This window comes from Quyinboa mangrovi (genome assembly GCF_042219825.1).
In the GTDB taxonomy this organism is placed as follows: domain Bacteria; phylum Bacteroidota; class Bacteroidia; order Bacteroidales; family UBA5342; genus JBHJHP01.
In genome coordinates, this window is sequence record NZ_JBHJHQ010000009.1 from 115343 (window position 1) to 173013 (window position 57671).

At 40.5% G+C, this 57671-nt stretch carries 39 protein-coding genes (2 of these 39 running past the window's edge); 15 read left to right on the top strand and 24 right to left on the bottom strand.

Features of this window, described 5'->3' with window-relative positions:
- Both ACE1ET_RS18215 and ACE1ET_RS18220 read right to left on the bottom strand, forming a co-directional pair.
- Positions 1–1038: the 5' portion of a RagB/SusD family nutrient uptake outer membrane protein gene (locus ACE1ET_RS18215; RefSeq protein ID WP_375729851.1), read on the bottom strand. The gene continues 849 nt to the left of window position 1, outside the view; only the first 1038 of its 1887 coding nucleotides appear in the window; its start codon is at positions 1036–1038; its stop codon lies off the left edge, out of view.
- Between the two features lie 4 nt (positions 1039–1042).
- Positions 1043–4273 (bottom strand): SusC/RagA family TonB-linked outer membrane protein, encoded by a 3231-nt coding sequence (locus ACE1ET_RS18220; protein WP_375729852.1) that lies wholly within the window; start codon positions 4271–4273, stop codon positions 1043–1045.
- Positions 4274–4533: 260 nt separating this feature from the next.
- Between ACE1ET_RS18220 and ACE1ET_RS18225 the strand changes: the two genes are divergently transcribed.
- Positions 4534–8520, top strand: a complete 3987-nt coding sequence (locus ACE1ET_RS18225; protein ID WP_375729853.1) for a hybrid sensor histidine kinase/response regulator transcription factor — start codon at positions 4534–4536, stop codon at positions 8518–8520.
- Positions 8521–8547: 27 nt separating this feature from the next.
- Here the strand turns inward: ACE1ET_RS18225 and ACE1ET_RS18230 are convergent, their stop codons facing one another.
- On the bottom strand, positions 8548–10089 hold the full coding sequence (locus ACE1ET_RS18230) for a GNAT family N-acetyltransferase (RefSeq protein ID WP_375729854.1): 1542 nt from the start codon (positions 10087–10089) through the stop codon (positions 8548–8550).
- 276 nt (positions 10090–10365) lie between these two features.
- Between ACE1ET_RS18230 and ACE1ET_RS18235 the strand changes: the two genes are divergently transcribed.
- From ACE1ET_RS18235 to ACE1ET_RS18275, 9 genes are all read left to right on the top strand, one after another.
- Positions 10366–10578 (top strand): TOBE domain-containing protein, encoded by a 213-nt coding sequence (locus ACE1ET_RS18235; RefSeq protein WP_375729855.1) that lies wholly within the window; start codon positions 10366–10368, stop codon positions 10576–10578.
- Between the two features lie 38 nt (positions 10579–10616).
- Positions 10617–10949: a winged helix-turn-helix domain-containing protein gene (locus ACE1ET_RS18240; RefSeq protein ID WP_375729856.1), complete on the top strand. Its 333-nt coding sequence runs from the start codon at positions 10617–10619 to the stop codon at positions 10947–10949.
- A 51-nt stretch (positions 10950–11000) separates the two neighbouring features.
- On the top strand, positions 11001–11486 hold the full coding sequence (tsaA, locus tag ACE1ET_RS18245; RefSeq protein WP_375729857.1) for a tRNA (N6-threonylcarbamoyladenosine(37)-N6)-methyltransferase TrmO: 486 nt from the start codon (positions 11001–11003) through the stop codon (positions 11484–11486).
- A gap of 104 nt (positions 11487–11590) precedes the next feature.
- Positions 11591–12769: a porin gene (locus tag ACE1ET_RS18250; protein ID WP_375729858.1), complete on the top strand. Its 1179-nt coding sequence runs from the start codon at positions 11591–11593 to the stop codon at positions 12767–12769.
- Between the two features lie 22 nt (positions 12770–12791).
- Positions 12792–13574: a molybdate ABC transporter substrate-binding protein gene (modA, locus tag ACE1ET_RS18255; RefSeq protein WP_375729859.1), complete on the top strand. Its 783-nt coding sequence runs from the start codon at positions 12792–12794 to the stop codon at positions 13572–13574.
- 21 nt (positions 13575–13595) lie between these two features.
- A complete protein-coding gene (modB, locus tag ACE1ET_RS18260) occupies positions 13596–14288 on the top strand; it encodes a molybdate ABC transporter permease subunit (protein WP_375729860.1) in 693 nt (230 codons plus the stop codon).
- On the top strand, positions 14285–15367 hold the full coding sequence (gene modC, locus ACE1ET_RS18265; RefSeq protein ID WP_375729861.1) for a molybdenum ABC transporter ATP-binding protein: 1083 nt from the start codon (positions 14285–14287) through the stop codon (positions 15365–15367). The genes modB and modC overlap by 4 nt, the downstream gene beginning before the upstream one ends.
- 407 nt (positions 15368–15774) lie before the next feature.
- Positions 15775–17091, top strand: a complete 1317-nt coding sequence (locus tag ACE1ET_RS18270) for a TlpA family protein disulfide reductase (protein ID WP_375729862.1) — start codon at positions 15775–15777, stop codon at positions 17089–17091.
- A 23-nt stretch (positions 17092–17114) separates the two neighbouring features.
- Entirely contained in the window at positions 17115–18710 is a 1596-nt protein-coding gene (locus ACE1ET_RS18275) for a M61 family metallopeptidase (protein WP_375729863.1), read from the top strand.
- Here ACE1ET_RS18275 and ACE1ET_RS18280 read toward each other — a convergent pair whose 3' ends face one another.
- From ACE1ET_RS18280 to nifH, 13 genes are all read right to left on the bottom strand, one after another.
- Complete coding sequence (locus ACE1ET_RS18280; RefSeq protein WP_375729864.1) at positions 18711–19184, bottom strand: GNAT family N-acetyltransferase; 474 nt, start codon at positions 19182–19184, stop codon at positions 18711–18713.
- A 4-nt stretch (positions 19185–19188) separates the two neighbouring features.
- Complete coding sequence (locus ACE1ET_RS18285; RefSeq protein ID WP_375729865.1) at positions 19189–20751, bottom strand: sigma-54-dependent Fis family transcriptional regulator; 1563 nt, start codon at positions 20749–20751, stop codon at positions 19189–19191.
- A 156-nt stretch (positions 20752–20907) separates the two neighbouring features.
- Positions 20908–21288 carry a hypothetical protein gene (locus ACE1ET_RS18290; protein ID WP_375729866.1) on the bottom strand — a complete coding sequence of 127 codons (381 nt, stop codon included), beginning with the start codon at positions 21286–21288 and terminating at the stop codon, positions 20908–20910.
- 40 nt (positions 21289–21328) lie between these two features.
- Positions 21329–22456 carry a homocitrate synthase/isopropylmalate synthase family protein gene (locus tag ACE1ET_RS18295; RefSeq protein WP_375729867.1) on the bottom strand — a complete coding sequence of 376 codons (1128 nt, stop codon included), beginning with the start codon at positions 22454–22456 and terminating at the stop codon, positions 21329–21331.
- A 135-nt stretch (positions 22457–22591) separates the two neighbouring features.
- Positions 22592–22897: a (2Fe-2S) ferredoxin domain-containing protein gene (locus tag ACE1ET_RS18300; RefSeq protein WP_375729868.1), complete on the bottom strand. Its 306-nt coding sequence runs from the start codon at positions 22895–22897 to the stop codon at positions 22592–22594.
- Between the two features lie 49 nt (positions 22898–22946).
- Positions 22947–24197 carry a radical SAM protein gene (locus ACE1ET_RS18305; protein WP_375729869.1) on the bottom strand — a complete coding sequence of 417 codons (1251 nt, stop codon included), beginning with the start codon at positions 24195–24197 and terminating at the stop codon, positions 22947–22949.
- A gap of 161 nt (positions 24198–24358) precedes the next feature.
- Positions 24359–25750, bottom strand: coding sequence for a nitrogenase component 1 (locus tag ACE1ET_RS18310; protein ID WP_375729870.1), 1392 nt, complete (start codon positions 25748–25750; stop codon positions 24359–24361).
- Positions 25751–25752: 2 nt separating this feature from the next.
- Positions 25753–27090, bottom strand: coding sequence for a nitrogenase iron-molybdenum cofactor biosynthesis protein NifE (nifE, locus tag ACE1ET_RS18315; RefSeq protein WP_375729871.1), 1338 nt, complete (start codon positions 27088–27090; stop codon positions 25753–25755).
- 102 nt (positions 27091–27192) lie between these two features.
- On the bottom strand, positions 27193–28581 hold the full coding sequence (gene nifK / locus ACE1ET_RS18320; protein ID WP_375729872.1) for a nitrogenase molybdenum-iron protein subunit beta: 1389 nt from the start codon (positions 28579–28581) through the stop codon (positions 27193–27195).
- Between the two features lie 17 nt (positions 28582–28598).
- Positions 28599–30242, bottom strand: a complete 1644-nt coding sequence (gene nifD, locus ACE1ET_RS18325) for a nitrogenase molybdenum-iron protein alpha chain (protein WP_375729873.1) — start codon at positions 30240–30242, stop codon at positions 28599–28601.
- A gap of 25 nt (positions 30243–30267) precedes the next feature.
- Positions 30268–30645, bottom strand: a complete 378-nt coding sequence (locus ACE1ET_RS18330) for a P-II family nitrogen regulator (protein ID WP_375729874.1) — start codon at positions 30643–30645, stop codon at positions 30268–30270.
- 18 nt (positions 30646–30663) lie between these two features.
- Positions 30664–30990 (bottom strand): P-II family nitrogen regulator, encoded by a 327-nt coding sequence (locus tag ACE1ET_RS18335; RefSeq protein WP_375729959.1) that lies wholly within the window; start codon positions 30988–30990, stop codon positions 30664–30666.
- Positions 30991–31011: 21 nt separating this feature from the next.
- Positions 31012–31845: a nitrogenase iron protein gene (nifH, locus tag ACE1ET_RS18340; RefSeq protein WP_375729875.1), complete on the bottom strand. Its 834-nt coding sequence runs from the start codon at positions 31843–31845 to the stop codon at positions 31012–31014.
- A gap of 523 nt (positions 31846–32368) precedes the next feature.
- Here nifH and tnpA point away from each other — a divergent pair.
- The gene (tnpA, locus tag ACE1ET_RS18345) at positions 32369–32824 is read left to right on the top strand and encodes an IS200/IS605 family transposase (RefSeq protein WP_375729876.1); all 456 of its coding nucleotides are present in this window, start codon (positions 32369–32371) and stop codon (positions 32822–32824) included.
- 218 nt (positions 32825–33042) lie between these two features.
- On the opposite strand, the gene ACE1ET_RS18350 is transcribed toward tnpA, so the two are convergent.
- The 5 genes from ACE1ET_RS18350 to ACE1ET_RS18370 all read right to left on the bottom strand — a co-directional run bounded on the left by ACE1ET_RS18350 (position 33043) and on the right by ACE1ET_RS18370 (position 44074).
- On the bottom strand, positions 33043–34554 hold the full coding sequence (locus ACE1ET_RS18350) for a DUF4301 family protein (protein WP_375729877.1): 1512 nt from the start codon (positions 34552–34554) through the stop codon (positions 33043–33045).
- A 333-nt stretch (positions 34555–34887) separates the two neighbouring features.
- On the bottom strand, positions 34888–37311 hold the full coding sequence (locus ACE1ET_RS18355; RefSeq protein ID WP_375729878.1) for a glycoside hydrolase family 2 TIM barrel-domain containing protein: 2424 nt from the start codon (positions 37309–37311) through the stop codon (positions 34888–34890).
- A 38-nt stretch (positions 37312–37349) separates the two neighbouring features.
- Positions 37350–40181: an NPCBM/NEW2 domain-containing protein gene (locus ACE1ET_RS18360; RefSeq protein ID WP_375729879.1), complete on the bottom strand. Its 2832-nt coding sequence runs from the start codon at positions 40179–40181 to the stop codon at positions 37350–37352.
- 55 nt (positions 40182–40236) lie between these two features.
- The gene (locus tag ACE1ET_RS18365; RefSeq protein ID WP_375729880.1) at positions 40237–42072 is read right to left on the bottom strand and encodes an NPCBM/NEW2 domain-containing protein; all 1836 of its coding nucleotides are present in this window, start codon (positions 42070–42072) and stop codon (positions 40237–40239) included.
- A gap of 103 nt (positions 42073–42175) precedes the next feature.
- Complete coding sequence (locus ACE1ET_RS18370) at positions 42176–44074, bottom strand: fasciclin domain-containing protein (protein WP_375729881.1); 1899 nt, start codon at positions 44072–44074, stop codon at positions 42176–42178.
- A gap of 518 nt (positions 44075–44592) precedes the next feature.
- On the opposite strand from ACE1ET_RS18370, the gene ACE1ET_RS18375 reads away from it, so the two are divergent.
- The 4 genes from ACE1ET_RS18375 (at position 44593) to ACE1ET_RS18390 (ending at position 52126) form a co-directional block, all read left to right on the top strand.
- The gene (locus ACE1ET_RS18375) at positions 44593–47922 is read left to right on the top strand and encodes a LamG-like jellyroll fold domain-containing protein (RefSeq protein WP_375729882.1); all 3330 of its coding nucleotides are present in this window, start codon (positions 44593–44595) and stop codon (positions 47920–47922) included.
- Between the two features lie 281 nt (positions 47923–48203).
- Positions 48204–48596, top strand: coding sequence for a heme-binding domain-containing protein (locus ACE1ET_RS18380; RefSeq protein ID WP_375729883.1), 393 nt, complete (start codon positions 48204–48206; stop codon positions 48594–48596).
- Between the two features lie 30 nt (positions 48597–48626).
- Complete coding sequence (locus ACE1ET_RS18385) at positions 48627–49097, top strand: heme-binding domain-containing protein (RefSeq protein ID WP_375729884.1); 471 nt, start codon at positions 48627–48629, stop codon at positions 49095–49097.
- Between the two features lie 242 nt (positions 49098–49339).
- Complete coding sequence (locus tag ACE1ET_RS18390; RefSeq protein WP_375729885.1) at positions 49340–52126, top strand: LamG-like jellyroll fold domain-containing protein; 2787 nt, start codon at positions 49340–49342, stop codon at positions 52124–52126.
- Positions 52127–52251: 125 nt separating this feature from the next.
- Here ACE1ET_RS18390 and ACE1ET_RS18395 read toward each other — a convergent pair whose 3' ends face one another.
- From ACE1ET_RS18395 to ACE1ET_RS18405, 3 genes are all read right to left on the bottom strand, one after another.
- The gene (locus ACE1ET_RS18395) at positions 52252–55644 is read right to left on the bottom strand and encodes a glycosyl hydrolase 115 family protein (RefSeq protein WP_375729886.1); all 3393 of its coding nucleotides are present in this window, start codon (positions 55642–55644) and stop codon (positions 52252–52254) included.
- Positions 55645–55901: 257 nt separating this feature from the next.
- Positions 55902–57371, bottom strand: a complete 1470-nt coding sequence (locus tag ACE1ET_RS18400; protein WP_375729887.1) for a glycoside hydrolase family 30 protein — start codon at positions 57369–57371, stop codon at positions 55902–55904.
- Between the two features lie 26 nt (positions 57372–57397).
- On the bottom strand, positions 57398–57671 hold the final stretch of the coding sequence (locus tag ACE1ET_RS18405) for a family 43 glycosylhydrolase (RefSeq protein WP_375729888.1). It continues 1676 nt past the right edge of the window; only the last 274 of its 1950 coding nucleotides appear in the window; the start codon falls outside the window, past its right edge — the gene reads right to left on this strand; it ends in the stop codon at positions 57398–57400.

The following is a 57671-nucleotide window of genomic DNA, read 5'->3' on the forward strand; positions in this document are numbered from 1 at the left end:
ATCAAGGGTCTCAAAAGCCTCCACCAAATTCAATGAGGGATTAATGTATGAACCCCCACCTGAAAGATACCTTAGAGATCGTGCTATATTGTTGTATGTAAATCCATGTGTTTTTCCTGAAATATCGAAGTCCTCAACGAATATTGCTTCAGGATTCTGGTCATCTTTAGCAATAAAAAGTTCAGCGAAGTTTCCCTCCGGATCAGAACCATTCTTATACAAATCGTAACCTTCAGGTAAATCCATAATTTGTTGGCATGCATCCAGACTTAACTGAAAATAATGGTCTGCACGTGCTGCCGGTATCCCAACTTCCCCACCATCGAGACGAACGGGAGTTGACATCGTACTGTTGTATTTGGCCAGTGTTGCAGCATACAGAGCAGCTCTTGCTTTTACTGCCAGGCAGGCACCTTCTGAGGCCCTGTTCTTAAACCTATTGTTTCCCAGTTTAAAAACCGACTCTATTTCCGTCAGTTCATCAATGATAAAGGTGTAAATCTCATCCTCAGTATTTCTGGGCCTTCTGAATTCAGTCATATCTGCTCCGTTTTCATACCTGATATATTCAGTGATTAAGGGAACACCGCCCATGCGTTTAACCAGTTCAAAGTAGACATAGGCCCTTAAAAAACGTCCTTCTGCCAGGTAATAGTCCACCTTGTCACCAGATAGATTTGTTGCATCGTCCGGCAGATTCTGAATAAAATAGTTGACATCTTTCAATAGACCGTAATCATAATACGTCAGATAAGAGTAACTGTAGTTTTCCCAGTCATTGGTTCCGGCAGATTTACCGCCATTCATGGATTCATCTGTAATTGTGGAAATGGTGTTTATATCCCCATCCAAACTACCAATATCCGGTAGTCTTGAGTAAATATTCGCCAGAAAACTGTTGATCAGTGCTTCTGAAGTGAACACCATATCTTCTTTAAGCTTTGTTTTTGATTCCCTCTCAAGCCAATCTGTACATGAACCGAATAACAAAGAGAAGGTAAGTATTGAGCTTATTAATAGTATTTGCCTGGTTTTCATAGTATTAAAAAGTTATGTTTGTTCCGAACGATAATACTTTATGAATTGGATATCCCATTCCATTGCGTTCATCCATTTCCGGATCCAGTCCAAGATGATGCATATTATCAAAAGTGAGTATGTTGGTTGCGTTCACATAAATCCTGCATTTCTGAATATTAATTTTGTGGGTAATGCTCTGTGGTAAGCTATAACCTAATTCAACATTTTTTAGCCGGACATAAGAGATCCGGTGTAACCAGAAATCGGATTGCACATAGGTATTCGAATGGATGCTATGGTAACCGAAACCTCTCACCGCAGGATATCTTCCGGGTATCCAGTCAGATGTCGGATCCAGAGGATCTTCTCTGTGCCATGCATCGGTAATTAAGTATGAAGGTGTGTTTCCGTCCTTTGCCTGGAATGGCCATTTTACTTCATAATCCTGAAAATATGAAAACAGTGACCCTCCGGCAAAATCACCGGCAAAATCAAATCCTTTCCAGTTCAGTCCGAAATTAAAACCACCTGCCAGGATGGGTAACAGCTGTTGTCCGTTATTTCCTACAGCATATCCAACCGGCCGTGCATCATATCCGTTGATGATACCGTCATTATTGATATCCTCATACATAAAATCACCAGGTAAGAGGTATTTATTGGCTGTCAGTCCGGGTCCTTCAACATAAACCGGATAATTATCTATTTCTTCCTGTGACTGAAAGCGTCCGATGACATGATAAGCCCAGTTTTGTCCGGCCCACCTTTTATTTGTTGAAGTTCTGTATTCATCCCAGGAGTTTTCAAAAGCAGCTCCGTAAAGTTCGTAATCCATCTTTCTGGAGAAGGTAAAATTAATGCCAACCCAGTAATGCAGTTTCTTAATCCTGTCCTCCCATTTTGTAAATCCGTCGATCCCGATATGCCGGTCCGAGGTTAGGTTCTCCACCGGAAGATCATACCCCACTTCTTCAGGAAATAAGAGGGCAAGGTCATCTCTGAATCCCAAAAGGCCTCTTCTTTCCCTGACAAATCCATCCAGTTCAACCGATAATCTGTTTTTGAAGAACCCAAGATCAAGGCCAATATTACTCATGGATGTTCTGATCCATGTTACATTGGTTTTGGGTATGTTGTCATACACAACGCCCGGAACAGAAGTTCCGGTGATTGAATTTTCGAAGGGAGTGGAAGCCATATATGCCCCGCTGTTTACGGATGTTGAATAGGTGAAACCTGCCAGGTAATCGAAGTAATTGTAACCGTTGCTTCCCGTTGGCATATTTTCATCGCCCATTTCACCATAAGATGCTCTTAGCTTCAGGTTGCTTATTACCCGGCCAATCCCTGTGCCGGCAATAAAATTCTCTTCCGATATTCTCCATCCGCCGGATATGGAAGGGAAGAAGCCCCAGCGTTTTTCAGGTGCCCATTTGCTTGATCCGTCATACCTGCCGGCTACTTCCAGCAGATATTTCTCAGCGTAGGAATAGTTCATTTTACCAATGAAACCTGCCGTGGCACCTTCCCAGTAGTCATCTCTTATGTATGACAGACCCTCTTTATCGTTATCGCTGAAAAAATCGTCGTAATTATGTCTGATATTCGTCTTGTCATTCTGCCATGTTCTGTCCTTCCGTTCCGAGGCCTCTCCGGCAAAGACCAGCCCCAGCTCATGTTTTCCGAAAATATTATGATAATTTATGTTTGCCCTGTACATATTTTCTTCGATGTAGCGGTTTCTTTTTCTGAAGTAAACATTGGAATTATAACTTTCCACCGGAACATAACTGTCTGTAATCGTCGGATCATATAAGGTGATGTACTTCCTGAAATTGTCCATTTTATTATCCGCCAGATAATACGAGTAGGTTAATTTGGCTGTCAGCCCTTTTAAAGGTGTTTTATATTCAATATCCCAGTTTGACTGCATCACACGCCAAAGATCATTCGAATACCCCGCAATATCTCTTCGAGCGATGGCAGTGTTATAATCCGGTGCGTGTTGTATAAAAGCAGGATAGTCAGGATTATCATTTACATAGGGACGTTCTGTCGGACTCATAAACAACAATCCCCATCTCAGGTTTTTATAATCATTATCAGCGACAATTGCCGGTGCATTTCTTCGTTCAACTCTACCGTTTACGGATACAGATACTTTAAGTGATTCCGTGATCTTAGCGTCGGAGTTGATCTGCATATTCTTCCGGCTGAAATTAAAGTCCTCAAAAACGGCATCCTGATCCAGTGTGCTGAATGAGAAATAATAATTAATCTTTTCACTTCCACCGGATGTACTGACATTAAGGTATTTCTGAGGGACATTCTTTTTGACCGAAAAATCATACCAGTCAAAACTGCGGTAATCTTCACCGGTTTCCGGGTTATAATATCCGGTTTTATATTTTTCCAGATCTTCTGCAGTAATGGAAGTATAGCCCAGATCATTTAACTGTTGTTCGGCCTTTCCTCTCATTAAGGTATAAGCATCTGTTCCCCGTGGGAAGTATGTCAGGTTTTGCATCCCATAGTAGGAATTAATATTTACCGTATTCTTCTGATTCAGTTTTCCCCGCTTTGTGGTCACCAGAACAACACCATTAGATGCTTTAACACCGTAAATAGCTGCAGATCCGTCTTTCAGAATAGATATGCTTTCAATATCGTTTATATCAATATTATTAAAGGTTCCTTCATCCTTCATTACCCCGTCGATAACATACAAGGGTGTTCCCAGATTCCGGATCTGCAAAGATGTAGAAGCACCCGGTACTCCACTGGTCTGACGATTGGTAATGCCAGCTACTTTACCAACAAGCGCAGTTGCTGTGGTTGACGAATTGGTTCTGACCAGGTCCAGGTTATCCACGGTTCCAACGGCTCCAACAACAGATACCTTTTTCTGTATACCGTATCCAACAACAACAAACTCATTTAACGATACATCACTCTCTTTTAAAACCACAGACAGATTTACATTATCTGTAACTTTAATTTCCTTTCGTTCAAATCCTACAAATGAAAATATAAGCGTTCCGCCACTTTGAGGAATTCTGACACTAAACTGACCCTTTATATCAGTTATGGTGCCTGCGTTGCTTTCTTTGACCATAACGGTTACTCCGGTCAGAGGTTCCTTATTCTGATCCGTTACAATTCCACTCACCATTTTAAGTTGTGAAAATGCTGAACCGGAAAGAAATACGCATAAAAACAGAAGAAATGATTTCAAAAAATTTGGGCCATTCATAGCAGATTGATTAGTTAATGTGATAAAACTACCACATATACTTTTCCTCTACCTGAATTAAAATCCATTTAAAAGTGAATTTTGTCCAGAAATAGCATATCAGGACAATATTTACACCTAAACAGGACAAAATTGTAAGCTTTGACCCTTAAATTCTGTTCAGCAGATAGTATTATTATATTATCTTGTGGCATTATATTGATCTACAGGAAGGATTGGTTTTAAGGATAGTTTATTATTCAGCGTTATTGTATAATTTGATGCATAGGGGCATAGTCAAAATATTAGTTAATCTCACTGTATTATTTTCATTTGGTATTCATATTGAAGCCAATCATTTTTATTTTAAAAACTATAAAGTAGAAGATGGCCTTTCTCAAAACACAGTATTCTGTATTCTGCAGGATAATGACGGATTTATGTGGTTTGGAACCAACGATGGCCTGAACAGGTTTGATGGTTATAATTTTAAGATATACAGAAGCAAAAGTGGAGATAACACCCTTGGCAGCAGCAAGATCATAGATCTTGTTCAAACGTCAGACAGCACCTTGTTTATAGGGACAGCAAATGGAATTTACACATATAATCCGGATAAAGAAAGATTTGCACGATTTGAAAACGAAACAGAAAACAACATAACAGTTGATTCGAGAATTAATGATTTTTTTAAAACCGAAGATGATATTATATGGATATCTACCTTAGAACAGGGGCTGTTTAAATATAATCACCGGACTGGTGGATTAATACAACTCGCTCCGAAAACAGCAAGCTTGCTGAATCATTCAGTGAGTTGCACGTATAGAGATTCAAAAGGTAATTTATGGATATCAAGTAACGGACTGCTAAAATACAATCCAAAATCACAAAGTATTGAGTCTGTTAAGGTTTTATCTGAACAGGACAGGTTGCAGGGTAATTATATTACCAAAATCATTGAAGACTCAGAAGGATATTTATGGATTGGCACTGATAATTTTGGATTGATCCGTTATGATGAATCAACACATAATGTAAAACGCTATTTTAGTTCCGGGTCAGACTATTTTCTTGCACACATCCATGATATTTTTGAATTAGGTTCCGGTAAACTTTTAATCGGATCAGATTCGGAACTCCTCCTTTTTGATACCGAAGCAGAGACGCATACACTTATACAGGCTTCCCAGGTAATAAATGGCGCACTTAGTGATAATTCTATTTACTGCTTTTATAAAGATACTGAGAACGGCCTGTGGTTGGGAAGTTATTTCGGAGGCGTGAACTATCTGGCAGATATTTCAAATACCATAGAGCTTTATCAGCCTACTACAAATGGCTTACATGGGAAAGCAGTAAGCCGGTTTTGTGAAGACGCAGACGGAAATGTATGGGTAGCCACTGAAGACGGTGGATTAAACCTATTGGATGTTTCCTCTCAAACCTTTGAACATTATATGAGTGACTATAATATTCAGGCTTTATGCATGGATAAACACATGTTATGGATTGGAACATACGGAGACGGACTATTCTTATTTGATACGAACACTAAAAGATACAAATCATATCACATAGAATTTTCAGGTGTTTCAACGCTACATATTAAATCCATCATTAAAGATTCACACGATAACATCTGGCTGGGAACCAATGCAGGGCTTTACAGGCTGGACAGATTAACGGAAGAATTCATACACTATAAATCAACTGCCAGACTATTTATCTGGGATATTACAGAAGACCCGAAAGGCGACCTCTGGTACTGTACGAGTGGTAACGGGTTATTTAAACTGAACCATGAGTCAGGAGATATTGTGAATTATCTGTATGATGAAAAAAATGAGTTCTCCCTTCCGGATAATAACATATTAACCATTTGCCTGGATGCACAGGGACAATTATGGGCCGGCAGTGAAGAAAACGGGTTTTGTAAATACGACCATGAAAATGACAGGTTCATAAGATATTCTAATATTAATGGCTTTAGTAACAGACTTATCTATTCAATTATTGCTGACCATAAAAACCAGATCTGGCTATCCACAAGTAACGGATTATTCAGGTTTTTACCTGACGAAAAGAAAGTATCAATGTTTACAACAGCGGACGGACTGCAAAGCAATCAGTTTAATTTCAACTCAGGATATGTTACACGGGATGGTAAACTATATTTTGGTGGTGTAAATGGCTTTAATGCATTTTATCCCACCGATATTACGACAAATGACTTTGAACCTCCCATACGCATTGTAAATTTTCAATTGTTTAATAAAGATCTGGAGTTGAAAAGTAACGATGGAATCCTTAAAAGTTCCATCATTAACTGCAAAGCCATTGATCTAAAATACAATCAGAACGTCATTAGCCTTGATTATGTAGCGTTGAGTTATAAAAATCCTGAGAATAACCTTTATCAGTATATCATGGAAGGATTTGATGATGAATGGATCGATGCCGGCAGAAGAAGGAGAGCTTCCTACACGAATTTACCACCGGGCGAATATACATTTAAAGTTAAAGGTTCCAATAACGACTGGGTTTGGAATAAAGAAGGAGCCCGGATCAAAATAACAATCCAGCCACCATTCTGGCTAACACCCTGGGCATATATAATCTACTTCATCGTTTTCATTCTTTTTATTTACGCCATAATGTTATTCGAAAGAAGAAAACACAGGATGCAAATGGCCAAAGACAACCTGGAGAAAGAAAAACAGATGTACAACACGCAGATTAATTTCTTCACCAACATAGCCCATGAAATCAGGACCCCGCTTACACTTATAAAAGCGCCGGTTGACGAAATTCTGAAAAACAGGAATCTCAATTCTGAAATACAACAGAATTTGAAAATAATTGATAAAAATGCAGGTAATCTGTATAAACTGGTAACTGAATTACTTGATTTCAGAAGGGTTGAAAAAGGTTTTGAGGAATTTGAATTTAGTTCCCATGATATCATTGATCTTATTCATCAGGTCATACTGAGCTTTCAGGGGAGTGCAAAATCAAGACACATTTCAATAAATGTAAGCAGTGGTTACAAAGAACTTTATGCAGAAGTCAACAGAAGCGCCATTGAAAAGGTCCTGATGAACCTTTTTTCAAATGCATTAAAATATGCGGATTCTGAAATTAAAGTGCTTGTAAGTCTTGTGAATAATGGTGATTCTATACAAATCAAAATTCAGGATAATGGTGATGGTGTGCCTGAAAGCATAAGACAGTCAATTTTTGAGCCATTTGTACATGATCGCAGTTCGTCTTTAAAAAACAAAGATGGAATCGGTTTAGGATTACCGTATGCACAATCGCTTATAAAACACCATGGAGGGTTGATCGAATTAGTTGAGAACGGCTGTAAAGGTGCATGTTTTATGATTACGCTTCCTGTTAAAAAAACTGCTGATATAAGGCTGATAACCGATTCAACCAAAAATAAAGCAGTCGATACATTAACAGATCATCCTGGGAATAATAGTTACAATTCTCATTCTTCGGGTTTCTCAAATTACAATTTGTTGATTGTTGAAGATCAGGATGAACTGCGCGAGTTTCTGGGCAGCACCTTATCAGGAGATTATAAAATTCACCTGGCAGCTGATGGACTGGAGGCACTGGAAATTTTAGATAAAACTACGATAGATCTTGTAATTACGGATATAATGATGCCGAATATGAATGGTTTTGAACTAACGGATAAAATCAAAACAACGCTTAGCTACAGCCATATTCCGGTTATTATGCTTACAGCCAAAACAACAGAAGAAGCAAAAATTGAAGGCTATGGTACCGGAGCGGATGCCTATATCGATAAACCGTTTTCAATAGATCTTCTTCGTGTACGGATTATCAATATTTTTGAGAACAGGCGAAAGTTACGGGACAGCTATCTGAAAATACCGCTTGTTAAATCAGAATCTATTGCAGGTTCTGATAAAGACACAGAATTTATTGAAAAGGTTAAAAAAACAATCGAAGCTCATCTCCTTGACTCTAATTTCGGGGTGGATCAACTGGCAGAATACCTGAATATGAGCCGTTCAGCATTTTTTGCGAAAATCAAAGGAATCTCCGACTTATCCCCACTCGATTATATTAAAGTGGAACGATTAAAAAAGGCCGTAGAATATCTTCAGGAGGATAAGTACAAGTGGGTGGATATAGCTCAAATGGTAGGCTATTCAACACCTTCATATTTCTCCAGAGAATTTAAAAAGCAATTTGGTGTTCTGCCAAGAGATTTTAAAAAGCAACTATAACTGCAGTACTCAACAAATATCCGTTTTCTATAAATCCGTATCCGTTCGTTTGTGGTTAATGATGGAATACAAATCTGATCTACGGTCTTTGAGGTTACGGACACTGCCAAACTGATTCAGTTCGCGTAGCATGTCAAGATCCACATCGGCAATTAATATCATCTCTGTATTAGGTGTTGCTTCTGCCTTTATTCCATTTGTTGGAAATGCAAAATCGCAGGGTGTAAAAACGATAGACTGCGCATATTGAATGTCCATATTATGAACCTTGGGCAGGTTCCCCACACTACCGGCAATTGCCACATAACATTCATTCTCAATGGCCCTGGCCTGAGCACAGTTTCTCACCCTGGAATATCCGTTTTGAGTATCTGTTAAAAAAGGCACAAATAAAATATCCATCCCTTCATTGGCAAGAAGTCTGCTCAATTCCGGGAATTCTATGTCATAGCAGATTAACACACCTATTTTACCACAATCCGTATCAAATGTTTTCAGTTTTTGTCCACCCTGAAGTCCCCAGACTTTGGCTTCGTCAGGTGTAACATGCAGCTTTTCGAAACGCTCAATGCCTCCATCCCTTTTACACACATAACCCACGTTGTACAGTTCACCACTCACCACTTCCGGCATGCTTCCGGTAATGATATTGATATTGTACGAAATGGCCAGATCCGAAAACCGTTTCACCACATCAGAGGTATATTCTGCTAGCCTTCGTATGGCTTCCGGCTCAGAAAGGTGATTATAAGCAGACATAAGCGGAGCATTAAAAAACTCCGGGAATAGTGCAAAATCGGATCTGTACCCTGAAACAGCATCCACAAAATATTCTGCCTGCTGCATCACTTCATCAAGATCCTTATAAAGGCGCATCTGCCACTGAACCAATCCCAGCCGTACAACTGTTTTGGTATTAACGGCTTTATCCGATGATTCCTCATAATATATGTTGTTCCATTCCAGCAGAACTGCATATTCATTTGATTCATCGTCACCTTCCAGGTATCCTTTTAATATTTTTTTGGGGTGAAAATCGTTTGAAAGCTGAAAGTCGAGTACAGTATCATGAATTTCCTTTTTATGAACCTTTTCTATGTACTCTTTAGGTGTAATCTCTTCAGCATATTTATAGTAATTAGGGATCCTTCCACCAAACACTATACTTTTCAGATTCAATCGTTCACACAGCTCCTTGCGGTAGTCGTACAAACGCCTTCCAAGGCGTAATCCTCTGAATTTGGGTCGTATAAAAATCTCGATACCATATAATACATCCCCCTTATTTCTGTGCGTACTAAACGAATAATTGCCAATAATCTGGTTATAGGTATGTTTGTTCTCAAGTCTTTGAGAATCCACTATTATTGAAAGTGCACAGCCTGCAAGCTCATCATCAACTTTTATCGCCACCTGGCCTTCCGGAAATTTTTTTATAAGTGTTTTAATGTGTTCCTCTTCCCAGTATGCCCCGGGCAAACCGGAATAGGCCTCCTCCATTGCTGTATTCAGCTCATCATAATCATCAATTGTTAAAAAAACAATTTCAATATTTTCTATAGGATCCATAAAATGAATTTTAAATTACCTGCTTTCTCTTCAACATAAAGGACATAAAGAGGTTTGATGAAATTACAATTATTTATATAAATGCCAAGTTGATTTCCGCTTCATTTCACTTACAATAATGTAGACACGTCTTCATTTCCTACATAATTGTAGGATTTGCTGATGCAATTAGTTTCATAATACATTATCTATAAGTACATTATATTTTATGGCATATTTTTTATTGAAGCCAAAACAATAACTCAGATCAGATATTACGATACAAAATACTTAAATATGAAATTAAGTGCAAGAAATAATCTGGCAGGCATCATAAAATCCATCGACGAGGGTTTGATCACTTCCAAGGTCGTAATTGACCTCGGGAATGGAAACGAGATTGTCTCCATTATCTCGAAGGATGCCATTGATGATTTGCAGCTAAAAGTTGGTGAGCCGGCGTTTGCCATTGTAAAATCAACAGAAGTAATCATTGGTGTTCCTGATTAATAAAAGCGATTTAGCATCCAGGGTCAAAACAAAAGCAAATGACTGAGATAGAATTATTGGTAAATGTTAAGAAAGATGACAACCTGTTGTTGACATCTGACCGGGCACAACTGCTGAAAATTTTATCACAGACAGGAAGTTTGCTTACGGCTTCGAAGGCTTTAAACATATCCTACAACAAAACATGGCTTATGCTTGAAGAACTGAATAAAGGTCTAAGTAAACCTCTGGTTTGTAAAAGCAGGGGTGGCAAAGGCGGAGGTGGTGCTACCATCACTGATTATGGACAGTTTATTTTGAAAGAATACGAACTAATAGAAAACCAGGTTCGGATTTTTGTCAATAAGCTGAATACAGAAATTAATCTTTAAAAATTTTTTAACCAGCGTTATCTTTTTAGGGATAACGGCAAAACAAAACATATGGAACAGATTATTATTAAACCCATCGGAATTATTCATACACCGTATACCGACATTTCGGATATGCCTATTCAGCCAATCGCAGCGGAAGGAATTACGGGTTATATTGAACTTGAACCGGAATACGTAGAAGGTCTGCGTGATCTGGATGGATTTTCACATATCACACTTCTCTATCATTTTCATAAGATTGAAGATCATCAGCTAAAAGTGATCCCTTTTATGGATACACAGGAACGCGGAATTTTTTCTACCAAGGCTCCCAAACGGCCAAACGCCATAGGCATGTCAACCGTAAAATTAACAGGAATACAAGGTAATCTGATTTATATCGAACAGGTGGATATGCTGGACGGCACACCTCTCATTGATATAAAACCTTTTTATCCCAGATATGATAACCGTGAAAACGTAACCATTGGCTGGCTGGAGAAAAACAAAGATATGCCACTGGAAAAATTAAGAGCAGACGAACGATTCAGATAAGAAATCCAGTAAAGAAATTAGAACTATAACGTCATTTACAGGACGCAATAAATTAAAAGTAATACATCAAAAATCATGTAAACGAACAATTTAAACCCAACAAAATGGTAGTAGCAAAAAACAATGTCTGCTTAACCTGTACTATGATTATTCTGATGATATCCCACTACAGAACTGTAGCTCAGAATACCGAATCCAAAAAAAACGATCCGTTTACACTAAACAGTAAGGAACAGTTGTTCAAACCTATCGTTGTCTTCGAAAACTGGACAACCTATAGTATGAACGAAAACTCAAATGCCAACAGGTTAGACAACCAGGTTCGCAGGCTGAGGTTCGGTGCTACCGGAAATCCTTACCCATGGTTGAACTATCATTTTCAACTGCACTTTGACAGGCTTGGCGAAGACAGCTACGCATCCACCAAAGGTTCTTATGCCGGTGTAGATATCTGGGATGCCTATATTTCCGCCAAATTGCTTCAACAGTCCGACCTAATTTATGTACATGCCGGATATTACTGGGCTGCCATTAGCCGCGAATACAACACGGCGGCCTGGGCTCAGGGATCATTTGACAGAACCCGCGCCAACTGGTTTATGCGCAATTTTATGACCGGCAAAGGCAACGGTATTGAGAGTGGAATAGGGCTTGGTGGACTAAAAAACTTTGAAAAGTTCGGAATCAGTTACCGCATCGGAAGTTTTGAACCGGTGGCTTACGCCAGCAGTAGATATGCCAGTCGCTTAAACACTGCCCACATAATATTTTCGTTGGGTGAACCGGAACAAACTTCTTATAAATACAGGCTTCCCGGAAACCACTGGCAAAAACGAAAAGGTATCAGCCTGGGTTTAGGTGTTTCGAACCAAACCAACGGACACCTCAACGACACCACTTATTTTGATCAGTCTCTGGCTTATGGTGCAGATCTGTTAATCAATTTTGCCGGATTACGTATAGACGGTGAATATTTCAAACTGAAACGAACAGCCGAAGGTCTTGATGATTACTCCGGCACAGAATGGCACATCCGCGCAGGCTATACCTTTAAATACAAACAAACATTTATTGAGCCTACGGTTACCTACGATAAATATGAGGGCGAAGGCAATAAACGCCTGTTCAAATACATCGGGAACGATGAAACCCTTGATATTGGTGTTAACTGGTATCTGAACAAGGACAAATTGAAACTGGCGCTACATTACCTGATACAGAGCGGATCAGTGGCATCCAACACAGGCGATTATATCGGATTCGCATTCCAGGTAAAACTTTAATAACCTTCAAAACTCAAAAATCATGAAAACACACATAAAAATCATTTTGTTTGCATTACTGGTTCTTGGTACAGGAATCACAGCCTGCAAACCAAATAAAGGTGCTGAAAAAACGGAAAAACGTATAATGGTGTTTGCCGCAGCAAGTCTCACCGATGTACTGTCTGAACTTATCGACTCGTTCGGGGTCAGTACAACATATAAGGTACAAACCAACATGGCTTCCAGCGGTACACTGGCCAGACAGATTGAACAAGGCGGCACACCGGATATCTACATCTCGGCCAGTAAACGCTGGGCGGATTACGTTGATAGCCTCGGCTTTATTGTTGCACCGTATAAAACAAATATTGCATTCAACGAGCTGGTTTTTATCGCTCCTAAAGAAAGCATTCTGACTGATGTGACTATCAACAACACACTCGATCTGAATAAATTAATCGGTTCAGGCCGTTTGTCCATGGGCGATCCGGGGCACGTGCCAGCCGGGAAATACGGTAAACAGGTGCTCGAATATTACGGTTGGAACTCACAAATAAACGGTAAAGTGCTACCTGCCAAAGATGTCCGCTCTGCGCTTATGGTTGTAGAACTGGGAGAAGCGCCTTTAGGTATTGTTTACAAAACAGATGCTCTAAAATCTGAGAAGGTGAAAATTATCGGGTCATTCCCTGAAGAGTCGCACAAACCCATTGTTTATGTGGCAGGAATCTGCAATGAAAGTGATGCATCCAAAGCCTTTTACAGCTATCTCACATCAGAAAAAACAGCTGCAATATGGGAAAAATACGGCTTTAAAAAATAAAAGGTCCAATTCTGAATTACGATGAGTGGTTTTTTACAATTTAATAGTATGGAGATTCAGGCAATATGGCTGTCGGTAAAGGTTGCCGTGTATTGCTCCCTTGTTTCTATTCCGCTGGCACTGGCAATGGGTTATGTGATGGCAAGACGTAACTTCTATGGGAAATCCGCAGTTGAAAGCCTTATCCATCTGCCCCTTGTCATGCCGCCGGTCACCACAGGATATCTTCTGCTGCTTCTGTTGGGAGTAAAAGGTTTTTTAGGAAAATGGCTTTTTACTGCATTTGGCATCAGGATATCTTTCACTTTCACGGCTGCCGTCATTGCCTCGGTCTTTGTATCGTTTCCACTCATCGTTCGGTCAGTCAGGACTGCCATTGAAATGGTTGATCCGGGGCTGGAAGACGCATCAAGAATTCTGGGAGCCGGAAAACTGAAAACATTTTTTAAGGTAACCGTCCCTCTGGCTATGCCGGGCATTGTATCGGGAACCATACTGGCCTTTGCCCGTTCACTCGGTGAATTCGGTGCCACCATCACCTTCGCAGGAAATATTGCAGGTGAAACCCAAACGTTACCACTGGCCATTTTTGCCTACATGCAGGTTCCGGGTCAGGAAAGCGCCACGTTAAGACTGGTTATGGTAAGTGTTATCATCTCATTTATTGCCATGGGATTATCAGAATTGTACGTTAAAAGAATGAAACGCATATGATAGATGTCAACATAAAACTCAAACGGAACAAATTCGATGTGATTATCAATGCAGTATTTGGTGAAGGCATTTCAGGCATTTATGGTCCAAGCGGTTCAGGAAAGACTTCATTGCTGCAATGCATTTCCGGCCTCGCAGTTCCCGAAGAAGGAGAAATCTCCATTCGGGGTAATACGGTGTTCAGCAGTTCGAAAAAAATTAATGTTCCGGTAGAAAAACGTAACATCGGATATGTGTTCCAGGAAGGCCGCCTTTTCCCCCACATGACGGTAGAAAGGAATCTTCTGTACGGGTTGAAACGCCACAACAAAACATCACCAGGTTTTGACGATGTAGTTGATATGCTGAATCTGAAACATTTATTAAAAAGCAAACCGTCCGACATATCCGGAGGAGAACGTCAGCGTACCGCACTTGGAAGGTCACTTCTCTCCTCGCCTGACATCTTATTACTGGACGAACCATTTTCAGCAGTAGATACCAGATTGCGCAACCAGATCCTTCCCTTTCTGTTGCGTATTCACCAAAAGATCAGAATTCCGGTTCTGATTGTAAGCCACGATCTGCCCGACCTGCTGAAACTGACCAACGATCTGTGCCTGATCCACAATGGCAGATGCATTGGTCATGATGATTACCATAAACTACTGGCACAAAAGGAAACACACCATATTTTTAGTTCAGGTTCGGTCATGAATGCCATCACCATGAATGTGGATCAGGTGAAACGCGATGAAGGTTTGACTATACTTTCCTCGCCAAACCGTAAGGCAAATATCCGCATCTTATGCGAACGCAGTAACGGACATTATGCACCAAAGCAGGAATTGAAAATCTTTATCAATTCCGAAGACATTGCGCTATCAAAAAATTTTCTGAAAGATGTGACCATTCAGAACCAGATCAGGGGCACCATTACAAATATCATCGAAAGAAACAGCTCCACACTCTGCATAGTTGATGCAGGTTTCCCGCTGGTAGTTGAAATAACGGCAGAATCTTTAAAACGAATGCAAATTGAAGTCGGCAGCCAGGTGTGGTGTCTGTTTAAATCGGTGGCGATAGATGTAGCGATGTAATTAAATTTACAAATTAGGAATTAGGAATTATTTATCCATTAAATAGAATATTTTGTCCCTACAGGACAAGGTATCAAACGTAAATCTACCTGCTATCAATACATGGTCCTTCCGGCACAGTCCCAGAGTGACTTAATAAATAAAAGTTTGTAGCAATAATAAGTTGTGCTCATTATAATAATTTGGCAATTACACCAAATCCCTTAAACTAAAAAACCTGAAACTATTAAACAGTTATTACAATACACTTATACATTATTCGTTATCCAAAAAATCAGTCACTGCTTGAAATATTTTCATCAATTTAAGCTGATATATGAAACCTTTTATCGAATTATTTTTCCCATTTCCGGGTTCATTACGTTTTCATTTTAGCTATTTTTATGCTTTCATTCAAAAAATTTGCTATGTTTCAAAAATTAAGCCTGTTAATCACATTATCATTGCTTTTACTCAGTTGTGCGCCGAAAGAGATTATTGAGCTCCCTATTACAGAGCACAACGGAGCCGGACCATTCCATATAGGTCTTGGCGGTATTTCACCCGATCCTGTGAATGACAACGGAAACTGGAAAAACTGCCGGCTACAGGTTAAAGGAATACCGGAGACCTGGACTGATGCACGTAAAGGTTCTATCCAGACCAACATTTACCAGATGGTTTATCAAAACTATATTGCCGGTAATATTACACTGGATTTTTACCAGCATCTTCAGGATTCATGGAACTGGGATCCTGATACTTTAAATCTTTCCAAAGCACCACTGAAATGTCAGATAGCCTTTGCAACAGGAAAAGATTCAACAGGTGAAACCATGATTATAATTGACGCCAACAATAACCTGGACTTCAGTGATGATATGGCGTTCAGACCAACAAGGCTGGACCCGCAAATCAGAACTATTGAGGATAGTCTAATTATGAAACAAGTGGTAATGGTCAGTTTTGAGCAGCTGCAGAATAATAAAATCGTCACATCAAAAGCTCCGCTTTCTGTCGTCGATTTTCAGAATATGAATATGCTGATGTCTTGTTTTCCATTGTATGCAACAGCGCAGTTTCAGGACAAGAAAATTGCAGTCAGCACAGAGAATCTCAATGATCCTTCTTTTAAGGAATCTGTAATGGTTCTATTGGATGATAGCCTGAAAGCAGGCAAAAAAGCGGACTTTGATAAACTGGTTTACCAAAATGAATATGTAAATATTAACGATAAGATATACGAGTTTCATGGGATAGACCGAAACAGGAATGTCTTAAAGCTGAAAAAGATTGCTACACCACCTGATGAATTGTATTCCACACAAATCGGTTTTAACGCCTTCCCATTTCGTGGCAGAAATCTTTTGTCCAAAGATTCATTGTCGCTTGAAAGCCTGAAAGGTAAATATGTATACCTCGATTTCTGGTCGGTATACTGTGGACCATGCATCCGTGATCTGCCACATTTAAAAGCACTGCATGACAGCATCGACACAAACAAAATTGAATATGTTGGCATTGTGTGCAGCAGTCCGGAAGATGATATTATGAAAGTACGCGAAAAATATCATATCAACTGGCCTCTTATCATATCACATCCGGAAAACAACATTGAAAAGCTCTACGGAATCAGTGGTTATCCCAGTACTTTTTTAATTGATCCGGAGGGAAAGATTATTGCCAGGGATTTAAGGAGTCAGCAGTTGAAAGACAAAGTTAAGCAGCTTTCTCTTCACTTGTAATCATCTTACAAATAATAAGCAACATGACATATCTAGGCCTGCTCATATTTTCCGGATCAAAACACAAAAGAACAGCGATTAAAACTGCAAGGTATTTCTTCAGCATGCTGACCTTTTCTCTGATTCTCTCATCAAATGCGGTATTTGCAGAACAACGACCGGTTTTTAACTATCTGATATCGATCGATAATCCCGGATCACACCGATATCATGTAACACTTGAAACATCGGGCTGGCAAACTGACACCCTGGAGTTGAAACTACCGGTCTGGATGCCGGGATACTACCAGGTGATGGATTACGCGAGGTCAGTTACAGATATGACCGCAAAAACAGCGAATGGGCAGGAACTAAAAATAATTGGTAGCGGTAAGAGTTCATGGACTTTAACCGGTGTGAAAAACAAACGTTTCAGTTTAGATTACAACATTGAAACTTATCGCAGATTCGTAGCCAACAGTTATGTTGATGAAGAACACGCTTACATTGTTCCTTCAAATACCTTTCTTTATTCCGAAAACTATCTGAGCTCACCGGTTACTGTAATATTAATGTCAGCTTACAGGGACATTGCAACAGGACTAAAAAAGATTGCAGAAGATCCAATCACATTTACAGCTTCTGATTTTGATATATTGTATGACTGTCCGATACTGGCCGGGAATCTTGATTCGTTTCCATCATTCAAAGTTAACGGTATTGAACACCGGTTCACAGCCTATAAACCAGGAACATTTAATGCACAACTTTTAATGCAAAAGTTACAAAAAGCGATCACATATGCCACTACACTTATGGGAGACATACCCTATGAAAGCTACACCTTTATTGGAATTGGACCTGGAAGAGGAGGAATAGAACATCTTAACAATACTATTGTAAGTTTTAACGGGGATGATCTGGTTTCTGAAAAAGCCCTTAATAAAACATTGAATTTTTTAGTGCATGAATATTTTCATAACTACAATGTAAAACGCATCAGACCTTATGAGCTGGGCCCCTTCGATTATGGTAGGGAAAACAGGACAAATCAACTGTGGATATCCGAAGGTCTGACTGTTTATTATGAATACCTGATTCTTAAACGGGCAGATCTGATTGATACCGGCACATTGTTTTCTAATCTTGAGAATGACATTAATGCCACAGAAAATGATCCGGGAAGACATTTTCAGTCGTTGGTACAGGCCAGTTATTACACATGGGAAGACGGACCGTTTGGAACACCTGAAGGGACAGAAGACAAGTCAATAAGTTATTATCAGAAAGGTCCGGTAATGGGACTTCTGCTCGACTTTACCATTCGCCATGCCACAGAAAACAGAAAATCGCTGGATGATGTCATGCGTTATTTGTACCGTGAATTTTACCAGGACAAGCAGCGCGGTTTCACCGAGGCAGAATTTCAGCAGGTATGTGAAGAGATTGCCGGACAATCCTTAAGTACCTTTTTTGAATATATCTGCACGACTAAGGAACCGGATTATGCCTCTTACCTGGGATATGCCGGTCTGCAGCTTAAAAAGGAGAAGGATCAAAACAATGTGCATTACAGAATTAAACGGATTGAACAACCAGACAAACTACAGCAACAGATTTTAAAGAGCTGGCTTGAATAGTTACAGGTTTCTTTCCCAAAAAAACATATTGGGATCGCACTGTTTAAAACCGGATTTTTTATACAGACCCTGTGCCTTAAAATTGTCCTCACGAACCTCAAGATTGATTCGGCAATATCCCTGCGATTCACAATAGAAAATAATTTCATCCATTAAAAAACTGCCAACACCTTTTTGCCTGTATTCCGGTGTAACAATATAATCGTGAATATTCAGCAGCTGTTTGCCCCTGAATGTGGAATAATTAATAAAGCAATTGGCCATGGCAATATACTCATTACCTGCTTTTACCAGAAAACCGCAATAATTGGATTGCTTCATTAAATCCTGCACTACCTTGGAGGATTGTTCCGGGTAGAGCTGCCGTTTGCTGCCCATTTCATCGATCATATACACGCTTAACAGCTTTTTGAACGCCGTAATGTGTGACATTCGCTTTAAGTCAATCAGTTCAAAAGTTAGTTCTTTATCCATAAGCTCAAACTTTATATCGCCAGACGTCGAGTTTATATTTTTGTATTCTTGATCCTAACATTCGTTCGGTAATCAGCAATTCCGTAGCAGCTTTTGCAATATTACCTTTGGTTGCAATCAACGCATCAATAATCAGTTGCTTTTCAATTTTTTCAACCACGTACGAAAGTCCACCTTTCGATTGCGTATCGGACGATGCCGCTGTTTGTAATGTTGGTGGCAAATTGTAACTGTGAATCACATTATCCGTAGTTAAAATACATGCCCGCTCAATCACGTTTTCCAGCTCACGCACGTTACCCGGCCACGAATATACCATCAGCATATTTATGGCAGATGTGGTTATACGCTTAATGGATGTTTTATTGACTTTATTGAACTTGGAAATAAAATGATCTACAAGAGGGGGGATGTCGTTTCGCCTGTCCCTTAATGAAGGAAGAAACAACGGAAACACGTTAATCCGGTAAAACAAGTCCTCACGGAATGTTCCTTCCAGAATGGCTTGTTCAAGGTTCTTATTGGTGGCACAAATAATTCTTACGTTCACTTTTATGGTTTCGGTTCCACCTAAACGTTCAAATTCCTTCTCCTGCAGAATCCTTAAAATTTTGACCTGCGTGGTTAAAGGGATATCGCCTATCTCATCCAAAAATATGGTACCACCGTCGGCCATCTCAAAGCGCCCTTTTCGTTGTTTTTCAGCACCGGTAAAAGCGCCTTTTTCGTGCCCGAACAATTCACTTTCAATAAGAGAATCGGGTAATGCAGAACAGTTCACTTTTATAAAAGGTTTTTCTTTTCTCTGGCTCACCCTGTGGATGGCATCGGCCACCAGTTCCTTACCACAACCGCTTTCACCACGGATAAGTACCGAAGAATTCGTTGGCGAAACCATATCAATTAAGGAATAAACATCCTGCATTTTTGAGGAATTGCCAATCATATTACTGGGTTTACTGTCTGATCCAACCCTTTCGTGCAACACCTGGTTTTCCTTTTTCAGGCGTTCGATTTCTTCCAGTCTGTCCTGACGTACCCTCACAGCCTGTGTGATAAGAGAGCCAATAATCGACAATAAGCGTTTATCTTCTTCAATGGTAATTCTCGGATTGAATTTCCGGGTCATAGATAGTGCACCTGCGACTTTGCTATCCTGCATAATCGGCACACATATAAAGGTAAGCTCCTTTCCATCAACTGTTAAATCCTGCTTTGTTTTATTTAGGAAAAGACGCGATTTGGAAATTTCCTGCACCACAACCGGGTGGGCAGTTTCAACGACCCTGCCAATTATACCTTCTCCTAAATTATATTTACCACGGGAAGTCTGGGCAGGACTCAGACCATGAGCTACCTCAATGTAAATCTTTGAACTCTCACGTTCAAGCACATTAAGGAAGGCACTTTCTCCGTGCAGGTATTCACACATTTTCTTCAAAATAAGGGGCAACTCTTCTGTTATCTCCCGGCTACGCATTAACTGCGTACTGATGTCAAACAAAAGAGTCAACTCCTTATATCCATAGCACTCATTGTGCGTCTTCACGCAACGTCTAACTTCCATAGCAATCAAGAATCTTTCACCTGATGCAAAGTTATCTATTTTTACAAATATTTTCTACATAGACATCATTTTATTTTAATATAATTTTAAATGATATCATTTTTATATTATAACTATATTTTAAATGTTATTTTGATATTTTATTCAGTATTTTTATTATTGAAACTGGCATTTTACCATTTCATCAATCTCTTCCACACATTTTACCATTCGTTTCAGGTCAGCCGGTTCTATTTTTTTAGGTTTAATGGACTCCAGTGAACACCATGTATGGAACCGGTTAATAAACCTACCTTCATCAATTAATCCAAGACGTACAGGTAAGTGAATGGAAGTCGCTCTGAGCATCGCTGAAATAGAACCATGTTCCACAACCTCGTCATATTTCATCAATACAGCGGATAACATAGCCTCTGCAGACATACAAATCATATTATACGCCACTTCGGGACCAAGTTTTGCCTTCTCAAAATCCATTTTCTGAAGCTTATGCAGGTATGCTTCCCCTTCTCTATAAACAGAAATTATATTGTCCATACAAATTATTTTAAAACATTATATCCTTATTTATAACCTCTTAAGTGAAAAGACTATGATATACATTCATGACATGATTATCGCTTAAAATTGTACGGGTGCTCATCGCTATGTCACGGATACCTCGCATAATCATCATAAGCTGAATAGAATTCAGGATAATTCCCCTGTCTTTAAAAAAACTTTCCACTGAAGCCTTTCCTGAATGTTTGCCAAATACAATACGATTTTGTTTTTTCCCAACTACCGATTCATCAAAGGGCTGATATGTAAGTTTGTTTTTTAATATGCATCTGGTATGAATGCCTGTTTCATGCGAGAATGCATTTTCTCCAACGATTGGTTTTGAAGGATGGAGCTGAATATTTGAACGTTCGGCTACCAGTTGCGATAATTCACTTATGACTGAAAAGTTATAGGGTCCTGAAGCTATTAATGCCTGATTCATCCCCATTATTACCTCTTCGATTGCTGCATTTCCGGCCCTTTCACCCAATCCGTTAACAGTTCCGCTTATGCTGTTTGCCCCACTCATCAAAGCAGTTATAGCATTAGCTGTTGCCATTCCCAGATCATTATGTGGATGAAATTCAAAATCCCCAGATGGAAATATTTCCCTCAGGCTTCCAAATAATTCACTAACCATTACGGGATTCATCACACCCACAGTATCTGCAATCCGAACCCTTTCTGCTCCAAGGTTGAACGCTTTTTCAACGAACGATTGCAGAAAGGGATACTCAGCCCTTGATGCATCCTGTGCACCAATATATACTCTGTCAAACTTATTCAAAGCATAGGGTAAAAGATAGTCCATAGAATCGAGTACCCAGGCAGGACTTTTATCCATAGCCATTAAATGCAGGTGCGACACAGGAAATGAAATATTCACTGCATCCACTCCGGATTTTTCAGCCATATCTATATCGTACTTCATGGCACGGCACCATGCTATGCTAATGAATCCCCGTTTCATTGCCACTATCGCCTGCATATCCGCAACTTCTTCTTCTCCCATTGCAGGTGTTCCGATCTCCAGCTCTTCAATGCCTAAAGCATCAAGTTTTGCTGCTATTTCCAGTTTGTCCGGTTGAAAGAAAACAACTCCGGGAGCCTGTTCACCGTCCCGTAGCGTGGTATCAACCAGGTATTTTCTCTCCTTAACCATTATTTGTGATTTATGATTGATTTTCATGTACTGTGACCTTGTAAAATCCGGTCAGCAAAAGACCAATTAATTCGTAATTCATAATTCGTAATTAAACTGGGCCCTTTTGCTTTCCGGTTCACATAAATCACAATTTTAATCGGCAATTAAATATTCTTCTACGGCTTCACCTTCTTCCAAAGCATCCAGTATTTCATCAATACGTTCTTCGGTGATTCCACCATACCAAAGGTTCATTGGTTGTATGACCATTACCGGTCCCTGAGAACAAACATTCAAACATGCGGTAGATGTAATAGCCACATCAATTCCTCTGTCAGCACATTCTTCCATAATGTACGGTATAAAATCTTTCGCACCGTTTTTGTTGCAGTATCCCTGTGCATCTCCTGCCACCCTGTAGGAGTTGCATACTAAAATCTGATATTCAGGCTTCTTCATTTTATAAGCTTTAAATCGTGTTATTTATTTTTTATTATCATTTTCAAAATCAACCACAACCGGTTCCTGTTCCGGCACATTCACTACCACAGCTAAATGCATCCCTTTTTTTAACGCATTTAAGTTCTTTCCCTTTATAAACAGAATCCAATCCTTCATCAATTAAACCACTCATTTCTATGATCTCCAATCCTGATTTACTCAGGTATTTATAGGGTGATGAACCTACTCCACCAACCAGAATAGCCCTACAATCAGAAAGCGTATCTGCTAAATCAGTCCAGCGTTGAATACCTGTGCCACGATTCGGGGTTACCCTTTGTTCAATCATGCGATATCCTGACGGTGTTTCCGAGAAAATATACAGGCTTGATGCTTCACCCAGATGCTGATTGACCAGCATACCTTCATGCGAGGCCACAGCCACATATTTGCGGTTTTCATCTTCTTTAGGTTTCATGGCGAAATCACGGATCATTTGTGTGGCTTCTGCAATATCCTTTCCAAGTAATCCGGCAGCATCGGCACGACAGCGCGCGCAATGTGTCATAGGTTTCAGATACATGCCGATCATTTTACGTACATCCCTCATCAGTTCTTTTGAAGGTTCTTCCATATCCTCAAAAGGCGTATCCTTAACAGGATAAAGAGGAATGGCATTCTGCGTATCAGCACCCATCTCAGCCATGCGTTTACTGAGTTCAGGAATGTGAAAATCATTCATTCCAGGCATAACAATAGTATTGATCTTTACTGTTATACCTTTCTCCTTTAATAACCTGACGGCCTCCAGCTGTTTTTCCAGCAAAAGTTCTGCAGCCTGTTTCCCCCTGAAAATTCTTTTTTCATGCCTGACCCAACTGTAAACCGGTTCGGTAATTTCGGTATCAATACCGTTAATGGTAATTGTTACATGACCAACTCCAAGCTCAGCCAGTTCATCAATATAAGGTGAAATATTCAACCCGTTGGATGACAGACAGGCAATCATTTCAGGCAATTCCTGCTTCATTAAACGCAGGGTTTCCATGGTGAGTTCCGGTGTGGCAAAAGGATCACCCGGACCGGCAATACCTGCCACAGTTATTTGCGGATGTTTGGATGTTAATGCCTTCAAATAATCAACAGCCTGAACCGGCGATAAAACCGATGATGTTACGCCCGGACGTGATTCATTCACACAGTCGTGGTCGCGGTTGCAATAGTTACACTGAATATTGCATTTTGGTGCCACCGGCAGATGTACCCTCCCGTACTTTCCTTTGGCCTCTTTGTTAAAACATGGATGTTTTTCGTTCATTTCTGCTCGTTTTTACCTGTTAATGAATCTAGCTTCTATACCGATTATGAATTTGTCAGAGTCATCATTTCGCTTCGTTTATTATGACTTACAAATTCTATATCGGAATAATCCCATATTTAAAATGATATTCTAATAGCTTAATCATTTTCAAAATGGCATTACATATATTTATAGCCCACCGGACTGTTATCTTGTTTGTACTCTATAATTGCGTTAGTGATCAAATCGAAAAGATTGTGCGTCCCTTTGTAACCAAGATGCAGTATACGTTGTCCACCTACCCTGTCGTGAACAGGAAAACCAATCCGCACAATAGGAATGCTGAGTTCCCGGGCGATGTAATAACCTTTGCTATGACCAATGATGATATCCGGTTTAATTTCACGCGCTCGTTCCGCCATGGTTTCAAAATCGCCACCCGTAAGTACCAGAGAGTTTTCGGTTCCCTTGTTTTCCCTTACCCTCTTTTCGAATAACTTACTCTCTCCTCCACTGGCAATGATTACAGGATCTATTCCGATCTCGGTCAGAAAAGCGGTCAGTGCAATTACAAAATCCTCTTCACCATAAATCATGGCTTTTTTGCCAAACAGATATTTATGTCCATCTACGTATGCATCAATTAAACGACCCCTTTCTTTGGCGATTTCTTCGGGAATATCATTACCCGAGATCTGCCTGAGTGTTTCAAAATAGGTATCGCTGTTTTTAATGCCTATGGGAAACGGAATTCTGAATCCCGGAATATCAAATTGTTTTTCGAGAATATCACCGGCAGATGTCACCGAATGATCGCCGGAAACCCTCCCCGATAAGCGTCCTTTATTCAGTACCTCTCCAAACTGAATGAATGTTTTGGCACTTCCGGCATCAGCGATGTCTGCTATTTTAGTTCCGCCTTCAGGGAGCAGTTTGTACTCATCCCAATGCGGGTTATCCATAGTTTCAGAATAGTCAGGCAGCAACACGTATGACATCCTGAATTCACGCATTACCTCTTTCAGATAGCGCAAATCGCCGGGAGACATAAAACCTGCCAAAAGCACCGTTTTGTCATTGGATTCACCTTTTACGGCATATCGCTTTACGGCAGCTGCCACAGCCTCATGGAAGCCATCTGCATGGCTCCCTTGATAGCTGGGCGTTTGAGCATGGATATAAGTTGTTTTATCTGATTCACCACATTCGCGGGCATAATCCTGAAGTGCACCGTCCACATCATCTCCGATAGTTTCGCTGAGGCAGGTTGTGGAAATTCCCACTACTTTTGGATGATACTGTTTTTTAATGTTATCCAAAGCACGTTTCAGGTTTTGCCCACCGCCAAATATGGTTGATTCCTCGGTAAAGTTGGACGAGGCAATGTCCATTGGTTCTTTAAAATGACTGATAAGATAGCGCCTTACATATGTGGCACATCCCTGCGAACCGTGAATGAGTGGCACACAGCCTTCTATACCTTTGAATGCAAGGCTTGCACCAAGTGGCGCACACATTTTACATGCATTTCGTGTGGCTACAAACGAATTCTTTTTCAGCAATGTTTCCATGATTATTTCCTCCCTCTTTTTGTAAACTGCCAAACCGGACTCATAGCAGTGGCATGAACCTCTTTGGCAAAATTCAACATCCCTTCGTATCCGGCCAGTGCCTCTTTGCGCTCGTGGTTATGATCGCAAAATCCTAATCCGAGTTTATGGGCAATAGGCCGTTCCTTAACACCGCCGATAAATATATCAGCCTCTTTTTCTTTCACGAATTCAGAAAGTTCCACCGGGTTGGAATCATCCACTAGAATGGTTCCTTCGTCGCATAATTCCTTCAGTAAATTGTAATCTTCCTTGTTGCCGGTTTGCGATCCTACCACCACGGTCTTAATGCCGATCAGGCGAAGCGCTTTTACCAGAGAAATAGCTTTAAAAGCACCACCGACGTAAATGGCAGCTTTCTTTCCCTGCAAATCATTTTTGTACGGTTGCAAAGCAGGCAGCAGGTCCTTAAGTTCATCCCGAACCACCTGACGTGCATTTTGCATCAGTTGTTCCGATTTGAAAAAGCCTGCAACTTCGTACAAAGCGTCCGACATATCTTCGATTCCGAAATACGAAACCTTCATAAACGGCACGCCGTATTTTTCTTTCATATGTTTTGCCAGATGGATCATGGAACCGGAACATTGTACCACATTAAGAGAGGCCTTATGCGCGTTCCTGATCTGATCGATCCGTGCATCGCCTGTAATGGTTGCGACAATATTCACACCCATTTTGCGGTAATATTCCTGCAGTATCCATAGTTCACCTGCCAGGTTAAAATCTCCAAGTATGTTAATGCTGAATTCAGGAACCTCTTCATCCATGGTTCCTACCAGTTTAGCCAGTGCATCGCAGGCTACTTTGTAACCGTCTTTTTTAGTTCCGTTAAAACCTTCGGACTGAACCGGAAGCACATCGATACCCTTTTCTCTGGAAACCCGTTTACAAATAGCTTCCACATCGTCGCCAATAACGCCGACAATACAGGTACTGTAAACAAATGCTGCATTTGGCTTATACGCGTCAATCAATTCAATAAGTGCGGAATAAAGTTTGGGTTCACCACCGAACACTACATCTTTTTCCCTTAAATCTGTAGTAAAACTTAACCGGTGTATTTCGCGCCCGGACGACAGCGCCCCGCGAATGTCCCAGGTATAGGCTGCACAGCCTACCGGACCATGGATTAAATGCAGAGCATCTGTAATTGGATAAAGCACTACCCTTGATCCGCAAAATACGCACGCCCGCTGACTAACTGAACCTTCCAGACTTTTTTTGCCGCATTCAAGGTCAACCTCTCTGGTGCGTTCAATAGTGGCAACCTGTCGCTTCCTTTCTTCTAATAGTGCCATTGTGTGTGATTTATGTGATTTATGTTTTGTTTGAAAACCAGGCAGGGTCTATAGCCCCTGAACCCTGCCCGGCAAACAAACCGCATTGCATAACTATCGTTGTTACATTACGAGTTCAAATTTTTCTTCAGCACAGGTTGCATCCTGTCTGTCCATTAATACCTGAAGTATTTTCTCCAGCAACCTGATACCTCCCATATAGCCTACTGTCGGGAAATAACTGTGACCTACACGGTCCATGATAGGGAATCCGTAACGAACGAAAGGAATATTCTCGTCCCTGGCAATATATTTCCCGTAGGTATTACCGATAATCAGATCCACACCTTCATCCTTAATCCATGAATGCATCTGGAACATATCAGCACGTTCGCCGTTCAGATATTTTGCTTCAGGTACTTTTTCAGAAAGTATATCTTCCATCCGTTTTTTGAAGCGTTTTCCCGGTGTTCCGGAAACAATGTAAACCGGTTTCATTCCAAGGTCAACAAGGAATTCAGTTAACGGGACTAGCTGATCCGGATCACCCCAGAGGGCCACTCGTTTTCCAAATAAATACTGTTGCATATCGGCAGCCATATCAACTAACCGGCCACGTTCTACTGAAACAGTATAAGGAATGGAAACCTTGGCAGCTTTCGAAAGTTCCTGGATAAAACGGTCCGTAGCTTTTATACCTATCGGCAAATCGCCAACGGTGAATTTCACCTTACATTTATTTTCAAGATGGATGGCCGCATCGCGTGTACTCCATTCCCCAAGGCCAACGGTAAACATAGAGTCGCCCATGGATGCCATTTCCGGAATTGTGGTTCCACCGGCAGGATACATAATGTGCTTACCGGTCATCGGCGCATCCAGTACATCGGATGTATCCGGCAACATTACCGATTTTACCCCCAACATACCTGTCATACGTTTTATCTCACGCATATCAGCCGGTTCACACCAGCCCGGTATAATATTTACCTGACGTTTTTTCTCCCCGGTATTATAGGCAAAATAGTCTATAAAGCCCTTTATCATATTGGCGTAACCCGTAACGTGCGATCCCACATAACTTGGCGTAGAGGCATAAACCACATGTTTTCCTTCGGGCACTTTACCATCGTCTCTGGCTTTTCCAACAATCTGGGCAAGGTCGTCACCAATTGTTTCCGACAAACATGTAGAGTGAACAGCTACAATATCCGGTTCATAAATGGTGAAGATATTATCCAGCCCCTGTAGCAGGTTTGCCTGGCCTCCAAACACTGAGGCACCTTCGGTAAATGAACTGGTAGATGCCATGACAGGCTCTTTATAATGCCTTGTGAGGGCACTACGGTGATATGAACAACATCCCTGAGAACCGTGACTGTGAGGCAGACAACCGTGCACTCCAAGTGCAGCATACATTGCCCCAACAGGCTGACAGGTCTTTGCCGGGTTAATGGTTAACCCTTTCCGCTCTATCGTTTCCGATGCTTTTTTTGTATGTCTTAATAACATGATTTCTGATTTTTAAATTATTCTACAACAACACTTCCCACAATCTCCGGCTCATGTTTCCATGGGGCATCAATCAGTTTCCACACGTCAGTAGTAATCATTCGTTCTATTTCGCGATAGAAGTTGATGGCACCTTCGAATCCGGCATAAGGTCCTCCGTAATCGTAACTATGGAGCTGCTTCATCGGGATTCCGTGTTTCTGGATCACATATTTCTCCTTAATACCGGCACAGAAGATATCCGGTTTAACCATCTCGAGCAGTTTTTCTGTTTCGTGGTGTGAGATATCATCGATAATCATGGCATTTTTATCCATTTCAGGCATCATACCATTGTAATCGCGGAATTCGTATCCTTTGGCCGCGAGCTCTTCCTTTCTTTTCTGCAGCTCTTCGCGGTACATCTTTTCATCCTTGCTGACTACCAAATCCTCGATATTTCGTGTATCGGCATCAATTTTTATGGTCGGTATTACCGAACGACCCTCGTAGTCGTCGCGGTGAGCAAACTCGTAACCGGCAGCAATTGTACGCATTCCCATTTCGGCAAACAGTTCCTGATAGTGGTGAGCCCTTGAACCACCTACAAACATCATGGCTGTTTTACCCTCCAGTTTCGGACGAACCTCATCAAGAACAGCTTTAACTTTCGCCATCTCTCGTTTGATCAAAGCTTCAGTCGCAGCAATCATATCCTTATCACCAAAATATTCAGCCAGTTTGCGCAACGATTTTGCGGATGCCTCGGCTCCAATAAAATTGACTTTGAACCAGGGAATACCATATTTTTTCTCCATCATATCGGCAATGTAGTTGATGGATCGGTGACACATCACCATGTTCAAATCTGCCAGATGCGATGTTTCATAACTTTCAATGGTTGAGTTTCCACTAAATGTTGCCATCAGAGAAACACCTATTTCTTCAAAGTAATCTTCCAGAATAAAGGCATCACCACCAATGTTATATTCACCCATCAGGTTCACCTGGAATTTACCTTTGCGTTCAGTCTTATCAGAAATACCGACAACTTCCTGGAAAATCTTGTTATTGGCAATATGGTGACCGGCACTCTGACTTACACCGCGATAACCTTCACAGGAGAACCCGAAAATATTAATGCCCAGTTCTGCTTTCATCTCACGGCATACAGCATGAATATCATCCCCTATCAAACCTACAGGACAGGTTGAAAATACACTGATAGAATGCGGATGAAACAATTCAAAAGCATCGCGAATGGCATCTCTTAGTTTTTGCTCTCCACCGAATACGATATTGGAATCCTGCATATCGGTAGAAAAAGCATATGTTATGTAGTTTGGATCATCCGGTGTTGGCGGATTGGTCTGGTTACGGCGAGTCAGCCATGCATAGAAGCTACACCCTATCGGTCCGTGAACAATATTAACCACATCGCGCGAAGGTCCAAGAATAACCCCTTTACAACCTGCATAGGTACAGCCACGCTGAGTAATGATACCCGGAACGGTACGAACGTTAGCCTGCACTTCGGGTACACTATCAGGATCGTTGGCAACAAATCCTTTGGCTCTTTTCTTGGCTACCTTTCTCGGATATTTTTTCAATATCTCTTCTTTCAACTCCTCTGGGTCTGGCAGCACTACCTTGTCTAATTTTTTTATTTCATCTTTTGACATAACTTCTGTTTTTTATGGTGAAGTGTTAATCCAGGACCGAATCGCCCCGTTCTCCTGTTCGTATCCTAATTGAATCCACTTCCGGTGTCACAAAGATTTTTCCGTCACCCGGAGATTTGGTACAATTAACTTTCATAATGGTATCGACAACCAGTTTTACCTTGTTATCGGGCACTGTCACTGTAAGCACCCTCTGGGGTCTGAGGCGTGGTTCTTTGCCGAGGTGCTCGATGGCTTCAGGAACATCTTTCCTTGCAGCGTCCATTACTTTAGCATCCCAGAATCCTTTACCTCTTCCAAAGGCATTTCCTGTAGCCGTCATTGATGTAATGCCGGCTGCAGAGAGTGCTCTCTTTGTTTTATTCATCATGTTGATGCGAATTATGGCCATTACCGATTTCATAGTTGTTCAGTTTAATGGTTATAATTCCTTGGTTCCGCGGCTGATGGTATAAGCTTCCTCTACCGGCATCACAAATATTTTACCGTCACCATAAGCGCCACCGCCATCTGAGCGGGCTGATTCCATGATGGTGTTGATCGCAAACTCCTTATCATCGTCCTTAACCACAATCATTAACATTTCTTTCGGCAACTCGTCGTATGTAACATCACCGATTTTTATACCACGCTGTTTACCACGTCCTACAACAGGAATTTTAGTCACAGCCACATAACCTGATTCAAAGAGTGCTTTCATCACTTTAGATGATTTTTCTGGTCTTACAATTGCACGTATCATTAACATATCCGGTTCCTCCAATATTTATTAGTTAGCGATTCCAAAGTCGATTAATAATTTTTCCAGTTTATCCATTGGTAATGGCGTTGGAATAACGAACATCTCGTTATCATCAATGGCTTTTGCCAACGCGCGATATTCGTCAGCCTGTGGATGCTCCGGTGCATGTTCAATCACAGTTTTACGGTTAATTTCCGCATGCTGAACCATGTTATCACGTGGCACAAAATGAATCATCTGAGTGCCTAACTGGCGGGCCAGCTCCTCAATCATTGCCGATTCATTGTCAACTTTACGTGAGTTACAAATCAAACCGCCTAAACGAACAGAACCGTTCTGTGCATATTTCTGGATACCTTTACAGATGTTATTGGCAGCATACATTGCCATCATCTCACCTGAAACAACAATGTAAATTTCCTGTGCTTTACCATCACGAATTGGCATTGCAAATCCACCACATACAACATCACCAAGTACATCATAGAATGTATAATCTGTTTCAAATTTTTCATCCCATGCTCCTAACTGCTCCAACAGGTTAATAGATGTAATAATACCACGACCGGCACATCCTACACCTGGTTCAGGACCTCCTGATTCAACACATCTTGTTCCTCCGTAACCAAGTTTGATGATGTCATCCAATTCCACATCTTCACCTTCTTCACGTAGAGTATCCAAAACTGTTTTTTGTGCTAATCCGCCCAATAACAATCGGGTAGAATCTGCTTTGGGGTCACATCCTACAACAATTACATTTTTGCCCATTTCAACTAAGCCTGCAACTGTGTTTTGAGTAGTGGTTGATTTTCCGATACCACCTTTACCGTAAATCGCAATCTTTCTCATTTTTTTCATGTCAACTCTTTTTAGAAATTTTTTATTTGCGAACCTCCATTGCGATATGCATGCCATACTTTATAAAAACATGTTTTTTAGCATGTTTTCAGGTACTCAAACGACTGATATATTGGGGAATAATTTTTATTCAACTTTTTTGGCACAGGAAATTCCACAAACAAAAAATCCTACATAATTGTAGGATACAACGGGTCGTTATACGAAAATGTAGGCTTATAAAACTAAGGATCCGATGATATAAATTTCATCGGACCGGCAATATTCAACCACGCCTTCAGCGTGGGTATTCACTACGTTCATCAACCTGACATTGCATGTCAGGTTACAGTCAGAGAGGCTTTCAGCCTCAGTTATACACATTCTGCAGGTTAACTCAAGTCCGAAGGACTGAGCGGACTTAACCCGGTACTCAGTGCCGGGTGCTAGCTGGGTGTGCCGGATCAGCCTGTAGGGCTGACTGAAAAACTTGACAACTTCACCTGAATGTATTAACTTTAAAAACACCTTAAAATTCTAAACCATGAGTCAGTCATTATCACAGATTTATGTTCATCTTACATTTGGCACTAAAGAAAGGCATCCTTATATCAAGGATCAGGTAAAACACAGATTACATCAATTTATCGGCGGAATATTACGATCACAGGAATCTCCGTCTGTCATAATTAATTCCGTGCCAGATCACATTCACATACTGTTTAAACTTTCAAAAAATTATGCCCTTACGGATGTGATTAAGGAGGTAAAAGCGCGTTCATCAAAATGGCTAAAGGACTTTGGAGGTGATTATTCTACATTTACGTGGCAAAGAGGTTATGGTGCATTCTCGGTGAATTACATGAATCTGGAAAAAGTTATTAATTACATTAAAGATCAGGAGAGCCACCACAAATACAAATCGTTTAGAGAGGAAGTTGAGGAATTCGTTAAACAGTTCAATATTATCAACTACGATCCTGAATACTTCTGGAACTGAATTCCAACCACACCTTCAGCGTGGGTATTCACTACGTTCATCAACCTGACATTGCATGTCAGGTTGCAGTCAGAGAGGCTTTCAGCCTCAGTAATACACATTCTGCAGGTCAACTCAAGTCCGAAGGACAAAGCGAACTTAACCCGGTACGAAGTGCCGGGTGCTGGCTGGCGTGCCGGATCAGCCTGTAGGGCTGACTGAAACCATGTACTAAATTATTATCCCTGATGTTGTTTATTGAGCAAATCAAGAACCGTTTTTACAGGATTAAATGTTGTGGCAGGTACTTCAACAAATGCCGTATTCCAGTCACTCATAGCTCCATTCCATAATCCGGGTAACTCCATCGCTTTCAAGACTTTTCCGCCCTGAGATTTCTCTGCAATAAAACCCGTATCTGGATCTCTGTATGTCATCAGATCGAATTTGTTTCCTTTAAAATCCCTGACCCCACAAACAAGGTCCGTAATATTGGCATATTTTGACGAGCTCAGAATATCGACCTGTGCCGGGTTATCCAGGTTAACCTGTGCTGTTTCAACCAACTGCAGGCTTTCTGAACCATCAGGATGCTTCACCCAGAACGGGCCACCACCGGTATTGCTGCTTTGGATCACCCCACAAATTCTCAAAGGCCTGTTAAGTTTAGTGTACAGAAAAGCCGCCTTTTCCTTTTCACTCAACTCATTAAATAATCCGGGTATTTTATACCCTAGTTTGGTATCCATGAAATGCAGGATTTCTTTTTCCATGTCTCCCTCAATTGACTGGGAATTATTAAGTATCCTGCAATAGTCAAATATTTTTTCCTGAATGTCAATTAATACACCACCCAGAGCTTTTTTATAATCAATGGTATCCTGAATTAGCCACTGTGCAGCAACATTGTCAATATTCTTGATAAAGATGATATCTGCATCAATAGCATCCAGATTCTGTAACAGTGCGCCATGGCCTCCCGGACGGAATAATAATTCTCCATTTTCTTTTCTGACCAGTTGATTATCAAGATCTACAGCAATAGTATCCGTAACTTTATCCTGTATGGAAAAGGTAATCTCATAATGCTTATTAAACTGTTTTTCCAGTACGGGAACCGATTTTGCCAGGTATGATTTGATGAGATCCATATGTTCCTCTGAAACCGTAAAATGTAAGGAAACCTTATTGTCTGATCCGGCACAATATAACGAACCTTCTACCAAATGTTCATCAATGGCTTTAGCCGTATTCCCATCCGTATATTTATGAAACGTCAATAAAGCTTTAGGTAAGTTTCCGTAACTGAGTCCATCATCCGATAATAAAAGTTCAACTACCTTCTTATCCTTGTTTTTAATGAGATTATCTGCATCATTTCCCAACAGAGCTTTTAATTCTTCTGAAAATGCGAAACGGCCAATTCCGCTAAAAAAAGCCTGTACATCCCTGTCATCACTGCTGACCTGTCCTTCAAGAAAGTTATAAAGATTTTTAAACATCCTGCTTGCAGCTCCTGATGCAGGAACAAACTTCACCAGTTGCCTGCCTTCACTTTCAGTTTCATATTTTGCAATGTATTGTTTCAATTCATCAGCGGATAGTTTATAAAGTCCGTTTCCCTCTGAAATAGTGCTGTATAATTTAATATCGGGAAACCCGTTAACAAAACGATCCAATTGAGAGGTTACTTCTTCCGGCTGTTTACCAAGTGCTTTTATCTGAGCCAAATCATGCTGAGCAAATTCCATGTTGTCAAAAAATTAATGAGGTAATAATTAAGAAATCGCTTTAAAAAAGCGATTCAATTCGTTATTGGTACAAAGATATATTATTCAAATGTTTGATAAAACCGGATCGCTATTTATATTAATCTTTCAACCACACTTTCAGCGTGGATATTCACTTCGTTCATCAACCTGACATTGCATGTCAGGTTGTAGTCATAGAGGCTTTCAGCCTCAAATTAAATAATATACCTGTTGAAAAAACAATCCGAAGAACTGAACTATTTTAACGGGTGTGTGTATAAAGAAATAGGACGCCGGATCAGAATGAAGAGCTGACTGATGTACAATCCGAATCTAATTTATAGTCTTAATTGTTGTTGATGCACTGTTTAAGCCTTCAGAATTGACTGTCAATGTTATATCACCGGATTTTCGCAGACTCTTAACGACTACCATTGCACGCCCATGCCATGCATTTCGTATCGTCCCAACGTATAATGTTTTATCCTTCAGGTCAGCATTATCCACGCCTATAATCTCTCCGGGACCTTTAATACTAAATACCATTTCATTTTCTGCATTGGGATCAACAAATCCTTTGTCATCCGTTAATTCAACAATAATGTAGGATAAATCCTGACCATCAGCCGAAATGGTGGCGCGATCCGGATTTAAACGAATTCCCGTAGCCTGTCCGGCCGTATTCAGTTCAACCTTTTCTATCTCTTTACCGTTTGTTACGCCAACTGCTTTAAGTGTCCCCGCCTGATACGGTACTGAAAACGTTGCTTTAAACTGCTGATCAACCGAAATTTTTTGTTCTGCAATCAAAGAATTATTCAGATACAGCCTTACTGATGGAAATTTGCTATACACTTCAACCTCAATGTCCTTTCCTTCATGTCCCGGCCAGGTCCAGCTTTCCCAGGTAGGCCATACAGCCCACATAGTTAATCGGATCTGCCCGTTATCCGGATTTGGTTCTTTTACCGCCATATACAGCTTTTCGGTATCATTGTAAAGCATGCTACGATAATGCGAAATAGGTTTACGCCAACCGGTAAGATCTATATCGCCACAATAGGCACCATGCCACGGATAAAGATTGGCCTCCCAATGTTCTCCACGTGGTTCTCCCGGATAATAATAACGTCCTATCCCGGATTCACCAAGGTAATCCATGGCAGTCCAAACAAAATCACCGATGATATAATTGTGCTTGCTGACCAGGCTCCAGATATTAAATGCATTTCGGGGATAGGACTCAGTATTTACAATAATCCTATCCGGCACACGCTTATGATCAGACTCTGCCATATGGAGTTGATAATTGTAACCACACACATCGTGAACTGCCATCAATGGATCAAAAATCTCCCATCCCTGTCCCCATGTGGTCATAGCCGAAGTTACCGGACGTGTCGGATCAATCTCTCTGACTTTATCTGCAAGCATTTTTGCTGTTTCAACAGCTTCCGGTTTGGTGCGTTCTATAATTTCATTCCCTATGCTCCACATAATAACTGATGGATGGTTCCTGTCTCTCAGCACCATAGATGAGAGATCATGCTCCCAATATTCATCAAAATAGATGGAATAATCATACGGAGCCTGTGGTGCTTTTGCAGTCCTCCAACCATCAAAAGCCTCATCAATAACAAGTAAACCTAAACGATCGCAGGCGTCCAAAAATGCCTGTGAAGGTGGATTGTGAGACGTTCTTACAGCATTGAATCCAGCCTCTTTTAATAATTCAACTTTTCTTTCTTCGGCACGGTCATATGCTTTGGCTCCCAGACAACCGTTGTCATGATGCACACAACCACCGTTGAGTAAAACTTTCTCGCCATTCAATAAAAAGCCTTCTTCAGCACTGAAACTGATTGAACGAATCCCGAAATTCTGAACTTCCCGATCCGTTATGATATCACCTTTTTTAATCTGAATCTGTGCCCTGTAAAGGTTTGGTTCATCCGTAGTCCATAATAACGGATCCTTTACATTCAATTCCTGTTCAATTTCCTTTTCCGAATTTGCAGGAAGTACTACTGTGACATCATTTGCGCCTGACTCCTTCTTGTTTTTATCTGAAATCCGTGTTGCCAATACAATTTCCTGATCCTCATTTGTTTCATTTTTTACCAATGTCCGGATATTTACTACTGCTTTCGTTTCACTAACATCAGGCGTTGTAACAGCGATCCCCCACTGACCAATGTGAACTGAGTCTGTCACCACCATCCACACATGCCGGTATATGCCCGAACCACTATACCAGCGACAGTTCTTCTGTTTTGAATTATCCACTTTAACGGCCAGCACATTATCACCTTCTTTCAGGTAGGGCGTCAGGTCCCTATAAAATGAGGTATATCCGTAGGGTTGACTCCCAAGTGCCTGTCCGTTGATAAATACCCGGGCATTCATATAAACACCACCAAAATATGCGGATACAAGTTTACCCTTCCAGTCTTCCGGCATTTGAAATGTTTTGCGATACCAGCCTGCTCCCATCGGATAAAAGCCGCCTTCCCCTTCTGAAGGGTTGTTGATATCTGATTTTCCCTCAATGCTCCAGTCGTGTGGCAAATCAAGATGGCGCCATCCGGAATCGTCAAAATCCGGTTTTGCGGCATCAGGATAATCACCCAATGCAAATTTCCAATCGAAATCGAACAATTGTTTTCTTTCAGGATTTTCATTTTGCTGCTCTGATGCATTGCTACATGCAGAAATAACTAAAACTGTGAGCAGCAGACTGAAGAATTTTTTAGCCATCGTCATTTTATTAATCTTATTTTATCCTCCCGCAAAATTTAGAGAACTGCTTTCAGTTGCTTTATACTTCCTTTAGCTATGACCTCAATCAAAACTGTACCCTTTGCACCGATTTTCTCCACATCAGAAGATGCCGTAAATTCATCCAGCTTTCGACCGTTTATATTATATACAACTACTTTATCTCCCTGATGTAAACCATTAAGATAATTCAATCCGCCCATAGATGTAATCCATAACTTCAGGGTTATTGTTTCTCCGCTAAGAGCTGTGTGATCCTTTGTTACCGTTACAGATACCGGGTTAGTTACGGAAGAACTGAACAAGGTATTCCCACCGTAGCTAGCAGTAAAGGTATAGTTACCTTCTGTCAGTAACACGGTACTATATTCGGCCACCCCTGAAGCATTCAACTCAATGTTTGCAATAAGAGAATCATTCTGATAGATCTGTACCCAGCCACTTATTGTATCTGTTGTTTCAGCTGTTTTGCTCACATCCACTGTGAGGGTCAGATTTTCATCTTCCATAATTTCTGCTGCCGATGCAGACAAATTAGCTTCAACATCAGCCGACCTGCCAATTGCAGATACACGATACAAGCCTGCACCATGAGTTGCCATGGAAGGAGCAAACTCAGAACCTGAGTAAGTTCCCAAATCTTCCTTAGCCCACATATCCCTGATACTGCATGATCCATTAAAACCCAAATCAACCAGATTCAATGGAATACTAAGGCTGTCTTTCACTGAGGGATCCTGTGTATAAACCAAAAATTCTATTGTAACACCATCAGGAGCATTCAGAACTTCATCATCAAATCCACAGAATGTTTTAAATGTTGTGTATCCGGTCGGGAGATTAAATTCTATGATTGAATACGAATTGACTCCAAACCCATTTGTGTAACTTTTGCCATTCACCCTAAGTGTATTACCATCAAGGCTCAGGTTTTTCCTGACACTAGCCCAGCCACTTGTAGCACTTACCCAGTTTAATGAGGTCAGCAGCAATGAATCTCCGTTCTCCATATAAATAGCAGGATTAATCCAGTCACCGTGGTCATAATTAAAATTATCACCGGCATCAGTCACCACCAGATAGAGCTTTTCCGCACCTGTAATATCAGCCATCAGTGTATCTCCTTCACGGCCAATTGTCCTGCTGATTCGTCCGCTGTTCGCCAGTGCTGTATGCACATTTACCTCACGAACCGTAGGATCCTGGTTGGCAATCATAAACTCAACTGTTGAACCGCAGGCCTGGCTTGTACCGCCAATATCAAGTCCGGCAAAAGCTTTAAAGCCTACAGTATTTTCAGGAATACTGTATAGCACGATGGACTGAGGATGCGTCCCCAGACCTTTTGCATATGTAGTTCCTTTCACATTTAATGTACCACCTGAAATACTTTTATTCTTCTGAACCGAATTCCAACCTGCCGAGGCGTATTCCCAGTCCATATCGGAAAGCAATGTTGAATCACCGTTATCAAAATAAATATACGGACTGATCCAGTCAGCATGATCACAATCGTAACCGTCTCCCGCATCCGTAACAATAAGGTATAATTCTTTACTCCCGGCGGGAATACTGATATCTATATTCACACCATAGCCATCCGTTAATGTGGATATCGTACCGCTGCGGTACAGCAAATCTTTTGTGCTGACAAAACCATCACCTCCACTGTTAAACAAGGCCACAAACTTATCACCTGTTACCGGATCATCAGCAGTCCAGCTCACCACTTCATTTTCCTTGTACCACTCTTTGTTATTGACTGACAATTTGTGCATTCCCAGTACCTCCTTATTGGTAATGAGCGAATCTGTAAAACTCTGGTTATCCGGCAGATTACCACCAAACATCAGTGGCGAACGAAAAATGCTCCACAAGGTCATCAGGGTATATTGTTCCGGTTCAGTAAAATTGGTATACCGGTTGGTAGCACGTTCGCCGCGAATAAATTTTCCTAATGGAAGCATATCAGCATCCGGCCATCCACCCGGGGAGATATAAGGTGCCCATTCGGCACACTTTGTAAAAGAATAATTCAGCTGACTCCAGTTATCCCAGAAATCATCCACTGTTCGCCACATATTGGCATGATTCTTTGCATGATCGTGCTCATCCAGCGGTGTTGCTCCGGGCGACATGCTTAAGACCATTGGTCTGCCACTGTTATCAATGGCATTACGAATCATCTCAATTTCATCCGAATGATATGGACGTGAAAGGTCATCTACTTTTACAAAGTCCACACCCCACGAAGCATACAATTCAAAAATAGAATTATAGTATTCCTGAGCTCCGTCTTTAGTGGCATCAACCGTATAGTTGTCCTGCAACCAGGTACACAATGTGTTTGTGTTGTAAATATCGGCTGCCGTTTTTGACTCGTACCCTTTTATCGGCAAAGAATTTGTTATAGCCTTTCTCGGTACGCCGCGCATGATGTGTATTCCGAATTTCAATCCTTTGGCATGTATATAATCTGCCAGAGGTTTAAACCCGGCTCCATTGGCTGCTGAAGGAAACCGTGTTGGAGAAGGCATATACCGACCGTATTCATCGTATATGAAAGTTGAATTATTAAAGCTATTATAAGAACCTGAAGTCTGGTTATCTACATACCAGCGAATATCCACAACAATATATTCCCAACCATAATCCTTCAGATTTTCAGCCATATAATCTGCATTAGCCTTTACTTCAGATTCTACAACCGACGGTCCAAAACAGTCCCAGCTGTTCCAACCCATTGGTGGAGTTACAGCCCACTTCTGAAACGGAAGTTCTTTCCCTGTCTGGGCAAAAGTAAAAGGAGAAATGAGAACTAAAAGAATTATAAGTTTTAACGGTTTCATAATTATATAAATTCAGTTATTTGTAGTTATGCAGATTTGATATTGAGGACAGTATTTATTTAACCGGAGTAATGCGATACAAGCCAGCACCATGTGCATTTATTACAGGTTGAACTTCAGATGCGCGAAAGGTACCAAGGTCCTTTTGTTGCCATAAATCACGAATCTTACATTTACCTTTATAGCCTAGTTTGTTTAAATCGAGAGGAATCGGTACTGCGTACGTTTCCATATCAGGCTTCGGATCAACAACAGAAACCATAAATTCCACAGTAGAGCCATCACCAACATGACCTGTTCCTCCAATATCAAGACCGCCAAAAGCTTTAAACCGCACACTGTTTTCAGGAATCAGGTATTTTATAATTGATTGCGAATGTGTACCGATGCCATTTTTATATTCTGTCCCTTTAACGTTTAAAGCTCTTGCCGTAACGCTTTTGTTTTTATGCACTTCGCCCCATCCTGCTTTTGCTGAAACCCACGAAAGATCGGCTAGCTGAACAGAATCACCATTAGACAGATATATCAACGGGTTTATCCAGTCAGCATGGTCATAATTATATCCATCACCATTATCATCCACTATCAGATATAATTCCTTGCTTCCCTCCGGCAATTTAATATCAATATATTCACCATAACCATCTGTAAGCCTTGATACTGTTCCACTGCGGTACAATAGTTTATTGGAACTTACAAACTCATTTCCACCTATATTGAATAAGCCCACAAATTTATCTTTACCCTTAGGATCGTCAGCAGTCCAGGCAACTTTATCGTTCCGGTTGAACCATTCTTTATTGTTTACTGAAGCATTATGCACATAAAGAACTTCCTCGTTAGTCAATAAAGAATTTGTAAAATCATCATTATCAGGCAAGTGACCGCCAAACATAAGCGGCGATTTAAACATAGTCCATAAGGTCATCAGTGTATACTGCTCGTCTTTAGTGAAATTGGTGTACCTGTCTGCTCCCCTTTCACCGCGAATTGATAAATGTCCCAAAGGCAACATATCTGCATCGGGCCAGGCGCCGGGTGATATGTAAGGGGCCCATTCGGCACATTTACCAAAGGAATAGTTCAGCTGCGTCCAGTTATCCCAAAAATCGTCAATGGTACGCCACATATTGGCATGGTTTTTTGCATGTTCATGCTGATCCAGTGGTGTGGCACCCGGTGACATACTAAACACAATTGGTCTGCCGGTCTGATCAATAGCATTGCGAATCATTTCTATTTCATCGGCATGATAGGGTCTGGATAAATCATCAACCTTAATAAAATCAACTCCCCACGATGCGTATAGGTCAAGAATAGAATTATAATACTCCTGTGCCCCTGCTTTCCCTTTTACAACCGTAAAATTATCCTTTAACCAGGTACATTCCAATTTATTGGAATATATCTGATCCGCCGTTATATCAGTACCCAAAACCGGCATTTTATTATAAACAGCTTCCTTTGGAACCCCGCGCATGATATGTATACCGAATTTTAATCCTAATCCGTGCACATAATCAGCCAGTGGTTTAAATCCGGCTCCGTTAGCTGCAGAAGGGAAACGTTTAGGTGATGGCATATATCGTCCGTATTTATCCAAAACAAAGTCAGAGTTTCTGTAGGCATTGTAATGCCCCGTGGTTTGATTTTCAACATACCAGCGAATATCAACCACTATATACTGCCAACCAAATTTTTTCAGATTATCAGCCATATAATCGGCATTGGCTTTGACTTCAGATTCCACAACAGAAGGACCAAAGCAATCCCAGCTGTTCCAACCCATGGGAGGTATCAGTGCCCATTCATGAAAATCGCTACCCGTCTGTGCGTTTACAGAACCAAACAGAACTATCGCTAAAAGTACAAGTCTAAAGGTTTTCATAGAAAAATAGTTAGTTATATGTTTATCCTTTATGTATCCAAATTATTTGTAATACAATATTCAATTCTGTAAAAATAAGAATATTGTAATGATAATTAACTTTTTAATCGATGCCTTCACTCTCCAACACTTCCACCGGAACAAATTCAAGAAAATCGAACATAAATTCACCTGTACGTGCCGCTTTTACACTGAATGTATGTGTTCCAGCTTCGTCAAAGGTATAAATCCCCAGAATTCTCCGAAGGTATCCGTCATTAATTCGTGCATTACCTGCAAACCATGTATTAAGTGCTGGCTGAAAACTTGCCGGTCCTTTCATATATCCACGGTTCCGCATCATCTTATCATTTTCATATCCATAAGGATCCGAAGGATCCTCACCGGGTCGCACGTATCCGATATTGGGATTGTTTGCAAATATGGTTAAATCCAAAGGGATTCCACAGGGTATTCCATCCCAGTAGAGTTGAGCTGCTCCTCTTTTAGTCTCAACTTTCCATCCAAAACGGACCTCATATGTTCCTGCCGGGATTGCCGGAGTGGTGATCGAGAAATCATATAAGCCTTTTAAATAAACCTCATCCCCCTGAAAGTCAAGAAATCTCTGATCAAAATCATAATACGCAAATTCAGTGCCTTCCGAAGTTGTCACCCTGTCAATATAGCCCTGAGGGAGTATCCATAAAACCGAAGGGTAGCCTTCCTTATTCAGATTACCTCTTAAGTTATTATTGGTAAGCTCAGGGAAAAAGCTGGCTGCATCCATTCGCAGTCGCTTACCCGAAATATGGCTTGCACAAGCAAAATCGTAAGCCATAATTTTATCAATCTCGTGGTAAACCCCGTTTAAAGCATCATTATCATAATTTGTTGGCACAATCCTGATCGCATCATTTGCCGATTCAACCATATTGAATATGTTATACTCACTGGTTGCACGATTTGTTCTTACTTCCATTAACGTATTCGGACACATTGTTTCGATGTACTCAAACATATCGTATGTTTTTATCGAGTGTCCGGTATTATCAAGATCAATGATAAATTTTGAATAGTTAATCTGCTTGTTTATTAAGTGATATGCAATGAACCGGTTTAAACTGTTTTTGCGATCAGTCACATCTGAAATTCCGGCATCCTCAGGATACACCTGATCATAAATCTGAGCTGAATAGGCTTTTAAATCATCCAGGGAAACAATATCGTAAAGGGCATACGTTGAATCGCTCTCTACCAAAGCTGTATAACCATATTTTCTGGATTGCGGAATTTTGATTATTGATCCTACATCGGTAAAATCCTCATTCGTTGAATATCTGGAAGGATCATAGGATTTATCTTCAATCTTATTCAGGCTTTTGTCTAAACCGGTTGCCAGCAGAGCGCTGAAAAACAACGAAAACTTTTTATCTTCAGAGAGTGCCTCCACCAAAGTCTTTTCACTTGGATGTAATACTTCTCCAATTTTATGTATCATTCCATTATGAACTTCTATATTGGGTTTAATAATTGGAGAGGTTTTATTTATTCTAATGGTTAAGTCCCCTTCTGAAAAACTTTGATAGGACACAGCAATAAACCTGTCACTCATTGTTTTCTGACTAAGCCTGCCCTCTATAAAATCATTGGTCCCAAGTGAAAAACCCTGAATAATATGATCATATACGATTTTTTTCAATGTATCCATCGAAAAATCAGCCATGGATTTTTTTCCCTTATCTGCATAAAAATCCAACATAGCATCATTATCCGGGGCAAAACAGGTATATATACCGTACGCATTTAAGAGTCCCATAACCCGAGTTGTATCCAACAGTTTAACAAATTCGGAAAATTCATCCTGGTGAGAACTTAAATAGCCTCCGACTAAATCTCCGGTAAATGTGTAATAGCTCTCCTTTCCAATTTTATCACTGTCACATGAGTATAAAAGCACAAGGGAAAAAACTGTAAGAATAAATAATCCACGTGTAACGATGTGATAAGACCTCATTTTCATACCTAAAAAAATAAATAAATTCACGAACGACATTTTATAATTTATGATCGGCTAATTTAAAATACGCCCTAACTACATTCTCCCATATATGTTCAAATAATTGTCAATTTTTATTATGAATCGTACAAAACGCTTTTTAAAACAACAAATAAATACTATTTGAACCATTTTTGATTTTAGTATTCCGTCAAATCAGATAATAATATCGTCATCCAAATCTTAATTCGACCAATATATTCATAAAGACATCTTACTTTTTCAAACCAGTCAATTACAAAAGAGAATTAAAAATCTGGGGCTGTTCATACTTATAACGGGTTGATGAAAAATTTTAGTTTTTAACAGGACTGTTTACATTAGTTGATACGCTATAATGATCGTACATTTTACTCTTAATGACGAGAAAGTTATATTATCTGCCAGATTTATTATGAAAAAGAATCCCAGAATACCTTAATTTTGGTTGTTACAGAATCTAGTTTTTCAAAATATATTCTAATACTAATTAAAATATGATTATGATGAAATTTTTACAATCCCAAATCAAAACGTTAGCAGGTTCTTTCTTTTTTCTGGCATTGTTATTAACCAGTTTAAATCTCAGTGCTCAGAATCTGGATGAGGGTCTGATTTTACATTATACTTTTGAATCTGCACCGGATGGAGTGGTCCCTGATGTATCCGGTAATGGAAACGATGGTACACTAATGGAAACTGCATCAGTGGGTGTGGCAGACGATGGCAGAAATGCCTTAATGCTGGACGGGAATTCCGGCTATGTAAGTATAATACCTGAATTTGCAAATCAGTTCCTGGGGGCTGAAGGTTTCAGTATCTCATTCTGGATTTACACGGAAGTAGATCAATTAAATGAACATGTAATTGACTTTGCCAACACAACCGATCACATCATATTCTTATCTCCCCGTGACCATGCTTCCAGCGGTGGTCCAAGGTTTACGGTACACAGCGGTGATGACGGATGGCCGGCAGTAGGGAGAACGGAAGTAATGAATACCTATCAGTGGTATCATCTCACTGTTACTATCGATGGAAATGTTGGCAAATTGTACCTGAACGGACAAATTGGCAATACCAATAATAATATGGCCACAACACCGGCTACGATGAATCAGACACCAACAGAATTATGGATAGCACGGTCGCACTGGGGCGGTGATCCATACCTACAGGGCATGCTTTCTGATTTCCGTATCTACAACCGCGCTCTTACTGAGGATGAAGTTCTGGCTTTGGGTAGTGACCCTGAACTGGTAACGCAACAGTCCGCATTAGATCTCGGCGACCTCTCCAATGTAAGTTCTGATATAACCCTCCCTGAAATGATGGGAACAGATGTAACTGTTTCCTGGACCAGTTCTGATACATCCTATATTGATACGACTGGTCATGTGCTCCGTTATCCTGAAATGTATCCTATCCCTGTAATCCTAACCGCCTCACTGGAAAGGGATGTTAATGGCTTAACTTATCAAATGGAGAAAAAATTTACGGCTTATTTAGGTGCCACTAACCCGGGTCAGGATCTGGTTGCTGAGTGGGACTTCAGCCGGGATAACCTTGGTGATGATGGTGTAAGTATAGATGATATTTCCGGCAACGGGTTTGTAGGCTCCCTGGAAAATGAAGCATGGGTCCGTACCATCGGGGAAACTACACAATACGATGTGCTGGATATGGGTGAAGGAACTGGTTATTTTGATATGAGTGCTGCATTGGGCGAACACATTCATCAACTGGGCGAATATACCATCAGCTTATTCTTCAGGGTGAGTGAAGATTATACCGGAATAGGAAATAACGGAAACTTCTTCTGGTCTTTCTGTAATACCGAAGATATTTACAATGGCGGCGGTGCGATGTACTGGATGGGACGGAACATGGAATTTGCCATTATGAAAACTGACTACAATACACAACAAAGCACCGGGGGAAAAGGCACCGCACCACAAGGGGAATGGCATCATATTGCCTATGTTCAGGAAGGTGGAAACGGAACATTATACCTTGATGGAGATGTATTATCGGATGTTTCGATCACATACTTTCCCTACTCTGTAATTGCAAGAGACAGCGCTGATGGTGTGGCGATAAACGGAACACCATATAACTGGCTTGGACGTTCTCCATACCCTTCGGATGCATATTTGCAAAATACAGCCATGTATGATTTCAGGTTATACTCTATTCCGCTTTCACAGGATGAAATTAAACTCAGTAATCCGTTTGGAATCGGATTGGATGTATTAACCGTGATTGATGATCTGAACACTGCGTGGGATGAAAATAACAATGCCGGATATCCAGTGGAGCTCAATACAGAAAAAGATGCGTTGACATTAGGTGATTTAAGTGCAGTAACTTCCAATATTTCATTACCTTCTACAGGTAGTATTGACAACTCCATTACCATTACATGGTCTATCTCACCAGCCTTAATTACAACCACAGGGGTAGTAACAAGGCCTGATTATCTGGATACAGATGTAAAATTAACAGCTACCTTATCCAAGAACGGATATCGTACCGACACCACTTTTATTGCAACAGTTCTGGCTAATGAAGCTACAAAATATACCTCTGACCTTTTAGTTCATTTTAACTTTAGTCCTGAAAATGTCGAGGGCAATTTTGTGACAGATTTATCTGAGAAACATTTTAAAGGTGAGTTATTACGCGGCGCATGTATTGATACTGTACGTGGGGTAATGGATAATTATGGATTATTAAAATTATCAGGTGATTCATCCTATTTTGATATGGGAGATGATATTGGAAAAGTAATATATGGTCTGAAAGACGGCTTTTCAATCAGTGTATATTACTATATAAATGCAAGTAAAACCAATATTACCAGCAATGGAAACTTCCTGTATGCATTCTCTAACAGCGATTCATCAGCCTCATACAGGAATGGTTATATATTTGGACGAGCCAGTTATGATACCTATGCCATTTCACCCAAGCGCTGGGATGACGGGCAGGTGGGAACAGCCGGAACTGCGAATGCCACTACGTTAGGTGAATGGCATCATTATGCTTATGTTCAGGATGATACGTTAGGTTATGTTTACCTGGATGGAGTTGCGATAGATACTGCAACCATTAAGCTACTTCCAAATGCTACTTTACCTAAATCCGGAATGATTGGTACTTCTTATAACTTCCTTGGCAGATCCAATTTTGAAGGGGATGTTTACCTTGCCGGGGCAAAGATGTATGATTTCCAGATCTTCAATAAAAAACTTTCACCAAGTGATGTTGAAAACATGGCAGCGCTTTCTGCACAGGATGGAGATTTAACTGTTGGGTACCTGCTCGCCGATGCTGATGGTTATATTAATCGTTATTCACCTGTTCCTACCGGGGATGCAGTACAGTATGTTTATAAAGGCAGTACACTTGACTCATTAGTTGTTAAAGGAGATTCGGTAGCGCTTCTTACAGAAAATGTAAGGTTTAAATGGTACAGTTCTTCTAATGGTGTTGACTCATTAGATATGAATGAGGAAATTGTGCCGAATACTGTATATTATGCAAGTCAGGTTATCAACAATTATGAAGGAACGGAACGATTGCCGGTGTTGGTAAAAACAAAATGGTACACAGCTATTGACCGGAAAGTTACAGCTGGTGACGACCTTAGAATAGATACTTCTAAACCAGGTCTGATCAGAATCCTGGATCTGAAGGGGGACGAAAATGTTCATGTATACAACCTGGTTGGACGTCAGATCTCCGTTAAAAATACTGAAAGCATTTCGGTTGATCGTGGCATTTACATTGTTAAAGTTAATTCTCAGATTAAGAAAGTTTTTGTAAAATAACTATAACAAAATATCAATGTAAGTAAGGCTGCTATAAATGGCAGCCTTACTTTTTTATCAGAGTTATACATAACATTTAGTACATAAGCATAATAAAAATGTAAATTATGCAAAAACTATAAAACCTATTCACCATTCTAAGTGTTATACTATCTAATAATTTCTTACCCCGGAATAAAAACCGGAAATTTAGGTTTTCTGGAGTCAATATTGAACCGCCCCACAGTTAATGACTGCGATATAAATTAAAACCTTATGTAAATATCTTAATTTAATTAATTATGAGAAACATCAGAAACTTTTCAATTCCCGTGTTATTGATCGCTGTATTCGGATTCATGTTAATGGGATCAAACATGCCTGAAAATGAAGATAAAAAGTCCGACATGCCTGAAAACATTAAAGCAATTGTTGATAAATCATGCATGGGATGCCATAATTCAGACTCAAGAAGTGAAAAAGCCAAAGCAAAACTGAATTTTACAACATTTAGTGAACTGGAGGATGTAAAAAAGATTAAGACCCTGCGGGATATTGTGGAAGTACTTGATGAAAAGAAAATGCCCCCGGAAAAATTTCTTAAAATGCACCCGGAAAAAGGACTGACGGAAAAAGAAGAGTTAGAACTTAAAGAATGGGCACAAAAAGAAGCAAAAGCAGTTTTAAATAAATAAGTTTATCTTTTCTCACTTAAATAATATTATATGAAACGTTACGTAAAAAGCGTACTTATAGCTCTTTTTGTAATTTTTATAGTCATTCAGTTTATTCAACCCAAAAAGAATGCAGGTGAAATTACCAGTGATCATTTTATCAATCAGAAAGATATCCCTTCTGACATTAAAACCATTCTGAAGACTTCATGTTTTGATTGCCACTCTAATCAAACCACATACTTGTGGTTTGATAAAATAGCTCCGGCGTCCTGGCTGGTCAGTAGCCATATCAAAGAAGGCAAACACCATTTGAATTTTTCAAATTGGGGTAAAACCGATACACTTGATCTCATCAGTGATCTGGGAGATATTTCTGATGTCATGAAAGATAAGTCCATGCCATTAACTTCATTTACCATGATGCATGGGAAAGCCAGACTTACCCAGGATCAGCGAAACACTATAATTGCATGGAGCGATTCCTACGCGAATAATCTATTAAAGGAAATGAAAAAATAATTTTTAAGACATAAGATACAAGACAGTTCTGCAATAAAGGATCTATTAAAACCTAAACATTTAATTTTCCTGCCATTATTCTATGCTAAATAGACATTCTTAAATTTGTATGACGAATTTATGATTCCAATTTGCCTGATTACTGACACATTGGTTCGATAACAATTATTAATTTTGCAGTTGATTAATAAGTTCCGTGAATTTAATTCCCGAAGCAACTACATTAAATTAAATACGATCCAATGGGAAAAGCAAAACTAACCTCACTCTTCATCCTTCTTTCAATCATTGGTTTGAACCATATTTGCGCTCAGCCTGTAAGCAGTGCCAGCGATAATCTGGTGACACAACCGGTAACCGACCGAATAGTCTTATATAATCTTTCGGATGAAGGAGTTTCACTACCCATTACGTGGGGATTGGATCTTGCATGGTTAAGTGTAGATAATATCCGGCGCGGTGTTGCCTTTATGGGGTCTGACCGGGTGGATGTAGTAAGATCTTCCTTTATGCCGACCAGTCCATTACTGAATGGGGAACTACAGGGAGAAGCACTCACAAATACAAATCTGCGCATGAATATCATTGATACTTATCTGGGGACAAATACGCAGGTAGTGCTTAATTGCGATCATCCCAGCGTTGACTCATGGTATCTGGGGAATGCCATTAACTGGGCATCACTAATTGATGTTACCACAAGAATGCATCAGGAAAGAGGCAGAACAGTAATTTCTGTTTCACCTTTCAATGAACCGGATTATGGCTGGGGCCAATATACAGGATCAAACGGAATGTCAGATTTTTATAATATCGTTACTGAACTTAAAAAGAATTCACGGTTCACTAATATCCGTATTTCCGGTGGTAATACACTGAATTGTGATGAAGCTCTGAGCTGGTATAATTATATAAATCCTGCCGGATTAACAGAGGGAAACACCCATCAGCTTGCAGGTAGTTTCGATAAGTATGCCAGTTTTTTTCAGGCAGTAAGAACTAACGGAGATCACGCTACTGCTGATGAGTTACATAATGTAATGGAGGCCATGGTTGGCGTTGAATATGGTATGCAAACCGGCATCTGGTGGGGAACTGCTGAATACGCACGTAGTGAATTTGTAAAAGCCAGCGACGGCACAAGATTAGGTTATGCTGAACACAGACCCAACTGGACGGCAGCTTCAGTATACAGGGGACCGGATGGAAAGGTACAGGCCTTCGGAGGGACTTCTGAACGCCAGGCTGTAACAACCTCATATCGCTTTGTTTCAAAGGACAGAGATGTGTATTATAATGGCCATGGTCCGCAACGTGAATATACGATGGAATTACCCGGAGGAACCGGGTATCAGCAAGGCCAGACCAATGCAGAAAACGTGGTGAATATTACCTGGGGAACCGATATTCAACCGATAATTGACGGGCGTTATGTTATCGTGAACCGAAATAGCAAAAAGGTCATGGAAGTAGCTGGTGGATCAACCAGCAATGGGGCAAATATTCAGCAGGGAACAAGCACTGGTGCCACTTACCAGCAGTGGAATGTAATACCTGTTGATACACGCATTGGAGGTGATTTCAGTTATTTCACCTTTACTGTTGTTAACAGCGGAAAATCTGCAGATGTTTACAACTGGTCGCTTGATAATAATGGCAATATAGCTTTGTGGGACGATACCAAAGGCGCTAACCAGCAATGGTACCTGGAATACGCTGAGGATGGTTGGTTTTATATCCGTAGCCGACACAGTGCCAAATGCCTGCATGTAGCAAACGCCAGTTCTTCTGCCGGAGCCAATATTATGCAGTGGGAAAAGAACGGACAACCTGCCCAGCAATGGCGTTTCATTCCGGTTGGTGTACCGGTGGAATTTACCGCTCCCGATATTCCTCAGAATCTGGTCGCTACGCCACAGTCTGAATCGGTTCGGCTAGACTGGTCGGCAAGCACCGCTACTGACCTATCAGGTTATGCTGTATTACGTGCACAAACATCGGATGGTGAATATAACACCATTGCCAGAAATGTGACCACCACGTCGTTTGTGGATAACACAGCAACAATAAGCGGACAATATTTTTATAAGATTAAAGCGGTTGATAATTCACTGAACAGCTCAGGATATTCCAATGTCGCCTCAGCAACAGTTTCAGATCAGAAAGCTCTGGTGGCAAAATATGAATTTGAAGGAAATATCAATGATGCATCTGAAAACATGAACAACCTTGCAGCTAACAGTGATGTCTCATATATAGATGGAAAAGTGGGAACACAGGCCCTGGTGTTAAACGGGGATGATAACTTTATACAGCTGCCGGCAACAATAGCCAACCAACAGGAAATAACCGTTACCACATGGGTGTACTGGGAAAATATAGGCCTCTGGCAACGCATTTTCGACTTTGGAAATGGCGAGGATGCATATATGTTTTTAACACCGTTTACAAACACCAGAAAGATGCGTTTTGCCATCAAAAATGGTGGGGCAGAACAAATAGTTGAGGGACCTCCAATAAATTATCGTCAGTGGACCCATATTGCGGTAACAATTGGATCTAACAGCACACGCTTATATATTGATGGTGTTCAGGTGGCTGAATCAACTTCAGTTACTATTAGTCCCATGGATTTTAAACCGGTACTGAATTACATTGGTCGCAGTCAGTTTGCAGCTGATCCTATGTTTGGTGGTTATATTGATGATTTCAGAATTTACAATTATGCACTATCTGCTGATGAGGTTGCTGCCGTTGAAGGCGGTTATGATGCGGTTAAAAAAGTAGATTACAATTCTGATGCCCTGATCATCTTCCCAACACCGGCTGATGATCTTGTATATCTAAGCTATAAGTCAGGTTCAGAAAATGCTACAGTTTCCATATACCAATTGAACGGAAAACTTGTGAAGACTGAAATACTAAAGGACGATGAACTGAATGTGTCCGATATGCCATCAGGGATTTACATGCTTAAATACAGGAATAAAGAAGCAACACTGGTGAAAAAGCTGGTGGTAAGGCATTAAGCAATAGCAGCAACAAATATTCCAATGTCCCGGTTAAGTGATCGGGACTTTTTTTCCTTTAAACCAACTTACTGTTATCGCCCGATATACAAATCCGTTATAATTTTATACTGTTAAATCCGGAGTTATATAATAATAACTTTCGAGTTGATTATCCCGTCGTCAACCACTACTCTGACAATATATGCACCGGAATGCATTCCAACATATGTTGATCTGTTGTGCAGATCATGCTCAGTTATCAGGTTTCCGGTTAACGAATAAATCTTCATAGATCCGGCATTGAATTTGCCATCAATCGTCACCCTCACCTTTTCTCTCATTCCAATTATCTGAATCAATGGATTTACCACCACCTTTGTTACAGGTGTATTTGTATTACCTCCTACAAGTTCCAAACGAAAGTCGTCGACTTTAAAACCACCATAAACCCTCGATGAACTTGCTCCTGTACCGGCAGTCCCATCGCTTTTTAAGTTGCCGGATCGAATCCCGAGCTTTAAAGAATCACCTTCATTCAGCGTTACCTTTACAGCCATCTCGCTTAAAAGTGCTTTCGACATACCGGAAACCGGTGTATTGCCAGCAAACGTATTGGTTTCACCTTCCGTCAGGTTCGACACGTAATCGGCCTCATTTCCATAATACTGCACATTATTGTTGGCAAATAACCGGACATTTGTAATGTATCCCGACATTACAGCCAACTTACATCGAACAATATAAGTTCCTGCCGGTAATTCATCTACAACCTGATAAAGCTCAAACTTTGAAGGCATGGCATATGGCGATTGATTCACATTGTACCAACACATATTCGCCCCTTCAAAATTTGTTGCATCGTTGTTGATGCCAAAAGAATTACCCGGCACATAGCCAGTCTGACTCCACGCATACGGTGTTCCTCTTACAACGCTTCCATCATTTAACACACCTGCGGATTTATACTCGAAACCCGGATTTTTCAGATAGGCTGTATAGGGACTCTCACTGATTGTAACCACTGATAACGAACTGATCACCAATCCCGGATCAGAAAAATAAATCCGAACTTTTATAGTCTGATCAGCATTACTCTGGTATTCGCTCGTTCCCACAGCATATTGGTTAATGATGTTTTGGGACCACTGACCCGATGTAGCAGCTGTTGCAATATCTACAAACGCAGGTGTCTTCCCCGCAACAGATATGGCATAGCGCAACTGCATTCCGGGATATAACGGGAATGAGGGAAGACATTTAACGCTGATGTTATTACTGCCTTTTACTACAGGAACATCATACTCCACATAGGGCGCTGAACTGATATTAGATGCTGTATAAGTTGTCATATTCATTGGCCAAACGGTAACGGCACAGCCGTTTTCACCCAGTCCGTTAATGGTATCAATATCTGTTCCCGATTTGGCAACGAAATTCTGGGCTGGAATGATGATGGTGCTGTCTTCAACCAGCGACACGCCGTTAGTGTTGATGTTATCCGCTGTAGCTACCGTAGGTTGGTAAAACTGTGGCCGCTTACGTGGCGCATAGTCCATCATTCCGTTCCATTTACCGCCGGAAATTCCCGTATTGTATTTATTGGTCAATGAAATGATATTCTGATAAGCTACCCTGGATTTATCTGAATAAATCAGTGCATCTGTATTACCTTCAGATGCCAGTTGAAGACTTTTTCTGGCATACAGAATCTTCTCGTTCATGCTGGCTGCTCCTTCAACAGGATAAGCAATCAACTGAAAATATGCATCTTTCAGCCTTTCGGGAATGGAAGCCTCCACATTCTTTGACATTTCAACGAGTTTTGAATAATCAGCCAAACGTTTTTCCATTTCCTGGTTAGAATACGAAATTAACGCAATATGCTCAGGTTTTCCCGATGATGCCAAACGATAGTATTCCTCTTTAATTCCGGCTATCTTATCAGCAAATTCATTTCCAAATGTCTCGGCTGCCCATTGTTTAGAATAAGACCAGGCATTATCGGGAGTCCAACTGCTTTTATCCCATGCCATATCCATCGCAAACTGTAACTCCATCTCCGCCGGCTTGATATCTCCTACATTAAACACCCAAAGATTTTTGGCATTTAACTCGTAGGCTTTACTCATCTCAAAGCTGATTAAAGAAGGTGAAGTGGTGGATAGCCAGAGATAATCTTCCGGGCTTCCCCAATAAGACAAATGATAGTACACACCTGCACCACCGCTTCTTTGTTGCTCTGCCGGATTGGACAACTGACGAATGTATCCAAAATTGTCATCCACCCAGGTCAAAGTAATATCATCTGCTAAGTTGAGCCCAATATTATATAAAGTGAGCGCTTCCTTATATGGGCAAAACATCTGTGGAACCTCTGAGGCTGGTTTCTCCAGATAGGTTGTGAGCAGATTCCTCTGGGTCGCAATAATATCCTTTAATGCATTTGCCTTATCCTGATTAGTGGAATAACCGGTCATACCACTATCGTGTACACCCCGCATTCCGGTAGTATAAACAGCATCGTTATTTTTTGATTCAACAACCCGTGTTTTCCAATAATCCGTTATCAAAGCGCTGTTTGTAGCCCAGTTCCAGTTCGAAGCAGGATAGCCCAGATTATTTAACCATTCATCCACATTATTTCTCAACATGGGTTCGGCATGACTTGACCCCAAAACAATGTCATATTTACGCGCCATCTCAGGATTCCCTGGATAATACCAAAATGCTTTCGTGCAATCGTGCATGGCAGGCCAAATGTAGTTGGCTTTCAAACGCAACATCAGTTCAAAGATTTTCGCATAAGTATTCGGGCCAATATCCTTAATACCGGTATCCATATTCTTTGCCGCCCAGGGATTTAGTCCCCAGTCTTCGTCATTAAGAAACATACCCCTGAACTTTACCGAAGGAGGACCCAAAATGCTTTCTCCTGTTGTTACATACAGTGCGGATTGTGGTTCCGGAGTAACATCGGCCCACCAAACCCAGGGAGAGACACCCATCATTCGTGATAACTCAAAAACACCGAAAGCTGTTCCTCTCGGATCACTGCCAAATATAACTAAAGCACTTTCAAAGCCTTCAAAAGGATTGCTTACTACTGAAATGCAAAATGTTTCCCACTTACCCTGTACATTATCTATGGAAATTTTACCAGTTGACGCCAACGAGTCTATTAATTTTGATTGTCCCAGGGTTCCTATGATTACAGGATATGATATGCCATCAAGATTTTGCGTTATACTCAGCGAAGTTCCTGTTATCAAATTTACATCATGACTAAAAGCAGAAGCTGCAACAGCAACAACCTCAGCATCTGATGAATCAATGACTATTGTAGCTGCAATACCAGAATTATCAACCAGAGGAAAATCCCCGGCAGCCCCTGAATTTGTTACTTTTACAGGTTCATGATTGTTATTTGCGAACGCATAAAAAGTGAAAAAGACTAAGACGCAAAGAATAATAACTCTTTTTACCAGATAGTTCTCCTTGAATTGAACGAATGTTAATATTGAAAGGGATTTATACATATAATTTCTATTAATTTTTATACAAAAGTTTATACGCCGTAAAATTAATATACCTCAGCCTAAATTTCATATCAGATTATACAAATACATTATCACAGCCTGCCATTTATCGGTTTCAGCACATATCGACATACAATAATATTTAATCTTCCAATTCCATAATTGGTCATAGATAATAACAACAAAAACGAGGCTGCTCATTTGGAACAACCTCGCTTTTTATGTAATAACTAAATTTTAAATCGTTTTTTCAAAATTTATTTCATACTAAATGAATTGAGCGAATGTGCCGGAAGATTGACATTCAAATACTTACCATTCATTTTCACTGTAATATCGCGGCTTTCATCTTTAAAATTACCTGCAAGAACGATATACCTGCCTTCAGGATTTTTAGCAAGCATTATGGATAGCTTATCCCTCTTATCATTTTTAGATGCCACAATTTTACTCCCTGGAGTAATGTAATTGCAGTAGTGCTTCACTGCATAATATTCCGGGGTATAGGTTGCAGTTCCTGATTTTGAATCAACCCTGATCAAAGCATTCTGTTTCCAGCCCCAGCCGCTTACACCGTCATCATACAAAATGGCATTCCAGAAGGTATATTCCTCACATCCGTTTCCCAGATAATGATTGATAAGTTGAAAGGTATGCTCTGCTGCTCCCCAGTCGAACGAGCCCCAGCCACATTCACTTTCGGTCTGCACATATTTGTAGTTTGGATATTTTTCACGCAAACGGGAGACAAGCTGTCCGCCTTCCCACTGGAATCCAACACCCTGTATTGTTTGCGGCATACGGGAATCAGATAACACTTTGTCCACAAAGTCATACCGGTTGGTATTTATGGTTCCCAGGTATAAAGAAACATCGGGATGTTGCTGCTTTAACGCAGGAGCCAGGTATTCGGTATTGAACCGGATAATACCCTCGGGTGTCCATGCACAACCCGGATATGGCGTATAACTCCAGGCTTCGTTCTGAAACATGACCATGGTAACCGGTATGCCTTCTTCCTGATAAGCGGAAATAAATTTACAGAAGTAGTTGGCATAGGTTTCCAGATAACGTGGATCCTGAATCAGATAATCATTAACAGCCAGCTTTTGCGGGAATACATGATCACTTTTTTTTTCACTGCCTTCATAAAGAAGAAAATCTTTTTTAGGATCAAGCTCATTAAAATCCTTGTTGCTGACCACAGAATAGTAATGGTTTATTTTCATCCAGGATGGCGGAGACCATGGCGAGATCCAGAAGGTCATATCCGGATTTTGTGCCTGTGCTGATCTGATAAACGGAATAAGTGTGGTTTTATCCCGGTTAATATTAAAGTACTTCAACGTAAAATCACCGTCCACTTCATCACAGCTGTACCAATCCCTGGCATAGTCGTTGGCATTCATCGACACACGTCCAATGCTGAATTTTAAATCACCACCCGGTGAGAAAAGCTGGGCCAGAATTTTATCCTGCTGATCTTTTGGCAACATATTCAGGGCATCCCAGCCCTTTTCGTTGAAACAGGTTCCCCAGGCCTTAAATGTTACTATCGGGTTATCTCCATTTACCTCCAGATCAGGTTCTGACTGTGCATTTTTCTGAAGTTTTATTTGGGACTGTTCCCAGGTATTGCCTTCAGTACTACTTATCCAACTAAAGGATTGTGACTGCGCAAGTGTTATGAACGACGTTAAAACTAAACTCAGGATTGCTGATTTCATGATAATAGTTTATTATGTGATTATAATTATTCATTTATTTTATCTACGCCTTCCGTTGTCATTTGAATGCGTTTGAGTGTGCCATCGTCGTTGTAGTATAAATAGTCGATACAAACGGAACGCAGGTAACTACCACCGGAAAAAAGTCCACCATTATGATACACAAAATACCAGTCCCCTTTATATTCCACAACAGCCTGATGGTTTGTGTTGCAGTTCCCTGACAATTCATTCAGTATACCTTTATATTCCCAGGGACCGTTAATAGTTTTGCTCATGGCATAACAGGTTTTCTCCGGC

Coding starts and splice junctions, on each gene's coding strand:
- ACE1ET_RS18380 (WP_375729883.1), top strand. CDS start 48,204: ATGAGAAACATCAGAAACTTTTCAATTCCCGTGTTATTGATCGCTGTA.
- tsaA (WP_375729857.1), top strand. CDS start 11,001: ATGGAACAGATTATTATTAAACCCATCGGAATTATTCATACACCGTAT.
- nifE (WP_375729871.1), bottom strand. CDS start 27,090: ATGGCACTATTAGAAGAAAGGAAGCGACAGGTTGCCACTATTGAACGC.
- ACE1ET_RS18385 (WP_375729884.1), top strand. CDS start 48,627: ATGAAACGTTACGTAAAAAGCGTACTTATAGCTCTTTTTGTAATTTTT.
- ACE1ET_RS18275 (WP_375729863.1), top strand. CDS start 17,115: ATGACATATCTAGGCCTGCTCATATTTTCCGGATCAAAACACAAAAGA.
- ACE1ET_RS18225 (WP_375729853.1), top strand. CDS start 4,534: ATGCATAGGGGCATAGTCAAAATATTAGTTAATCTCACTGTATTATTT.
- ACE1ET_RS18240 (WP_375729856.1), top strand. CDS start 10,617: ATGACTGAGATAGAATTATTGGTAAATGTTAAGAAAGATGACAACCTG.
- modA (WP_375729859.1), top strand. CDS start 12,792: ATGAAAACACACATAAAAATCATTTTGTTTGCATTACTGGTTCTTGGT.
- ACE1ET_RS18335 (WP_375729959.1), bottom strand. CDS start 30,990: ATGTTAATGATACGTGCAATTGTAAGACCAGAAAAATCATCTAAAGTG.
- ACE1ET_RS18395 (WP_375729886.1), bottom strand. CDS start 55,644: ATGTATAAATCCCTTTCAATATTAACATTCGTTCAATTCAAGGAGAAC.
- ACE1ET_RS18270 (WP_375729862.1), top strand. CDS start 15,775: ATGTTTCAAAAATTAAGCCTGTTAATCACATTATCATTGCTTTTACTC.
- nifD (WP_375729873.1), bottom strand. CDS start 30,242: ATGTCAAAAGATGAAATAAAAAAATTAGACAAGGTAGTGCTGCCAGAC.
- ACE1ET_RS18300 (WP_375729868.1), bottom strand. CDS start 22,897: ATGAAGAAGCCTGAATATCAGATTTTAGTATGCAACTCCTACAGGGTG.
- ACE1ET_RS18330 (WP_375729874.1), bottom strand. CDS start 30,645: ATGAAATCGGTAATGGCCATAATTCGCATCAACATGATGAATAAAACA.
- ACE1ET_RS18295 (WP_375729867.1), bottom strand. CDS start 22,456: ATGGTTAAGGAGAGAAAATACCTGGTTGATACCACGCTACGGGACGGT.
- ACE1ET_RS18290 (WP_375729866.1), bottom strand. CDS start 21,288: ATGGACAATATAATTTCTGTTTATAGAGAAGGGGAAGCATACCTGCAT.
- ACE1ET_RS18370 (WP_375729881.1), bottom strand. CDS start 44,074: ATGAAAATGAGGTCTTATCACATCGTTACACGTGGATTATTTATTCTT.
- ACE1ET_RS18400 (WP_375729887.1), bottom strand. CDS start 57,371: ATGAAATCAGCAATCCTGAGTTTAGTTTTAACGTCGTTCATAACACTT.
- ACE1ET_RS18235 (WP_375729855.1), top strand. CDS start 10,366: ATGAAATTAAGTGCAAGAAATAATCTGGCAGGCATCATAAAATCCATC.
- ACE1ET_RS18365 (WP_375729880.1), bottom strand. CDS start 42,072: ATGAAAACCTTTAGACTTGTACTTTTAGCGATAGTTCTGTTTGGTTCT.
- ACE1ET_RS18355 (WP_375729878.1), bottom strand. CDS start 37,311: ATGGCTAAAAAATTCTTCAGTCTGCTGCTCACAGTTTTAGTTATTTCT.
- ACE1ET_RS18250 (WP_375729858.1), top strand. CDS start 11,591: ATGGTAGTAGCAAAAAACAATGTCTGCTTAACCTGTACTATGATTATT.
- ACE1ET_RS18390 (WP_375729885.1), top strand. CDS start 49,340: ATGGGAAAAGCAAAACTAACCTCACTCTTCATCCTTCTTTCAATCATT.
- modC (WP_375729861.1), top strand. CDS start 14,285: ATGATAGATGTCAACATAAAACTCAAACGGAACAAATTCGATGTGATT.
- nifH (WP_375729875.1), bottom strand. CDS start 31,845: ATGAAAAAAATGAGAAAGATTGCGATTTACGGTAAAGGTGGTATCGGA.
- ACE1ET_RS18375 (WP_375729882.1), top strand. CDS start 44,593: ATGATGAAATTTTTACAATCCCAAATCAAAACGTTAGCAGGTTCTTTC.
- ACE1ET_RS18350 (WP_375729877.1), bottom strand. CDS start 34,554: ATGGAATTTGCTCAGCATGATTTGGCTCAGATAAAAGCACTTGGTAAA.
- ACE1ET_RS18280 (WP_375729864.1), bottom strand. CDS start 19,184: ATGGATAAAGAACTAACTTTTGAACTGATTGACTTAAAGCGAATGTCA.
- ACE1ET_RS18305 (WP_375729869.1), bottom strand. CDS start 24,197: ATGAACGAAAAACATCCATGTTTTAACAAAGAGGCCAAAGGAAAGTAC.
- modB (WP_375729860.1), top strand. CDS start 13,596: ATGAGTGGTTTTTTACAATTTAATAGTATGGAGATTCAGGCAATATGG.
- ACE1ET_RS18360 (WP_375729879.1), bottom strand. CDS start 40,181: ATGAAACCGTTAAAACTTATAATTCTTTTAGTTCTCATTTCTCCTTTT.
- ACE1ET_RS18310 (WP_375729870.1), bottom strand. CDS start 25,750: ATGGAAACATTGCTGAAAAAGAATTCGTTTGTAGCCACACGAAATGCA.
- nifK (WP_375729872.1), bottom strand. CDS start 28,581: ATGTTATTAAGACATACAAAAAAAGCATCGGAAACGATAGAGCGGAAA.
- ACE1ET_RS18285 (WP_375729865.1), bottom strand. CDS start 20,751: ATGGAAGTTAGACGTTGCGTGAAGACGCACAATGAGTGCTATGGATAT.
- ACE1ET_RS18220 (WP_375729852.1), bottom strand. CDS start 4,273: ATGAATGGCCCAAATTTTTTGAAATCATTTCTTCTGTTTTTATGCGTA.
- tnpA (WP_375729876.1), top strand. CDS start 32,369: ATGAGTCAGTCATTATCACAGATTTATGTTCATCTTACATTTGGCACT.
- ACE1ET_RS18230 (WP_375729854.1), bottom strand. CDS start 10,089: ATGGATCCTATAGAAAATATTGAAATTGTTTTTTTAACAATTGATGAT.